Origin of the sequence: Thiothrix sp., from assembly GCF_028714775.1 — a bacterium.
In the GTDB taxonomy this organism is placed as follows: domain Bacteria; phylum Pseudomonadota; class Gammaproteobacteria; order Thiotrichales; family Thiotrichaceae; genus Thiothrix.
The window spans coordinates 115344-172577 of record NZ_JAQTLS010000007.1; the positions used below are offsets into that span (position 1 = coordinate 115344).

Sequence of the window (57234 nt, forward strand, 5' to 3'; positions counted from 1 at the left end):
GCAAATTGTAGCCGTCATCAGCAACAAAGCCGATGCTTACGGGCTGCAACGTGCATCCAATGCCGTTATTCCTGCCATCACCGTCGACCACAAAGGCTTCGCCAGCCGCGCAGAATTCGATCAGGCACTCCAGCAACAGATCGACAGTTACCAGCCAGACCTCGTGGTACTGGCGGGTTTCATGCGCATCCTCACGCCGGATTTCGTGCGCCATTACACCGGGCGGATGCTCAATATCCACCCCTCCCTGTTACCCTTGTACAAAGGCATCCATACCCACCAACGGGTGTTGGACGACAAAGCCAAGGAACACGGTGTCAGCATCCATTTTGTTACCCCGGAACTCGACGGTGGCCCAGTCATTATGCAGGCCAAAGTCCCGGTATTGCCCAGCGATACAGCGAAAAGCCTTGCCCAGCGCGTGCAAGCGCAGGAACACGTCATTTATCCGCGTGTGGTGAAATGGTTTGTGGAAGGCAGGCTTAAACTGGAAGGCAATCAGGTGATGCTGGACGGGAACGTCTTAAAACGCCCCGCCCTGCACCTGTAAATCATCAGCCGAAGTGGCAAACGTAATGCAGGTTTTCCAAGGTTTCGATGTCGAAGGATGAATTACCGACGACATTGAAAGATTCACCGCCTGCGTACTCTTGCCACGCATCACTGCCCGCCATACGTACCCGGCAACGGCCTTGCAGCAATTCCATGATTTCTGGCGCACCCGTGTTGAATGTCAGCGTTGAAGGCAAAATTACCCCCACACTCTTGCGCGTACCATCCGCCAATACCACGGTATGGCTGACGCATTTGCCATCAAAGTAAACGTTCGCGGTTTTAACCACGCTGACATTATCAAACTGACTCATAAAACTCCTTTCATTGACCTGCGATGGTCATCTTATCAATCAAAATGGAACCTGTGCGGATACTGCCCCGCTCGTCCACATCATCCCCGATGCCGACGATGCCCTTGAACATATCCTTCAAGTTGCTGGCAATGGTCACTTCTTCCACCGGATGCACGATCATGCCGTTCTCGATCCAGTAGCCGACAGCGCCGCGCGAGTAATCGCCGGTAATGCTATTTACGCCGTTACCGATCAACTCCGTCACCATCAGGCCAGTGCCCATTTTTTGCAGCAAGTCGACGAAACTCAAGCCGGTATCCATCAGCAGCAGGTTGCTTGCCCCGCTAGCGCTGCCAGTGGTTTGCATCCCCAACTTACGGGCACTGTAACTGCCAAGGAAATACTCTTCGATGACACCATCGCGCACAATATCGCGCACACGGCTTGCCACACCTTCACTGTCGTAAGCACGGCTGCCCAAAGCTTGACGGATGAAAGGGTCTTCACGTAATTGGACGAAATCCGGGAATACTTGCTGCCCGAGGGAATTCAGCAAGAAACTGGCTTTGCGGTATTGCGAACTGCCACTGATTGCTCCAATCAAATGCCCAATCAAGCCACGCGCCACTTGCGGCACGAACAGCACGGGTGCTTCGCGGGTGGAAAGCGAATGCGCATTCAAACGGCGCACGGTACGTTGGGCAGCTTCCGCCCCCACAGTATCGGCAGAATCCAGCAAGCTAGGAACCCGCGATACGCTGTACCAGTAATCGCGCTGCATGGAATCGCCATCTTGCGCCACCACCGAACAACTCAAGGAGTGGCGGGTACTGTGGCGGATGCCCATGAAGCCGTGGGTATTCGCATACAAAGCCATGCCTGCGTAGCTGTCAACGCCCGCACCTTCGCTATTCACGATGCGCTTGTCATGCTCACGGGCGACCGCTTCGGCTTGAAGCGCCATGTCAATCGCCTGATCAGCCCCCAATTCCCACGGGTGGTACAAATCCAATTTGGGGAATTCGCTCGCCATCTGATCGGCATCCGCCAACCCGTTGAATTCATCTTCGGAGGTGTAACGCGCAATCCGGCACGCCGCATCCAAGGTATCAGCCAAGGCTTGCGGGGAAAAATCGCCCGTCGAGGCAAAGCCCTTGCGATGCCCGAAATACACCGTCAGGTTAATGCCTTGGTCACGGTGGTATTGCAGTTTATCCACCTGCCCCATACGCACTTCAACCGACAGGCCAGTACCCTTATCAATATCCAGTTCAGCAGCCGTTGCACCTTGGGCAAGCGCGGCATCCAACAGGTGGTCTGCCATCGCTTGGAATTCGGTGGCGAGGTCAATACGGTTTTCCAGTTCAATCATGATCTTATCCTTATGCTGCCGCAGTTCCGCCGACGGTCAAACCATCAACCCGCAAGGTAGGTTGGCCTACGCCAACGGGGACGCTTTGCCCATCCTTGCCGCATACGCCAATGCCAGTATCGAGTTGCAGGTCATTGCCGACCATGCTCACACGGGTCAGCACGTCCGGGCCATTGCCGATCAGGGTGGCATTTTTAATCGGTTTGCCGAGTTTGCCGTTTTCGATCACGTAGGCTTCCGAAGCGGAGAACACGAATTTACCGGAGGTAATATCGACTTGCCCGCCGGAGAAATTGACCGCGTAAATGCCTTTATCGACCGAAGCGATGATGTCTTCCGGCGCGTGGTTGCCCGCCCGCATGTAAGTATTGGTCATGCGCGGCATCGGCAGGTGCGCGTAGGATTGGCGGCGACCGTTACCCGTGGATTGCGTGCCCATCAGCGCGGCGTTTTGGCGGTCAAACAGGTAGCCCTTCAGAATGCCATCTTCAATCAGAGTGGTGCATTGGGTTTGCGTGCCTTCGTCATCCACGCTCAAAGAACCACGGCGCTGGTCTAGCGTGCCGTCATCCACCACGGTGATGCCTTTGGCAGCAACTTGCTCACCGATGCGTCCGGCGAAAGCGGATGTGCCTTTGCGGTTGAAGTCACCTTCCAAACCGTGCCCGATGGCTTCGTGCAGCAAGACACCGGGCCAGCCGTTGCCCAGCACCACGGTCATATTACCCGCAGGCGCTGCTTCGGCATCGAGGTTGATCAGGGCTTTACGCACCGCTTCTTCGGCGTATTCCTGTGCTTTGTTGCCATTGAGGAAGAAATCGAGGTTGAAACGCCCGCCGCCGCCTGCGGTAGCACTTTCAGTTTGCCCATTGCGTTCGACAATGACGGAAACGTTGGTACGCACCAAGGGACGTACATCGGCAGTCATGCGCCCGCTTTCATCCACGATCAGGATGATTTCATGCACCGCGACCATGTTCGCCATCACTTGTTGTACGTGGGGGCTGGTAGCGCGGGCAAAACGGTCGATCTCGTGCAGGAAAGCGATCTTGTCGGTTTCAGACAGCGAGGCTAACGGGTCATCCGTGCCATACAAAGCACGGGATGGCGTAGCGACTGTCCAGGTTTGGACAGCACCGGATCGGCCTGCGCGGGTAATGGCGCGGACAGCTTTGGCGGATTCCAGCAGGGCAGTCAGGCTGATTTCACCGCTGTAAGCAAAGCCAGTTTGCTCACCGCATACGGAGCGCACGCCGACGCCCTGTTCAATGCTGTAACTGCCGCTTTTGATGATGCCTTCTTCCAAGCCCCACGCTTCGTAACGGGCGGATTGGAAATACAGGTCGGCAAGGGTTGTGTCTTTGGTCAGTAATTGGCTAAACACCTGTTCAAGGTGGTGTTCGCCAAGACCCGCCGGGGCTAAAAAAGTCTCGCGGGCGAAGTCGATGGCTTGTTTCATGTTCTTCCTGATTCTCTATTTTCTCTAGTAGTCTTGTTATATCGGGCGACGGTGCGACAAGACCGGGAATGTTTTACGGGTTTGTTCCTGCGCATCAAGGTCAATGTCTGCCATCACCACGCCAGTGCCTTTTTCCAGCACTTCACGCACCCTGCCCCAATGGTCAACGATCATGCTGTGACCGTAGGTGGTACGTCCGCTGACATGGTAGCCGCCTTGCGCTGCCGCAACCACGTAGCACAGGTTTTCAATGGCACGCGCACGCAATAAAGGTTCCCAGTGCGCCCGCCCGGTGACTTCGGTAAAGGCGGATGGTACGAGCAGAATTTGCGCCCCCTGCTCCGACAGGCGACGGTACAACTCGGGGAAACGCAGGTCATAGCATACCGACATCCCCAGCTTGCCAAACGGCGTGTCGATAACCACGGGCGTATGCCCCGCAATGGTGGTATCGCTTTCGGTGTAAACCTCTTGGTTTTCACTCAGCATGACATCGAACAGGTGCATCTTGTCGTAGCGGGCAGCAATATTGCCCTTGGCATCATACAGGATGGAGGTGGCATACGCGCGGGAAGGGTCAGCGGAACGGATAGGAATGGTTCCCGCCACGATCCAAACGCCATACTTTTTAGCTTGTTGGCTGATAAACGTTTGGATAGGGCCTTCGCCGAAAGTTTCTGCGATTTTCACCCGGTCTATTTCATGTGCACCCATCATGGCGAAGGTTTCCGGCAACACCACGAGGCTTGCGCCACGTTCTGCCGCTTCTTTGATTAACCGTCCGGCTTCCATCAAGTTCGCCTGAACCTGTGGACCTGATGCCATTTGTAATGCTGCGATCAACGCCATGCTTTGTTCTCCCCGTGTTTTGTGCAGGGTGTCATTGTCTGTTCAATGCGGCAAAACATCAACATTCGCCTTGCCGTTTACTGCTTTTAATTCGGTCACTTGCGGTTTATCCCACGAACCTGTCACCCGATAACGGAAGCCACCGGCGCTTTTCAGTTTTTCAGCCGCATCCTTTTCAGTCAGTGAGTTAAACAACAACATTGCTGCCCCGCCGCCTAAACCACCGACGGCTGCACCCACGACTGGCAGGGTAGAACGCAAGTTCGGCATAACCGTCACGTGCTGGTCATGGGTTTTACGTATCAGGTCGGAACTGCCCCGGATACCCGCGACCATCGCGGCGGCTTTGACGACCGTATCCTGCGTGGTCAATACCCCATTATTAAGCTGGAAATGCCCTGTGATTTCATCAAAAGTAATCCCTTTGCCAGTCATATCGCTGAAATCCAACGCCAAACGCTTCGATAGGTGTTGCATATCCAGTAACCCCAACAAACGCCCGATACCGGGATCGACCTCACTCAAACTGCCTTTCGCGAGAGTCACTTGGGCATCCCCGCTCAACTTGGCGAGAGAAACCGCAAATGGCGCACTATCCCAATTCAAGTGGGCAAGCGCATTCAATTCCCCACCTTTGAATCCTGTTTCATCACTTTGCGTTGTCAATAATTTACCCGGCTCAGCAATATGCACCTTAGCCTCCAGTTCGGTGCGCCCACTTCCATCTTCAGCTTCATACCAGCGCCCTTGCGTGGTAGTTAGTGTCAATTGTGGGTTGCGGATTTCCAGCGTTTTAATCTGCAAATCGCGCCGTGTTTTATTCATGTCCAAGGTTAATTGCTGGATGGGAAAATCCCCTTTTCTGCAATCCCGGCAGCTTAGGCGCATGGAGGGAAAATCCGCCGGAGATAAGCCTTTGCCACCCATTTCTGCTGCTTGCCCCGAAGCACTGTCCAGTTGGTCGAGGTCAATGTCATGCAAATCGACATTCACCCGACCTGATGCCGTATTCTTGAGTGGCAGGAACAGATTCGCCTGCACTTTATCGGCTTGCAAATGCGCCTGCACAACATCGGTGCTAGTCGCGGTCAGTTTAGCATCACCAAAGGATTGCCCCCCCAAACGTAAATCCGGCATCGTCGCATCAACAGTCACCGCCCCCTTGCGTGGCAACCGCGCCTGCACTGTCAACAGCTTTTCCATTTGCACCCGTGCCTGCCATGCCTGTGCGGAATCAAAAGGAATTTCCAGATCGACCTGCACATCGCGGCTTTGGCCTGAGGGTTTGCCCAGCGGGGCGGGCAGTTTGATTTCCACCCCTTGCAACTGGCTTTGGGCGTGGACTTTCAGGCTGGCACTGGATTTTCCTGCTGCAAAATTAAAGGCAGGCAATTCCAAGCGGGTCGCAATTGCCGCTTTACCGCGCAAATTGCCAGCCAGCGCGTGCAAACTATCGGGCAGGAAGGTGGCTGGTTCATTGTGCTGCTGTAAATTCACCGTAATGCGGTTACTGGCTTTGTCGGTAGCCGCAGTAATCTGTAAGGGTTGTTGGCGGTATTCGCCGGAAGCAGCCTCGGCACTGACCCCAAATTGATCAAAATGGACATTGCCATTGAGCTTACTGAAGGTTTGGTCGTATTCGGGAATAGCAAAGGTATTACTGTGCAAACCGACCAAGCCATCCACAGTAACGCCCTTTTTCGCAAAAACCGGGGCATCCAGCGGCACATCCAATTTCAAACGCAAATTCGAGCTACCGGAGAATTTTGCCACTTGCATGAAATCCCGCAAATTCCGGCCAATCGGAGCGCTTTGCAGGTAATTCATGTGCGCTTGCAAATCACCTTGGGTTTGCAAATCCAGCAGCAGGTGGGTTTCCCCCAGCATATCGGGAATATCGACCGTCCCGCCCGTTACTACCAAATCCATGATCCGTGCAGTTTTCACTTTGGCTGCCATACCCGCGTTGTGGAAACGTAATTCGCCCTGCACCTCACGCGCTTCAGGCCATTCGGGCAGATAAGCCAACACGCCTTTTTCAATATCAAAACGGATGTCGAATACGCCCGGCTTGCCCTTAAACGGGAAATCTGCCGGATTGCCGCGCAGGATAAACTCGCCCTTAGGTACATAGCCGGAAACAATCGCGGTTTTCAACCATTCTTCAGTGCTATCTAGGACAATGGCGGGGATGTAATCGCGCACATTATCGACCGTGCGGCGGGTATTAAAGGTCATGTTAAGGTCAATATCGGGCGCTTTGTCGGTCAGCATTTCCAGTTTGCCGCCACCTTGCAGCCATGCATCCGGGTTTTGTGCTTGCAAGCCGGTCATTTGCCAATGCCAACCATCGTCTTTTACCTGCCATTGCAGGGCTGCATCCATTTTGTCCAAACGTAAGGGGCGCTCAAACCATTGCGGGTAGGTGAATACGCTGTCCTTGACTGCCACATTGACCTTGCCACCCGCATTGTCAGCTTTGAAAGTGGCGTTGATGTTATCCAGTGCTGGGACTTTCCCCGCACCGCGCAAACCAAGGTTTGTCACTTCACCTTCGCCGCTGATATGTAAAGGTTTGCCCGCTTGAGATTGGATATTGGCATCCAGCACCAGCCCCCCGGCACTGACGCCATACTTTTGCAATAAGGGGGAAGGCAAGGCGGCAAGGTTGAAAATCCGCGTGCGGGCGTGCAGCTTGCCATCCCATTCGGGGTTTCCATCCGTTCCCTTAACCTGTTTCAGCACCGCATCCAAGCCAAGCGTTTCACCAATGGCAGACGGGAACTTCGCTTCAGCTTGCAAGGTGATTTCATCAGATAAAAATTCGCCGGTAAATTTCAGGCCATCCAGCGCCAAGGTACGGTGGTTGGTAGCATCCATCCAATGGACAGAACCGCCATCAATGCTGATCCAAATCGGGGATTTGCGTTCAATGTTCAAGGCCGTATTACTTTGCCCCGGCAATGGGAAAGTCAAACCTTGGACTTCGGGCAAGTTATCGCCCTCTTGCCGCAGGATAAATTCCACGTCTTCCAAACGGATGTCGCCGGGCTGCAAGCGCAAGGTACGCAGGCTTTCGCGCCAATCCAAACTCAAAGCAAGCTGGCGGATGTGGATGGGTGCATAGCCGGATTTTTCCGTCAGTTGCAGGTTTTCCATGATCCAGCGCGGGTTTTCACTTTCACGGTCAACGCGAATTTTGCCAATGGTGATCTGGTTGCCGACGAAACTGGAGAGTTCCTTTTCCAATACATCTTTGTAGTCGCCGACCATGGGCAACCAGAAATTCGCTAACCCCACCAATGCCACCAAGAAAATGGCAATATGGAAAAAAAGCGTTAGCAGCAGGTAGGTCAGGCGTAAAACAAAACCACCCTGCCCGCTATAGCAGAACAACGTCGAAGTGCTCCTGCGTATAAAGTGACTCCACTTGTAGCCGGATTGGGATGCCGACAAATTGTTGTAATTCCGCGAGGCTGTCCGACTCTTCGTCGAGCAATAAATCAACCGTTTCTTGCGATGCCAGCACCAGCAGTTCTTTGGCATCAAACTGGCGCACTGCCCGCAATATTTCGCGGAAAATTTCGTAACACACGGTTTCAGCAGTTTTCACAAAACCATTGCCGCCACATGCTGGGCAGGGTTGGCACAAGATATGTTCAAGGCTTTCGCGGGTGCGTTTACGGGTCATTTCCACCAGCCCCAGTGGCGACACATCGCAGACGTAGGTTTTGGCGTAATCGCGCTCCAAGGACTTTTCCAGCAACTTCAGCACCTGTTGGCGGTGGTCGTGTTGCAGCATGTCGATGAAGTCGATGATGATAATGCCGCCGAGATTGCGCAAGCGTAACTGGCGGGCGATGGTTTGCGCCGCTTCCAGATTGGTGCGGAAAATGGTTTCTTCCAGATTGCGGCTACCGACAAAACCGCCGGTATTCACGTCAATGGTGGTCATCGCTTCGGTCTGGTCGATGATGACGTAACCGCCGGATTTAAGCGGAACCTTGCGTTGCAGGGCTTTCTGGATTTCTTCCTCAACCCCATGCAGGTCGAAAATCGGGCGTTCACCGGGGTAATGGGAAATCACGTCGGCAAGGTCGGGGATATATTTCTGGCTGAATTCAATCACCCGGCTGGCTGTTTCTCGGGAATCAATCTGTACCCGCCCGATTTTTTCCCCCACCATGTCACGCAATACCCGCAATACCAAGGGCAGGTCGGAATAAACCAGCGTCGGCGCAGGCGATTCCGCCGAAATTTTAGCGATGCCTTGCCATAATTTACGCAGGAACGACATATCCCGGCGCAACTCTTCTTCGCTGATGCCATCAGCCGCAGTGCGCACAATATAGCCGTAATCATCGTTGAACTCGGTACGTAGCTGCTCGATCAGCACCCGCAGGCGTTCACGTTCTGCACCCTCTTCAATCTTGCCGGAAACACCAATGTTGTTATTGTCGGGCATCAACACCAGAAAGCGCGAAGGGATAGTAACGTGCGTGGTCAGGCGTGCGCCTTTCGTCCCTAGCGGGTCTTTAATGACCTGCACCAGCAATTTTTTGCCTTCGTACAGCAATTCGCTGATTTGCACAGTGGGATGGGGGATGGTGTTACCGTTGAATTCTTCCAACGAGGGGTGGGTCAGGTCAGAGGCGTGTAAAAAAGCAGATTTTTCCAAACCGATGTCGATGAACGCAGCCTCCATCCCCGGCAACACGCGGCAGACTTTACCTTTGTAAATATTGCCGACAATGCCTTTACGGGAAGTGCGCTCAATAAGCACCTCCTGCAAAGAGCCATTCTCAAGCAATGCTACCCGTGACTCTTGCGGGGTAACATTGATTAATAATTCTGCGCTCATGATCTGCCTTGGTGGTTTTTTTACAATGTTTTTATACTTGCCGTTGCCAGCAGTTGTGCTGTTTCAAATAAGGGTAAGCCCATGACCCCAGAATAGGAACCTTCCAACCGTTCGATGAAGACTGCGCCGCGCCCTTGGATGGCATACGCGCCCGCTTTGTCTTGTGGCTCCCCAGTTTCCCAGTATGCCAAAATTTCCATATCGGTGACTGAACGGAATTTGACCTTGCTGCGGTTTACCCGCACTTGCGTACCGTTTGCCGTGGTTAAAGCAATAGCGGTGAAAATCTCGTGCCAGTTACCGGACATGCGGCGCAACATGCGCTGGGCATCGGCAAAACTGCTGGGTTTCACCAGCAATTCACCCTCAAATAGCCCCAAGGTATCCGCGCCGAGCACGGGTAAAATGGGTGTATGCAATACGCCCCTACGGGCATTCCATACGGCTTCCGCCTTGGATTTGGCTAGGCGTTCGACCAAGGCTTCGGCGGCTTCACCCGGCAACGGGGTTTCATCCACGTCAGCGGTTTGCACCTCAAAACGGATGCCAATTTGTTCCAGCAATTCGCGGCGGCGCGGGGAGGCGGACGCCAAAATAATCTGCGGCTGCCCCATTTACGTTAGTCTCCGCGATGGTAGGGGTGGTTCGTGAGAATGCTCCAAGCGCGGAATAATTGTTCTGCCACCACAATACGCACTAACGGATGTGGGAACGTCAGCGGCGACAGCGACCAGCTTTGCTCAGCACGTTGCAAACAAGCGGGGGAAAGCCCTTCCGGGCCACCCACCAATAAACTCACATCGCGCCCTGACATCAACCACTGGTCAAGTTGCTGGGAAAGTTGCTCCGTTGACCACGGTTTGCCTTTCACATCCAAAGTAATGACAAGGCTGCCATCGGGAACCGCTGCCAGCAGCTTTTCACCTTCGGTCTGGCGGATGCGCTGCAAATCACTGTTTTTGGTGCGCTTCTCGGCAGCAATTTCGCGGATCAACAACTGACATTGCGGCGGCATCCTTCCGGCGTATTCATCCGTGCCGGTATTCACCCACGCAGGCATTTTCGTGCCAATTGCCAGCAGGTGGATGCGCATTTAGGCAGTGCCTTCCCGGCTTTGCGGAATGCCCTGCCCCATTTCCCACAGCTTTTCGAGGTTGTAGAAATCGCGGGTGCTGGCGAGCATTACGTGCAAGATAATGTCGTTAAGGTCAACCAGCACCCATTCGGCATCCTGTTCGCCTTCGATACCCAACGGCGGCATCCCGGCTTCTTTGGCTGCGAGTGCAACGCTATCAGCAAGGGATTTTACGTGGCGGCTGGAGTTACCCGTGGCAATAATCATCATTTCAGTGATGGGAGAACGACCACGCACATCGACAGCTACGATGTCCTGTGCTTTCATATCTTCCAGTTTTTCAATAACTAAGGCTTTAAATTGTTCAAGTTCCATTAAATTTCACAATACAGTTGGTGGGATTGAATATAGTCGAGAACGCTGTCCGGCAACAAGTAACGGGGATTTTTCCCTTGCTGCAATGTTGCGCGTAATCGGGTGGAGGAAATATCCAGTGCCGTGACAGCTAGGGAATAAATCCGGCCTGCCGGGGTACTGCACAGGTCGTCGGGATTCGTGCCCAAACGGTTTGTGTACCAGCCAGCGGGGGGCAGACTATACCCCGGACGGTGGACGACGACCAGATGTGTTAGTTGCAAAATCGCTTCCCAACGATGCCAGGTTTGGAATGCCAAGAAAGCGTCAACGCCAAGGGTGAAGAGAATTGGGCATTCATCACCCACTTCAGCACGGAAAGATGCCAAGGTATCCACGCTATAGGAATACCCTTCCCGGTGTAATTCCCGTTCATCCGCGTGCAAACTTGCTTCATTGGCAACCGCCAGTTGCAGCATCGCCAGCCGTTGTTCCGCGTTGGCAACAGGTTGCGGACGGTGCGGCGGCACTTTGCCGGGAATCAGGCGCATGTCGGCAATGCCGAAATGTTCCGCCACTTCCAATGCAGTGCGCAGATGTCCGTGGTGGATGGGATCGAATGTGCCGCCGAGGATGCCGATCACTGGCGGATATGACCATCGCCCAGCACGATATATTTCTGCGAAGTCAGCCCTTCCAAACCCACCGGCCCCCGCGCATGAATTTTATCGGTACTGATGCCAATTTCCGCACCCAAGCCGTATTCAAAACCGTCAGCAAAACGTGTGGAAGCATTCACCATCACCGAACTGGAATCCACTTCACGCAGGAAAGCCCGCGCCCGTGTGTAGTTTTCGGTAATAATCGCGTCGGTATGGTGCGAACCGTAGTGGTTAATGTGCACAATCGCCGCCGCCATGTCCGGCACGATACGGATGGAAAGGATCGGGGCGAGATATTCAGCGCTCCAATCTTCCTCGCTTGCAGGCGTACACGCAGGCAAGATTGCGCAGGTTTTTGCGCAGCCGCGCAGTTCCACGCCCTTAGCAGTATATTGTTCTGCCAATGCGGGCAGCACTTGTCCGGCAATGCTTTCCGCCACCAGCAAGGTTTCCATCGCATTGCACACGCCGTAACGGTGGGTTTTGGCGTTGATTGCCACTTTGATGGCTTTATCGAGGTCGCCTTGGTCGTCGATATAGACGTGGCAAATGCCGTCCAGATGTTTGATGACGGGAATGCGTGACTCGGCGCTGACACGCTCAATCAAGCCTTTGCCACCACGCGGCACGATCACATCCACGTATTGCGACATGCGTAACAGCTCGCCAACAGCGGCACGGTCGGTGGTTTCCACCACTTGCACACCCGCCGCAGGCAAGCCTGCCGCTTCCAGCCCGTCACGTACACACGCGGCAATCGCTTGGTTGGAATGGATGGCTTCAGAACCGCCGCGCAAAATGGTGGCATTGCCGGATTTCAGGCACAGCGCCGCCGCATCCACGGTGACGTTCGGGCGCGATTCGTAAATGATGCCGACCACGCCGAGTGGCACGCGCATTTTCCCCACCTGAATCCCGGAAGGCCGGTAATTAAGGTCAGTAATTGTACCAATCGGGTCAGCCAGCGTGGCGACTTGGCGCACACCTTCTGCCATCCCCGCGATGGTTTTATCGTTCAGGGTCAGGCGGTCAAGCATCGCTGCATCCAGCCCTTTCTCACGCCCCGCTGCCAAATCTTTGGCATTTTCGCTTTTGAGCCAATCCGCACGTTCCAGCAGTGCATCCGCAATGCGCAGTAAGGCGTCGTTCTTGGCTTTCGTATCGGCATTGGCTAGGATTTGCGCGGCTTGTTTTGCCCGCTGACCAACGCCTTGCATGTATTCAATAATGTCCAAACCGGGTTCCTCGTGGTTCGCAGTTACTTTGTGGCGCATAATAGCACGGGAAGTGACTTGTACCGTGTTTTCTGCTACAACTACGCCATTTTTTACTGGAGCCATGCACATTGAGCGACCGTATCTACCGCATTTCCTTCGTCAATCAAGACAGGATTTATGAAATTTTTGCCAAACAGGTTTACGAATCAGACCTGTACGGCTTCGTGGTGGTAGAGGAAATCGTATTCGGTACGCAAAGCAGCGTGGTGATTGATCCGGGTGAAGAGCGCTTGAAAACGGAATTCGACGCGGTTAAACGCAGTTTCATCCCGATCCATTCCGTGATCCGCATTGACGAGGTGGAAAAGCCGGGTGTCAGCAAAATCCACGCGATGGATGGCAGCACCAATACTAACGTCAGTCCCTTTGCCCGCCCCGCCAGCAACAAAAAGAAAGATTAAGCGTGCATCCGTATCTTGCTGTTTCAGGTCAAGAATCGGATCAGTGGTAGCAATATTAAGATAAGGTAGTTCAGCGAAAAACTGTTATTATGCCGCAATGAAAACCCTAGTGTCTGGATGGAGTGGATGGGACGAAAATTAGCGCGTTTCGTACAGACCACATTGGTGTTGGCTGCTATCCTGTTCGGCTATACCACAGTCTCCGATAGTGAATTTGATCTGTGGAAAGGCCAGTTTAAGACCTTGGCTGTTGCCCAAGGCATTCGCGCAGAAACGGTGGATTTGGCATTTCGTGGGTTGCTGCCCGATAGCAAAGTCTTGCGATTGGACAGCAAACAGCCCGAATTTACCAAAACTGTCTGGGAATATCTGGAATCAGCCGCCTCCAAAGAACGCATTGCCGTAGGGCAGGATCGTTTGCGCGAATACGCCCCGCTGCTAGACCGACTTTATGTCCAATACGGCGTCCAGCCTGAATACTTACTAGCGATCTGGGGTTTGGAAAGTGATTTCGGGCGCTTCACAGGCCGCCACAGCACCATCCGTTCCCTCGCCACACTGGCCTACGCAGGCAATGAGGAACGGCGGGATTTCTGGGGCAAACAACTGCTTTCTGCCCTGCGGATTCTGCAACACGGCGATATGTCCTTGGTAACGATGCGCGGTTCATGGGCAGGCGCTATCGGGCACACCCAATTTATCCCCACCACGTTTGAAGAATATGCCGTTGACTTTGATGGTGATGGCAAACGCGATTTGGTCAACAGCATTCCTGATGCACTGGCCTCTACTGCCAATTACTTAGCCCAATCGGGGTGGGAACGGGGCAAACCGTGGGGCGAAGAAGTCCGCTTACCCCCCCAGTTTGACTGGAGCAAATCCGACCCTAACTATTGGTTGCCGACCGAAACGTGGGCATCCGAAAACCGCGTGGCGCTGGCGGATGGTACTTTATTGTCGGGCACTGGCACTGACTGGGCGTTCTTGTTCTTGCCCGCCGGTTATCGTGGCCCGGCGTTTCTGGCATTCCACAATTTCAATATCATCCTCAAATACAATAATGCGCAGAACTACGCGCTGGCGGTGGGTTATCTGGGCGACCGTATCCGGGGAAAACCTGCCTTGCTGGGTACGTGGCCTCACGATGAAGAACCGTTAAACCATACGCAAAAGGCTGAGTTACAAGCATTACTCACGGCGGCGGGCTACAGCACCGACGGGATCGACGGAAGGATAGGCCCGAACACCCGTGCGGCCTTACGCCGCTGGCAGATGGATTCGGGCTTTCCTGCCGATGGCTATGCCACGCAGGAACACCTGAGCTTCCTGCGCAAGGAGGCTACTGAACCTCCCGCGCAATAAGTTAGCTTACTTTGCGTTGAACACTGCTTTGGCAGCAGGGACAGCAACACTGGAATTGATCGGTGCATTCATGCCAGACAACACGGCATCCAGCGCCCCCAGACAATTCAGTACGTTCTTTTCATTGCTGGCAAAACCCATCAGGCCAAGACGCCAGATTTTCCCCGCCAATGCGCCCAAACCAGCACCGATTTCGAGGCTGTAACTGTTGAGCAATTCACTGCGGACAGCGGCTTCGTCCACACCTTCAGGGATGGTGACAGAGTTCAGTTGCGGCAAGCGGTAGGCTTCTTCCACCACGAAACGCAACCCCATCGCCTCGATCCCGGCTTTCAGTGCCTCATGATTGTGGGCGTGGCGTGCCCAAGCATTTTCCAGCCCTTCTTCTTGCAATATCACCAGTGATTCGTGCAAAGCGTACAAGGTGTTGACGGGCGCGGTGTGGTGGTAAGCGCGTTTCGTGCCACCGCCCCAGTAACCCATGACCAAGTTCATATCCATGAACCAGCTTTGTACTTTGGTTTGGCGGTTTTTGATGCGTTCAACCGCACGTGCACCGAAACTGACCGGGGAAATGCCGGGAACGCAAGACAGGCACTTTTGCGTGCCGGAATAGATTGCGTCGATGTCCCATTCGTCCATTTTCAGCGGTGTGCCGCCCAATGAAGTAACGGCATCAACGATGGTCAGGCAGTCATGATCATGCGCGAGCTTGACCAGCGCTTGGGCGTCAGATTGTGCGCCAGTGGAGGTTTCTGCGTGGACGAAGGCGACCAATTTGGCATCTGGATGGGTTTTCAGCGCATCTTCCAGCTTGTTTGGGTCGACTGGCTTGCCCCAGTCATCCAGCACCATGATCGGGGTAGCGCCGCAACGTTCCACATTTTCTTTCATGCGCCCGCCGAAAACACCGTTTTGGCACACGATTACCTTGTCACCCGGCTCGACCAGATTGACGAAACAGGTTTCCATGCCCGCTGAACCGGGGGCGGAAACAGGCATGGTCAACTCGTTTTTAGTCTGGAAGGCGTACTGCAACATGCCTTTCACTTCGTCCATCATGCTGACGAATACGGGGTCAAGATGCCCAAGGGTTGGGCGTGACATCGCCTCAAGGACACGCGGGCTGACATCGGAAGGGCCAGGCCCCATCAAGGTACGGACTGGCGGGTGGAAAGATTTAGCGGTCATGCGTTCAGTTCCATTTTGTGCAAAAGCACAATCATACTATGGACAGCCGCCCGCTTAAAGACTCAGCGTTTCTATCGGAAATTAAACAGCGTCCTGAATCTTACGCAATTCCTGTTCGCAAAGCAGCTTCAGCATCGACAACGCATCGTTCAGTAATTCACCGCGTACCCTTTGAAGCTGCTCCTGCAAGTAACCACGCCCCTCGCTAAGCATCTCATCCCAATACGCTTGATGACGGCTATCCCACCACGCCGCAACATTTTCAGGCCGGTAAGCGAGCTTATTGAGCTTAAGCAAGTCATAAATGTTTACCCATTCACCCTCCACCCGCAACATCAGGCTGGGGTTGAACACATAATGCCCTTGCCGCAGCCGGTAGAACAGTTTGCGGTTGTAACGGTCATCGCGGAACATCTCGTTTTTCGATAAAATACTGGAAATATAAGCACGTTGCTTGCGCCGCAACGGCAAGATACTCGGCGGGAAATGCTCCACGGCATCAATGATTTCTTGCGTACCAAACGCCCCCCGATGAACCAGCTTGGCAGGCAACACGCGGTAAAATAGCGCCATCATCAGGTTCAGCAGGAAAAATTCCATGCTGTGTTTGTCCAGTTTCACCAGCTTGCCATCGACTTGGATGCTGATACTGTCGGGTTCAAGCTGGCGGTAAATATTGCCTAAATGTTGGCGGGCGTATTTGTCATCCTTACTGGCCTGCTGCAAAGCGATCTGGAAAGCGGAAAAACCATTATTATCAATATGCTCTGTATCTGCGCCAGCGCCTGCCAACTCCTGCACCAAGAGCGGATTACCCAGCCATGCTGCCACCATCAACGGCGTTTGGTTGAATGGGTTACGGAAATCCACGCCAAATTTGTTTAACTGGTTGCGTAATGCCACCGGGTTTTTAGCCTGATACGGCAGGTAATATTTCTGCTGGAGCTGCTTGATGCCGTTTTCAGGATGGCGGGCAGGTTTGAAATCAACCACCAATAAATCCCGCAGGAATTGGAGGTCTTCGTATACCAGCGCATATTCAAACAACGCGAGGCGGGCTTTTTTGTCACCTTGCTGGATGGCTTGGTTATGCAGTTTGTCGAGGCTATCCCCCGTGTAAACCTCCCAATCCGGCACTTGTTGTTTGAGGATTTCGCGGCGGATACGGTCAGCTTGTTCCTGTTTGCCCTGCAATTCGAGCTTGTGGGCTTCGTGCTGCCATTCTTCAAGGCTGGAATTCTGGTTCGCCATATCCAGCGTTTCCAGCGCATTGTGCAAACCGAGCAAATCCAACAGGCGTTGCTTAGGATCGGCTTCAATCCAATATAAATTGCGCACCGCACGAGTCAGGGCAACGTACAAGGCATTAATGTAAAACTTATAAACTTCCAGCGACTTATCGGTTTTGTCTTTGGCTCGGGCGTATTTCAAGTCCTGCTGCAAATCGGCGGGTGTCACGCCGTTGCTAATTTCTCGGAAACGCTTATCTTCTGATGAGAGAAAATTGTAGAGGATGATATTTTCGTATTCCAAGCCCTTGGCTTCTTGGATCGAAAACACCAGCGGCGTATTGAAGTGCTGCTGCGCTTCGGCCTTTTGCTCCGCGTGCATCACCACCACCGCGAAACGGGTGGAGGTGCGGGTTTTGGCATCGAGTTCACGGCGGATATTATCGCGGTCTTGCAGGAACACCACTTGCCCTTGCACATGCCCGTTACTTTGCACCAAATAATTGCTTTCTTTATCAATCGAGCCGAAACGGGCATTTTTCAGCAATAAAATGCGGTTCGCTAACTCAGTGACTTGCGGCGAATTACGGTAATTCGTGCTTAAAATGCGGATCAGGTCGGCATCGGCTTGCAACTCGCCGTGGGTGTAAAACAGGCTTTTGAGCTTGCTCCACGAGAAAAAGTTGGGGTGGACAATCTGGTTGGAATCACCGCACAACAAAAACCCAAGCGGATCACGCAGCGATTTGAGGATCAGGAAAAGCTGGATATTGGTCAAATCCTGCACTTCGTCCACCACCACGAAATCGTAGCGCGGCACAATCTGGCTCAGGTAACTATGGCTGAGGATATTGCTGTCGTAGTAACGGTTTTCCTGCAAAAACGCCAGATAGCGGGTGAAAATATCGTAAACGGCGGCGCGTTCTTCCTGCAAAAAGATCGACTGCTTGACGCCGAGATTGAGGTATTCCTCACGTCCCAAATACGCTGCGTCCACCGATGGGCCAGTCAGTACGCCTTTGAATTCCTCGAACAGCTTATGTGCGTCTTTAATTGCGCAACGCGGTTGGCGATTAAACCAGTAGGAAAAATCGCGAAAAGTGACGGGCTTGCCCGCAGGGACACGGATACTTTCGAGAAATTCCTGAAACGAAAGGAAATCAACATTCTGCTGCTCGTTTTCATAGCCGTGCGCGTAATACAAGTCGCGGGAATTTTTCACCAAGTAAGGCGAATGCGTGACATACAGCACATCACCGGGAGCGGCTTTCATCTTTTCCAGCGTGAGTGCGGTTTTGCCGCTGCCTGCCGAACCGATGATTACCAACGGCGGTTGCAGGGCGTACACATCTTGTTGCGCATCGTCGAAGGAAATGATTTTGTCCAGCAGGTTGAAACGCCCGTGCAGCGGGTTGACGTAAGCCAACGACGGTGCGTCTTCCGGTACTTTTTCCAGCACCGGGATTTTGTCTTCATCCAAAGCCACGACACCGCGCAAGAAACGCGAACTGTCGTAATCGTGGCTTTTCAAGTATTCCAACACCAAGGCATAACGTGCGCCCTGATACTGATGGAAAGACAACAACAGGCGGTCACTGCGGTTAAGGCGGGCGCGGTAAAGGTTGTCGCCGATTTTTTTTACGTCGGCAGATTTGAGGTCGTCGGCTTCCATCAGCTTTTGCCATTTGGTGAAGCCAGTGATGGATTTGGGGTTTAATTCGTTATAGAGCAGGACGTGCATCGTTTTCCTTTAACCGCAAAGATGCTGCACCAGCCGTATCCAATAACTCGCCCCCAACGGCAAAATGGTATCGTTGAAATCGTAGTGCGGATTGTGCAGCGGGCGGCTTTCCCCCGCATCCCCATTCCCGATCCAGATATAAGCCCCCGGACGTTGTTGGAGCATGTAGGCGAAATCCTCAGCCCCCATACTGGGCGGCGGGTTCCATGCTACACAGGCTTCGCCGACCAATGCCATCGCCACCTGATAACAGGCTTGTGCATTCGCCGGACGGTTGATCGTGGCAGGATAGCCGGGGATAAACGTGACGCTAGCTTGTGCATCAAACGCCAGCGCGGTGTGTTCCACCAATTGGCGCAGGCGTTGCTTGATCAGGCTGCGTTGCGCCTCCGCTAAGGTGCGGATCGTGCCGTGCAGGGAAACGGTTTCGGGGATCACATTGTAAGCGCCACTTCCGCCTACCATGTGGGTAATGCTGATCACGCCGCTGTCCACCGGACGCAGGTTACGCGCCACAATGCTTTGCACGGCGGTAATGATATGCCCCGCCACTAACACCGGGTCAGTCAAGGTATCGGGCATCGCCGCATGACCGCCCTTACCCGTAATCGCAATATCAAAGGAATCGGTGGAAGCCATCACCGCGCCCGGATGCACAGCAAATTGTCCCGCCGGAATCCCCGGCCAATTGTGCATCCCGTACACTTCCGCGATGGGAAAACGCTCGAACAGCCCATCTTCGATCATGCGCCGCGCCCCTGCCCCGTTTTCTTCGGCAGGCTGAAAAATGAAATAGACTGTCCCAGCAAAATCGGGATTTTCCGCCAACGCCGTCGCCGCGCCCAGCAGCATGGTGGTGTGCCCGTCATGCCCGCAACCGTGCATTTTTCCGTGGTGGCAGGACTTGTGGTCAAAAGTATTCAATTCGGTCAGCGGTAAGGCATCCATGTCCGCCCGCAGGCCAATGTGCTTATCACCGGGACGTTTGCCGTGCAACACACCCACCAAACCCGTTCCACCCAAACCCGTGTGGACTTCCATCCCCAGCGTGCGCAAATGCGCAGCGACGAACTCGCTGGTACGGAATTCTTCATACGCGGTTTCAGGATGCTTGTGGATGTCGCGCCGCCATTGCTGCATATCCGTGTGCAATTGGATCGCGGCGGCGGTAGGGTCAAGTTTGACGGTCATGCGGCTGCTCCGGCGCTTAAGGTTTGCAACTCGGTCAAAGGCCAACGCGGGCGGGCATTGATCACCGCCGCTTCGCTTGCCCCCGCCTGCAAACGCAATGCCCCCGCATAAGCAATCATCGCGCCATTATCGGTGCAAAAAGCCAAACGCGGGAAATACACGTTAGCGTTTAACTCCGCCAACCTTGTCCGCAAACGCTTGTTTGCCCCTACCCCGCCTGCAACCACCAGCCGTTTGCGCCCAGATTGTTCCAACGCCCGACGGCATTTGATGAATAAGGTATCAACCACTGCCTCCTCGAAAGCCAGCGCAATGTCAGCCTTATCTTGTTGCGTTTGGGTGGAGTTTTGCCAAGTGGTAAGCGAAAAGGTTTTCAAACCACTGAAACTGAAATCACAACCAGGGCGGTCAACCATCGGACGTGGAAATTTATAGCGCCCCGCTGTGCCCTGTTCCGCCAGCTTTGCCAGCAAGGGGCCACCGGGATAATCCAGCCCCATCAGTTTGGCAGTCTTGTCAAAGGCTTCCCCGGCAGCATCGTCAACGCTTTCACCAAGAATGTGGTATTCGCCGATTTGCGGCACATCGACCAATAGGGTGTGACCACCGGATACCAGCAACGCGACGAAAGGGAGTTCGGGTGGGTTTTCTTCCAACATGGGAGCTAACAAATGGCCTTCCATGTGGTGTACGCTCACTGCGGGGATGTTCAAACCCCACGCCATCGACCGCGCAATCGACGCACCCGTCAGCAATGCACCGATCAGGCCGGGGCCTGCGGTGTAGGCAATGCCATCAATATCCGTCAGTTGCAAGCCTGCATCCACCAATACTTCGCGCAATAGCGGTAATACCCGGCGGATATGGTCGCGAGACGCCAATTCCGGCACAACCCCACCGTATTCCGCGTGCATGGCAATTTGGCTGAACAGGCGGTGTGCCAGCAAGCCTTTATCCGTATCGTAAATGGCGACACCCGTCTCGTCGCAGGAGCTTTCTATACCCAGAACGCGCATCCGTAGCCTTCATCCATCATGGCAGCAAAGCCGCCAGTATAGCAAAAAGCTCAAGCCACCGCTGACATGCTCCCCGGCATTTCACTGTAACCCAAACTGGCAACTTGGGTTGGTTCCAAATCCTGATTGCCGGTCGCGGTGTACGAACCTGTCAATTTGAAATCCATCGCCTTGTTGTTACTGACGGTGTTTTTCCAACTTTGGCGCGTGGTTTTGGTGGTGGCAATCATGATCCACGGTTGGCGTACACTGCTTGGATCGCTGCCGATGACAGTATTGCCGCTAATCGTGCAATATTCCGCAACACCCAAAGTAATGCCGTGGTAATGGTCAGTCTGCACCAGATTATCGCGGATCAAGGCGCGGCGGATTACCCCATCGAAACAACCAATACCCTGCATGTCGCGCATCCCACCCGGATCGCGGGAACGGTTGTAAATGCGGTTACGCTGGATAATCACCCCGTTCAAAATACCATCCGCCGGATTCGCCGCCGCCGCACTCCACAACTGAATCGCATCGTTATGGTTGCTGGGGTTCCCGGTAAACGAATGCATGATGATATTGTCCGAAGCGGTAGTGTAATCCGCCAACATGCGGATGCCATCCACGCAGAAACCATCAATCGAGTTGGACATCGCATCACTGCCCCAACCGCGTAAAGTAATGCCGGTTCGCACGTTTAGCAGAGTATTGTTGCTGACTTTGCAATCATCGCCAGTCACCAACACGCCATCCCGCGCTTTCAACCATTGTGCTGGTTGCCACCCAGCGCGGCTAGCGGCGGACTGGATGTAACACCACTGCAAAACGTTGCCCTGCCCACCCAGAATAGATGCCAGCGGAACATCTGCCGAGACAGCACCCTTAGTGCGGATGGTCGTTTTACCTTTACCGTTGAAAACCAAATTCGTGCAGGTGTTGATGACCAATCGGTTGAGGCTGATTTGCGCCCCCGCTTCTGGCATGACATTCACCAGTGCTGTGTGGTCGCCGACATTGTTGATGATTAAATCACCGTGATCGCCAGATTTGAGGAACACCATGTCCCCCGCTTTGACCCGGTTCCAAGCAAATGCTGTACCCGGTGTAATAGAATGTGTAGTAGCCATGACAAGTCCCCTAAGAGCCATGTGCTGCATACCAATAGAACAGGAATTTACGGCGGATTGTCGATTGACTGCCTTGTCTTGCCCAAAACTTCCGTGTGTGCGCCTTAAGCCCCTGTACCCCTGTTCGGGACGCAACACGATAAAACCATGAAATTTGATTATACCCCTGTCAAGAAGTTCCCGGAAGGTAATGATAAAATAGGGCTTGAATATGCTAGAGTTGAGCGGTTGACATCATGGTAAGGAAACACATGCGTACTTTCTGGAACTTAGGGCTGTTGCTGGTTCTGTGCTTACAAATACCGGCTAGCTGGGCACAAGACCGGCTGATTATTATGGCAGGGCAATCCAACATGATGGGGCGCGGCACGACTTATAGCTTACCCGATGCTTACAAACAGACGCCCAAAAATATCAGTTTCTTTTATCAAGGACGACCCCACAAATTAGCGGAGTTTGCTTTTTTCGGCCCAGAAGTGGCGTTTGCCCATGACGTTGCCCGTGCGTTTCCCCACGACCATATCATCTTGGTCAAACAGGCCGTTACGGGCAGTTTCATCAAACAATGGCTACCGGATGGCCCCTTGTACAATGGCTTGCTACGCCAAGTCGGCTTCGCTACGGATGAACATCCCGCCAAAGTCGATGCCTTCCTGTGGATGCAGGGGGAAAGCGATGCCCGCAGCAACCCGCAAGAAGCCCAGCAGTACGGCTCGCGGTTAGAAGCATTGGTGCAACGCTTACGTGCCGATACCCACGCCCCGCAAAGCCTGTTCATCTTGGGGCAAATCAACCCAGAACATCCCGCTTTCCTGATGACCGAAAGCGTCAGGCAACAACAGCAGCAAATCCAGCAAGAACTGCCGAATGCGATGGTCATTTCAACCGATGGCTTGGGTAAATTGCCTGACAGGATCCACTACGATGCGGATGGGCAAATCCAGCTAGGAAAACGCTTTGCCGAGGCGTATATCAAGCGGGCGAGGTCGTAAAGACAAGGCTAGAAAAAAGGCGTGACCGGAAATCACGCCTAAATAAAGTACATTGTGACCATGACGAGTCACCGTACAATCTTCGCCCGTCTCCCTCGAAAGAAGTAGGGGCGAATAAATTATAGACAATGACCGTCGATAAATCCATTTAATCCACAAGCTTTTAGGCTGATTTCATGTTACTCGACTTTGGTATTTTCCAAACAGTGCTGGCTATCCTGTTATTTATTTGGGCAGGGTTTGTCCGCACAGGCTTAGGTTTCGGTGGGGCTGCGTTAGGTCTGCCGCTGATGCTGTTCCTGAATAATGATCCCTTGTTGTGGTTGCCCATGATAAGCGTCCATTTATTGCTTTTTTCTGGGATGACTTTACGCACCCGCCTGCATAACGTTGACTGGAAATATTTACGTTATTCAGCCTTTTATATTATTCCACCAGCGATCATTGGCGTGTTTGGCTTGGTTAACCTACCAACCTTATGGCTGAATATCTTTATTTATTCCATCACCCTCTTCTACGGGTTTATCTGGCTGCTCAACCGTACCATTGAAAGCAACCATCCGTGGGTAGATAAGGTCTTGCTGATGCTCGGCGGTTATGTCGCAGGTACATCACTGACCGGCGCACCGCTGATGGTGGCGGTCTACATGCGCAATGTCAGTAAGGAAAAATTACGCGATACCCTGTTTGTGCTGTGGTTCGTGTTGGTCAGCATCAAAATGACCACGTTTGTCGCGCTATCCGTCGAGTTGCATTTCGTAACGGCACTTTTGCTGCTGCCCGGCGCGGCGGTTGGGCATGTGTTGGGGCTGAAAACCCACGACCTCATCATGCGTAATGATTTGCTCTTTAAACGCTGGGTCGGCGGTGGCCTCGTCCTTGTCAGCTCCTTGGGGTTGTGGGCGCTGCTCTAATTGTCCAGTAATCCATGACGCGCAAATACTGTCAGCAGGTGATGCACATTATCGCCGACTTCCTTTTCCAGCCCCTTGTCGCTGGTTTGCGCTTGTTTGCCTCCCGGCACTGCCAACTTACCTGCCTTTATTTCGGTAAATAACTGCTGGGTAATTTCTGCGGCGGTAAGCTGCCCGTCCAAGTACTTCAACAAATGGCTGGCAAAAGCATCAATGCTTAAGCCCAAATGGTGCACTGTCGCAATACTGCTCCAATCTTGCGCGGCCTGTAAGCGGGCAAGAGCCGTGGCTTGCGGACGTTCCGGCAAATTTGGTTGCAACAAACAAGGCTGCAAATGCCCCAATACGGCACGGTAACTGTATAAACTGAACAATTCGCTCACCAGCTCACTGCGTTGCCCCGCGAATTTACCGCCACCTGCATCGCTTACCCGCTGGACAGCCTCTGCCAATAAAGTAGCAAAATCAGGGGTATGCGGATGCACATCCCGCAGGTACAACAACGCCGCTTTGGTCAACGGATGGGCAACATTCAGTTCCGTATTGTCCGGGTAGAGGAACGTTGCTGGCTTCATATTTTCCAGCAGTGCTTTGCCCTTGAGCCGCAGGTTGGCGCTAAAGAAAAAGGTGGTGAACACATCCACATCAATTTCACGTTCCAACGGCAAATCGGCACGGAATAACAGGCTCTGGCGGAAAGTACGCATCCGTACAAAATCCATCCACTGCTCGTGTTGCAAAGGGTCTTCGATAGCCGCCAGTGCATTCTGCGCAGGCGGCGGCAAAGTGGTATCAAACAGGGTATGCAGGTCAGTTTCACATAAGTATTGCAAGCCGTGACACTGAATGTCGGCGAGAAATTCAGTGAACAAGAATGCATTATTTTCACCCGCCAGATATTCGTGCAGCACATAGCTGGGGTGGGCTTTGAGCAAATAGCTGATTTCTTTCTGGACGTAACGGTTGCTGTCGGCTTCCGCCCCCTGCAAAGCTTGTTGCAGACGTTCCAGCGCTGTAATGGCTGCTTGGTATTTGGCATTTGCGCCCAGCACATCGTGGGTGGCGTATAACAGCAAGTCCCGCAAGCTGCCGCGCATTCGCCAACCGGGCAACACGTTGTAGCTAATGTAAGCAATACCATTAGGCGTGAGGCATTCCCGCGCCAGTTGCAGGATTTTTTCCCGCACCACTGTTGGAACCCAAGAATACACGCCGTGGGCAATGATGTAATCGAACTGCCCGATTTCCGTTGGGTCAAGCTCAAGGATGTCGCCAACGTCCAAGCGGATATTGGGCAAGCCGAGTGCCGTGATGATGCTTTGCCCGATTGCAACCTGCGGCGCGGAAAGCTCAATGCCGAGAAACTCGCTGTGCGGCAGGTTCCATGCCATCGGAATGATGTTACCACCCGTGGCGGAACCCAACTCCAGAACCCTGCATTGCTGCGCCAACGGCGTTTGGATACCAAACAAACGGCCTAACGCAGCAAGGTTGCCCGGATGCGTTTCGGGAAAAGGGTTAGTTTCGTAAGTGAACTCATCATAGAAATCGACCATAGCGACAGGATTCCCTCGTTTGTATCCCGCTATTCTGGCTGATTTTAGCTTGGTGGTATAGGGCTGGCTCAGTTAGCGGGCAAGGCGAGCACCATCTGGAACTCTTCGTGCTGACCATCCGCCTGCTTTACCCAGAAGTTTTGCACTGCCACCCGCACATTACCTACCTGCGAGAGCTTCATGGCGTAATCGCCTTGCACTGCTTGGGTTTCAAACTGGCGCGGGGCAGACGCAGCACCCCATGCCAAGGTGTGGCGGCTGAGGCTGAGGATATAGGCGGAAGCCTCCTGCCCGTCGAGTTTGTTGCTGGCAACCATTCCGGCAAGCTCCTGTGACATGCGCGGATCATCGACCGGGACGAACTTGCCATCAGCGGTATATTCCAGCCTGCCGAGCATATCGTCCAGTAGTTGGGCTTGCGTTCCCTCCTGACCCGCACTGGCTTTGGGCGAGAAAAACGTCAAAAAAATTGCCAACAAAATGTAAATAAGTATCGCAAGCCACACAACATGGCGGATAGACGGCGATGACGGAGGAGATGAGTGTGGGGCGGAACTCATACGGACATCCTTGATTTTTAACTAACACCCCACGAGTATAGGTCATCATTAGAAAACTGAATAGCTGCTGAACGAGATAGTTTCTGTTTCTAGCCCAGCCTAGGGATAAACGGTTTCTAAATAACGATAAACTGCGAATAAACCCATCGCCTCACCGCCTATCGGACGACCTGCTCGGGCGCGGGTATTCCACGCCATCACATCAAAATGTGCCCAACGGATGCCTTCGGGAACAAATTCGTTCAGGAACAGCGCGGCAGTGATTGCCCCACCGTAACTACCACCGCTGTTCAGGAAGTCGGCGAAATGGCTTTTCATTTGCGCGAAATAAGGCTTATGCAATGGCAAATTCCAGATCAATTCGCCAGTGGTTTCTGCGGCTGCTTGAAGTTGCGTGGTCAGTTCTTTGTTATTGCTGAAGAAAACTGGGATTTCCGTACCCAACGCTACCCTCGCCGCACCCGTTAGCGTGGCAAAATCAAGGATCAAACCGGGTGTTTTTTCTGCTGCGGCAGCCAATGCATCGCACAGGATCAAGCGGCCTTCGGCATCGGTATTATCCACTTCCACATGCTTGCCTGCGCGGGTCGCAAGGATGTCACCGGGGCGGAAAGCATCCCCGCCAATGGCATTATCCACCGCCGGAACCAAGACCCGCAGGCGTACCGGCAACTGCATTTGCATGACCAGTTTCGCCAGCCCTAATACATGCGCAGCACCGCCCATGTCTTTTTGCATAAGGCGCATGTATTGCGAAGGCTTAATGTCCAGCCCGCCGGTATCGAAGCAGACGCCTTTGCCCACCAACGTCAGCGCAGGATCAGATTCGTTGCCCCACTGGAGTTCGAGCATACGTGGCGCATGGGCGCTGGCACGTCCGACCGCGTGAACTGCCGGGTAATTTTGTGCCAATAAGTCTTCGCCGACGATTTCACTGAAAATAGCGGAATATTCACCTGCCAATTGGCGCATCACGCCGGACAAATGCTCTGGCATCATGTGGTTAGCGGGTAAATTGATCAGGTCACGCACCAAAGTCACGGCCTGGATGAAAGCATCCGCACGTTGGATGTCAGCATAGGCAAACAACAGCGGACGCGGTTTGTCATCTGGCTGGCGAAACTGGTTGAATTGGTAGTAACCCAAACCCCAGCCAATCGCGGCTTGGGTGCATTCCGCCTTATCCCAAGCGCAATCCAGATGGTATGCACCCGCTGGTAATTTATCCGGTAGTGCAGCAAGCGCCCATAATTTACCCTCGGCTGCATCATAGGCCGCCAATACTTTGCCAATACCCCCCTGACTGTCTGGCAATAAACACAGTTGCCCCGCTTTGCCGGTAAAACCATTCAGGTTTGCCCAATGCCGCTGGGTTTCAGTGAGGGTAGTTTGTAGCGCTTCCCAATCGTTGGCAGTCACAGGAACAATGCTGATGGAATCGGTCGACCGTATATTTATGAACATTTTCACCCTATCGCTTTCCGGTTGACATCCGGCGTATTGGATTGCATTCTCTGGCTGAAAATTATTAAGGATAACCCATCCCGGATGCGTCTGGATACCACCTACACCGTCAACACGCCTGAAGGCATTGCCTTACAGCTTTCCCCCGCAGGGCCAATTCCGCGCCTGCTGGCGTGGTTGCTGGATTTGCTATTGCGCAGCGCAATCAGCCTGTTATTGGTCATTATGTTGGCCTTCCTTGGTAAGCTCGGCATGGGCATTTCCATGATCCTGATTTTCCTGCTGGAATGGTTTTACCCGGTGTATTTTGAACTGCGCCACCAAGGACAATCGCCGGGTAAGAAAATGCTGCAACTGTACGTTGCCCAAACTGACGCCAGCCCTGTAACACCGTCGGCTTCCATCGTGCGTAACCTGTTGCGGGTCGTGGATTTTTTGCCTGTGTTATACGGTTTTGGCTTTGCTAGCATGGTATTAAACCGACGTTTCCAGCGTTTGGGCGATTTGGCGGCAAATACCGTGGTCTTACACAAAACCAACCATAACGGGCATTACACCCACATCGAAGCGGAACCCCTACGCCCGGAAGTAACCCTGACCTTGCCAGAACAACAAGCCATCATGCTATTCGCCCAGCGCGGCAATACCCTGACCGATTCACGTTTGGAAGAACTCGCCCGCATGACCGGCCCGTTGGTGGATAAACAAGAAAATGCCACCAGCTACCTGCAAGGCATTGCCCACTGGCTGACCGGAGGGCGCAAGGCATGAAACAGGAACAGTTCATCCAGCAATACCAGCCGCAGTGGGATGCCTTTGAAGCATGGTTGGATTACCAGCAAGTGCCGAAAAAGGAACGTGAACGCCAAGATTTGCAAGAACCAGCGCTGGATTTCCCGCGTACTTACCGCCAGCTTTGCCACCATTTGGCCTTGGCGCAATCACGCATGTACAGCCCGCTGCTGATCCAGCAACTCAACCAATTAGTGGTGCGCGGGCATAACTGCTTATATACCTCGCGGCTGCATTTCCTGCACCACATTGCGGAATTTTACCTGCGTGGTTTGCCACAACTGGTCAGGCAATCATCGAAAGCCCTATTGTTATCTGCGGCACTGTTTTTCGGCAGTTTCTTTGTCATGCTGGTGGCAGTGCAAGTGGAGCCGGAACTGGTGTATTCGGTCATCAGCGGCGAGCAAGTGGCGGGTATGGAAGAGATGTACGACCCGCAACGCACTACCCGTTTCGGGCGCGAACGCGAAGCTGACAGCGATGTCTTCATGTTCGGGTTTTATATCCGTAACAATACCGGGATTGGTTTCCAGGTATTCGCGGGAGGCTTGTTGTACGGCTTGGGCAGTTTGTTTTTCCTGTTATTCAATGGCTTGAGCATTGGGGCGGTCGCGGGGCATTTGACCCACGTGGGTTACATTGACAGCTTCTGGGGATTTGTTGCTGGGCACAGTGCCTTTGAGCTGACTGCTATCGTGCTATCGGGTACAGCAGGCTTCAAACTGGCGGAAGCGTTGATCATGCCGGGGCGTAAATCGCGCTTGCTAGCCTTGCGCGATAACAGTCAGGATGCCATCCAGATTGTGTACGGTTCCGCCACGCTGTTTATTATGGCAGCATTTGTGGAAGCCTTTTGGTCATCGCAAATCTGGATTCCCATCGTCATTAAATACACCGTTGGCATTTCCCTGTGGCTGCTGGTCATCAGCTATTTCACCTTTGCAGGACGGGGACAGCGCGATGAAGCTTGACGACATCACCACCCTCATCCGCCTACGTACCCCATGGGAAGCTGCCGATCTCGGTTTTGCGATGGTGCAAAACAACTGGCGCGGGATATTTCCGGCGTGGACGTTGTTACTGTTCAGCCTCAGCCTGATTATCTGGCTACTGATGCCTTCCGACTACACGGGGTATATTCCCATCCTGTTGTGGTGGTTAAAGCCGGTATACGACCGGATATTGCTGCACATTTATAGCCGCCAGATGTTCAGCCAGCCGTTATCAACGGCGGATATTTTTTCTGCCCTGCCGGGGTTAATCTGGAATACGGGCTTGTTGGGGGCGCTAACTTGGCGGCGATTTTCGGCATCACGGGGTTTCAACCTACCTATCTGGCAACTGGAACAACTAAGGGGAACGCCGCGCAAAGAACGGCAGAATTTGCTGCACCTGCAAGCCCATTCCTATGCGGTGTGGCTGACGGTTGCCTGCTTGCATCTGGAATACACCGTCATTTTCAGCTTGTATGCCCTGATCCTGTTCTTTGACCCCACGGAGCGCGTTTGGGACTACTTAGTGAGTGCCTTTGTGGAAAATCTGGATGTCGAAGTCCAATACTGGGGCAGCCTCATTTACGTGGTGCTTTATACGCTGACCGTATGGCTAATTGAACCGTTTTACATGGCTGCCAGCTTCAGCTTGTACTTAAACCGCCGCACCCAACTGGAAGCATGGGACATTGAACTCACTTTCCGCAGCTTGGGCGACCGCCTGCGTGGCTTAACCCAACACGCTTTCGGCATTGCGCTGGCAGTGATGCTGGCTTTATCCGCCCTGCCCCCTGCCCCGGTGTTTGCAAGTGAACAGGCTGAACAGGAATATCTGGCAGGCGAAGCATTACCTGCGGAAGATTCTGCCGAACAGATCAAGGCCATCATGCAACTGGATGAGTTTTCCCAAGTCCGCACGGTAAAACGCTGGATGCCAAAAGAAAAGGATGAGGACAAAACCGATAAAAATCTGTTCGAGCTAAGTGAATCGGTACAAGTGCTGTTTGCCAGCGCCATGAAAGGCATGTTGTGGATTGCCGTAGTGGTGCTGCTGGTGTTGGCATTTGTTTATCGGCGGCAAATACTGGCGATGTTGAAACCGTTACAACGCAAAGCCGCGAAACAGCCCCCGCCGGACATCCTGTTTGGCATGGACATCCGCCCCGAATCGCTGCCAGACGATATTGCTACTGCTTGCCGCCGCTTGTGGGATACAGGCCAGCAACGCGATGCATTGAGCCTGTTGTACCGCGCCGCACTGATGCGCTTGACCCGCCATGACCATATACAGGTACAAGATAGCCACACGGAAGGTGACATCCTGCAACTGGCTCGCCCACACCTTGCTGGACAGCGTATTGCGTGGCTGACTGCTGTTACCCGTGCATGGCAGGAAATCGCTTACGCCCACCGTATCCCGCCGAATGAGCGGATATACCCGCTGTTTGATGACTGGCTTAATTTCGGTGCAACCCAAGCAACGGTGGAGGCACAAGCATGAATACCCAACGTGTCCTTCTCACCGTTTTCACGATCTTGGTCATGATCGCGGGTACATTGTGGTTCCTCAACACCTTTGAGCTAAAGGAAAGCGAAGAGCAAATCGGGTTCCGAGGTGAAGCTAAAACCAACAGCCTGTACGCCGCCCGCCTGTTCCTCAAGCGTATGGGCGTACCGGCGGAACGTAAAGACAGCCTCAGCACCCTGCCGGATACCGATACCGTGCTGGTCATCGACACCCAGCGTTACACCCTTTCGCGCCAGAAAATTGACGAAATCCTCGCGTGGGTCAAGCAGGGTGGGCATCTGATCACCCGTGCGCGAGTCCCCGAAGACAACATCGGCTTGTACGGGAAAAACCATGATGAAAATGACGACGATAAACCGCCAGCCAAAGTTGACCTGTTGCAAACCGCCTTAGGTATCCGCACCGGGGAACACATTATCCCAGAAGATGATGACCTGCCCATCACGGCAAAATTGTCCGGCATGGACGACACGCTGGAGGTTGACCCGCAATTTTTCTACGCCCTAGAAACCGATAATGATGAAGACGGCGAGGCTTCCCAACAATACAAAAAATCCACATGGCTGCTGGAAAAAGACTGGGGTGAAGGGCTGGTCACACTCGCTGCCAACCTTGATTTCATTGAAAACCAAGCCATTGACGATTACGACCATGCCGAATTTCTCTGGCAAATGGTACATGCCCGCCACGATAAACCCACGTCCGTCTGGCTCGTCCACCAAGACGATATGCCGCCGCTATGGAAACTCATATGGAAACACGCATGGGCGCTGGTGCTGACATTGGCAATGCTGATTCCGCTGACCTTACTGGCACTCAGCCCGCGCTTTGGCCCCATGATTCCCAAACCACAACCCGGACGCCGCCGTATTCTGGAACACATCCACGCCAGCGGCCTCTTCATGTGGAAACGCCATAAACAAGGTGATACCCAGTATCAAGGTTTTGCCGATTCCGTCGAACAACTTTCCCCAAGCACAAGGAAAACCCATGACAAACAACAGCCTGACGCTTGAACAGGCCAGCGCACTGGCTGAACGTATCCGCCTTGAAATCAGCAAAGGGCTGATCGGGCAACAGCAAGTGGTGCGCGAAACCCTCGTGGCACTGCTGGCAGGTGGGCACGTCCTGATCGAAGGCGTCCCCGGCCTTGGCAAAACCTTGCTGGTACGTGCCTTGGCGCAAACCATTTCCGGGCAATTTGCACGCATCCAGTTCACCCCCGACCTGATGCCCGCCGACATCAGTGGGCATGTGCTGTTCGACATGCAAAACCAAACGTTCAACGTGCGCAAAGGCCCGGTATTCACCAACCTGTTACTGGCGGACGAAATCAACCGCGCCCCCGCCAAAACCCAGTCCGCACTGCTGGAAGTCATGCAAGAACAGCAAGTGACCATCGAAGGCAAGCCTTACCCCGTACCGCTGCCTTTCATGACGCTGGCAACCCAGAACCCGCTGGAACAGGAAGGCACATACCCCTTGCCGGAAGCCCAGCTTGACCGTTTCCTGCTGAAAGTATTCATCGGCTACCCGACGTTGGAAGAAGAAGCGGAAATGGTCGCAGTCGTCACCGACCAGCAAATCGGCGACCGTTTCAACCTTGCCAGCTTGCAAGCCATTGCATCTCCCGAACAAGTGCTGGAAATGCAAAAAGTCGCCGCCAATATCGCGGTGGATGTGGCAGTACTGGATTACGCCGTGCGCATTACCCGTGCTACCCGCCAGTGGCAAGGTTTGCGCTTCGGTGCAGGGCCGCGTGGTAGCTTGGCGCTGATCCGTGCTGCCCGTGCCCATGCCCTGTTGGAAGGCCGCGATTTCGTGCACCCGGATGACATCAAGCAGGTTTGCCTGCCGGTATTGCGCCATCGGGTTTCACTTGCGCCGGAAATGGAGTTGGAAGGCTACACTGCCGACCATTTGCTGGCAGCCGTGCTGGAAAAAACCGAAGCGCCGCGCAAATGATCCTGCCCGCCCGCCGCACGTTTTATTTGCTGGGGGTAAACGCCGCTGTTGCCTTGTGCGCCAGCATCGTTCCCGACCTCCTGCCGCTGTGGTACGCCAGCGTTGGCTTGAGCCTGTTTGTGGGCTTGGTCGACCTGTTGCGGGTAGTCACGGAACCCGCCCCCCAAGCGGAACGTTTCGTACCGCAATCACTGCCGTTGGGGGTGAAACGCACCATCCGCTTGCGCATCAAAAATACCAGCCAGCGTCCGCTGAGCCTTGCGTTGTATGACCATTTTCCGTTGGAAACGCGAGTTTCCGGTTTTCCGCTCAAGCTGGCGTTGAAACCGGCTGAGTTTGCCGAACCGCTGTATGAATTGACTGCCGACGAACGTGGCAAACTGGTGTTCCCTTGCCTGCAAGTGCGCATCCTTTCGCCCCTGCAACTGTGGTGGCATGACCTGAAGTTGCCGGTAGTTTCCGAAGTTAAGGTTTACCCCAACTTTGCGGCGGTGGCGCAATATGCACTGATGGCGACCGACCATCACTTGAGCCACATGGGGATCATGAAAAAACGCCGCCGGGGTGAAGGGCAAGATTTTCACCAACTGCGCGAATACCGTGCCGGTGACAGCCTGCGCCAGATCGACTGGAAAGCCAGTGCGCGGATGCACAAAGCCATTTCCCGCGAGTATCAGGACGAACGCGACCAAGAAATCATCTTCATGTTGGATTGCGGGCATCGGATGATGGCGAAAGACGGCACACTCTCGCATTTCGATCATACTTTGAATGCGATTTTGCTGCTGACTTACGTGGCGTTGCGCCAAGGCGATGCGGTGGGTTTGGGGAGTTTTGCTGGGGCAAACCGCTGGCTACCCGCACACAAGGGGCAACACAACGTCCAACACATGCTGAACGCCCTGTACGATTTACAGCCGACCACCTACGCCCCGGATTACGCTCAAGCCGCCACCGAACTGCTGGTGCGGCAAAAGAAACGCGCCCTCGTAATCCTGCTGACCAACCTGCGCGATGAGGATTTGGACGACCTGTTGCCTGCGCTGCACATCCTGCGCAAACGCCATCTGGTATTGCTTGCCAGTATGCGCGAACAAGCTATCGACAAGGCACTGGAAGCGCCCACCGATAATTTGGAAGAATCGTTAAACAAAGCAGCCGTGCAACATTACCTACACACGCGGGAAGCGACGCTAGAACGCATCCGCGCTGCCGGAATCCGTTGTTTGGATGTGCCCCCGCCAGAAATGTCGGTAGGGTTGATCAACCACTACCTCGACATCAAGCGCAGTGCTGTGTTGTAGGCTTACTTGGTTGCTTTCTCAGCAGCTTCCCGCAATGCGGCCTGCACTGCCCGCACGGTAGGGTAAAGATGTTCCACTTCGTCTTCAATCCGGTTCAGCACCAGTTGGAACATTTCGCGGGTATCTTTGGCAAATTGGTCGTGGTTATTGATGCGCAGGCCACGGCTACGACTCCAGCGTTTCAGGTATTGCCCGAATACGCGCTTGATTTCACCGGAACCTGAGAGGAATTTGTTCGCAGTTTGGCGGATCGTTTGGTCACTGTGCAACAGCATGGACTGGTACAGTTCGCGTTCTTCCAAGTCCAGATGCTCTTTCACCTTATCGACATAAGCGAAAAACAGGTTGCCGATTACCCGTGTATCCCAAATGGAACGCTCGTCAATCAAGAGGCCGAGTACATTGGACAGTTCAGTAATTGTGTCGTTTTGCTGATTCAGTTCAGTAAATGAAACCATGGTATCGCCTTTAATATCCTTTCATGTAAATTATGTCGTCCCCATACGGGCGGTAGGGAAATCTACCCCAAATGTGCAAATTTTGCAGCATTATTCCGATAGGAGCAGCCCCATTTGCATAATCAGGCAGCAAATTGGCTGCCTTCGACTTCGCGTACAGTGGGGTAAAGTTGTTCCACTTCGTCCTGAATCCGCTTCATGACCAACTGGAACATTTCGCGGGTTTCGGTAACGAACTGGGTATGATGTTTGGCACGCACGGCCTTATCTTTGCACCAACGCTTCAGGTATTGGCTGAAAACGCGCTTGATTTCCGCCGAGCCTGACAGAAATTTCTGCGCCATGCCCTGCACTTGTTGTCCGCCGTGCGTCAGCAAGGTTTGGTATAGCTCGCGCTCTTCCAACTCCAGATGCTCCTGCACTTTATCCACGTACATGGAAAATAGCTCGCAGGTTACTTCTGTATCGCAGATGGATCGGTTGCCCACTAGATAACCAAGCACATTGGAAAGCTCGGTAATCTTGTCATTTTGTTGTTGTAAAACCGTAAAAGGAACCACTTGCCAACTCCTGTGACGCATAAGAATGGTTGCCTGCGCAGGGTAGCTTTTCCCCCTAATTACCGACTTGACAAATGTCAAGCCAAGATCGTCAACTGGAGGCTAATCCTTAGAAGCATGACGTTTATCGGAAAAATCCTCCCCCACAGACGTTTTCCCACAGAACCCCTTATAACCAGCTAAAATAGGTGCGTGCTTTATGGGCATAGTTTTTATGGATGAAAACGGAGATATGTATGAGCTTTATCAGTGAATTTAAAGAATTTGCCATGAAAGGCAATGTAGTGGACTTAGCCGTTGGTGTCATCATCGGCGGCGCATTCGGCAAGATTGTTACCTCCTTCGTGGGGGATGTGGTCATGCCCGTCATCGGTACGCTGGTGGGTGGGGTTAATTTCAGCGATTTGGCGATTGTATTACAGCAAGCACAAGGGGAAGCCCCGGCAGTGCTACTCAAATACGGCGCGTTCCTCCAAACTGTTTTTGACTTTTTAATCATTGCTTTGGCTATTTTCCTTGCGATCAAAGCGATGAATAAATTCAAACGCAAAGAGGAAGCTGCCGCCCCGGCTGCCCCTTCCGCCGAAGCAGTCCTGCTGAGCGAAATCCGCGATTTGTTACAACACAAATAATTCACACGGGTGTTCCCCTAAAGAAAGAAGGAGTCAGGACACCTGATTCCTTCTACACTTAGAAAAAATCAGGGAGCACCGCTATGAGCACAACTTTACTTCACCCCGCCCGCCGCAAATTCCTGCTGGATTCCCTAGCAATCGCCGCGAGCATACCTGCCTTTTACCACCCCATCAGCGCAAGCGCTGACAATGCCGCCGTTTCCAACAGCAATGTGCGTTTCTTGTTGCGCAATGACGCCGACTACCTCAAACACCGCCAGATTTTCAATAAGCGCATTACTGCCATGCCCAAAATCATCGCGGTTTGCGCCAATGAAAAAGGGGTGCAAGAAGCGATCCTGTACGCACGTCAGGCGAACTTGCCAGTCGCGGTCAAAAGTGGTGGGCACAGCTTTGAAGGCTTTTCCACCAATGACGGCGGGTTAATGATTGACCTGTCGGGCATGAACATGCCGCGCTACGACCAAGCCAGCAAAGTGCTGACCGTGCAACCGGGGGCGAAACTGGAAAACGTGTACGGTTTCCTAAATATGCACGGGCGTTTACTGCCAGCGGGTTCTTGTGCAAGCGTCGGGGCAGGAGGCTTAACCTTGGGCGGCGGCTATGGCTTTTTCGCCCGCCAATACGGCCTGACTTGCGACCACTTGCAACGGGTACGCCTAGTCGATGGCAAAGGTAACTTGCTCGACTCCAAGGATGACCCGGAACTGCTATGGGCGTGCAAAGGCGGCGGCAATGGTAATTTCGGCATCATTACCGAGATGGAATTCAAAACCCAACCCGCACCCGCGACCTTTAGCGGCTACCGTTACAAATACCGCAACTTGACGCCCGAAGCTGCTACCCAATTGGCGGAACGCTGGTTTGGGCTGATGAAAACCTTGCCCAATACCTGCTATTCGGCATGGGTGCTGAACGGCAAACAACTGACTGTGTTGCTGACCGACACCAACCCTACCCCAACGGCGGAACTCAAAATTATCCTTGCCAAGCTGAAAACCGGCGCAAGTGACATTATGACGCCGCGCCAAGATCAGTTCCTCACTGGCATCCAGCGTTACCGGGGCGGTACGGAACCGATGTATTTCAAAAACGTCTCCGCTGGTTATTACAACGGTTTCAATGACCTGAAAGCCTTGCTGCCCGCCATTTGCAAGAAAATCGCCGCCCCCAAAATGACCACGCTGTTGCAGATCAACACCTTGGGCGGGGCAATTAACAACCCGGCGCTGGAAAGCACGGCAGCTTACCCACACCGTAAATTTGGCTTCTTGGGCGAATTGCAGACCTATTACGACAAGCCCACCCAAACCAAGGACGCGGAACAGGTGGTGCGTGAAATACAGGGGATGTTCGCGGCAGGTGGTATCAAGGCGCATTACCGCAATTACCCCGACGTGGAAATCAAGGCGTGGGAAACGGCGTATTACGGGGCGAATTATCCGCGCTTACAGGCGCTGAAACGCAAGCTTGACCCGGATAATGTGATCCGGCATCCGCAGAGTGTGCGTGTGTAAAAAGCAGAAAGCCGCAAACCATAGGCTACGGCTTGATCCAACAACACCGTAGCCATCCCTTTATCCAAAACGTTACTGCGGGCAGTTTCCCAGTAAAACCCGTAACCCGCACACCGTTACGAACAAAACCGCCTAATAAATTCCCCCCTTAACATTACGCCTTGGTAAACTTACCCCATCTTTTCTGCGAGACCGCGTATGCCAGCTCCCAGCCATCGCCGTAGTTCATTCACTGCCAAGCGCATATTCACCGACCGTGATGAAGCCCGTGCTTTATTTGCCACGCAATACAGCACACGGCAAGCAGCAGATGAATACCGGGTGCTGAACTTTTCCGGGATCGGTGGGCAAGGTAAATCAGCACTGTGCGGGCAGTTTGAACAATACCTCCAAACTGTCCCCACCTCAGACACGCAACAGCACGCATGGGCAAAACTCGATTTTGAGGATGGCAACAAACGCCACCCCATTGCAGCATTACTGGCATTGCGCCTGCAATTGGCAGAAACCAGTAAGTTGTGGTTTCCTGCTTTTGACACAGCATTTGCGCGTTACTTCGCCATCACGCAGGCAGGACGTAATCTGGAAACCAGCCACCCCGAACTGTTCCGGCAACCACACGATTTGTTGCAAAGTTTAGCATCCATTGCTGAAACCGTGACAGGTTTACCATTGATCAGCAAAGCCATTGAGCGTCTGAAAAACGCATCCTGCAACAATGGCTGGAACGGCGCGGCAATGACTTGTTGCAAGGGCTGGAAGCACTGCCCCAATACCAACTGGAAGAAAAATTGGTGGTGTACTTCGGTGCAGATGTAGACGGCTGGTTACATAACACTGTCAATGCCCCGCAACGGCGCATCGTGTTGCTGTATGACACCTACGAAGCCTTGTGGCGTGACAGCCCCAACAAAACCGACCCGTTAGTGGATAAGTGGGTGCGGAAACTGGTTGGAGAAACACCCGGTGTGTTGCACGTCATGTTAGGACGCGAAACACTCACTTGGGCAAACCATGACCCGGCTGAGTGGCAGGACATCATTACGCCCTACCCACTCGATAACCTGACAGATACGGATGCCGACAGCTTCTTGCAAGCCGTACCGATTGTGGAAGATGACATCCGCACCCGGATTGTGGAAAGTGCCAAAGGTGTTCCATTTTACCTCAGTTTGCAGGTTGACCAATACGAAGGCAGCAAACGGCGCGGCATCATTCCGCAAGTGCAAGATTACGGAGGCAAAGAACCCGAAATACTCGCCCGCTTCATCAGCCACTTGCCGGACGCCATGCGCAGTGCCTTGCGGGTTGCCGCTTATCCGCGATGGCTAGATGCAACCTTGTTCCTCAATTTATCGGGAAAATTTCTGGGTGGCGCAGCCGTCATCAGCTTGCATGAACTGACCACTTATTCCTTTTGGACGAAACAAGCAGATCGGTATTTCCTGCACGCGGTCATGCGTGATTACCTGCAAATGGAATACCTTGAACGCGAAGCAACTCTTTACCGCAATATCCACCAATACTTGTTCGAGCACTATGACCGCAAGCTACAGGCCCTCACATCAGCCCGCGAATTGACGGAAGAACACACGGAAGCCATCAACGAAGGTGCGTACCATCTGGAAGCCATTGCCCGTCCCAAAACCCCCTATTGGGTAGGCAAATACCGTGAAATGTTCCACCTAGCTGGGCAATGGATAACGTTAGAACCACTACTAACACGTTCACTCCAGATTTTGGAAGAAATCGGCGACCAATTCGGCGAGGGCACGACGATCAACAATATCTCGCAAATCTACTGTACTCGTTGCGACTATAACACCGCGCTTGACCTCTTCAATAAATCAATCATCATTCAACAGAAAATCGACGACAAATCCGGCGAAAGCATAACACTCAACAATATCTCGCAAATCCATCATAACCGTGGCGACTACGACACGGCACTTGAGTTCCTCAAAAAGTCACTTGCCATTCAACAGAAAATCGGCGATAAATTCGGCGAAGGCATAACACTCAACAATATCTCGCAAATCCACCATGATCGTAACGACTACGACACCGCACTCAAGTTCATAAAAAGGTCGCTCGCTATTCAGCAGAGAATAGGTGACAAATTTGGTGAAAGCACCACGCTCAACAATATTTCACGAATCTATTATGCTCGCGGCGACTTCGATGTTGCCCTCGAATACTTTAAAAGATCACTCAGCATTACGCAGGAAATTGGAGATAAAAAAGGCATGGGCATAACGCTCAATAATATCTCACAAATCTATGACATACGCGGCAACTACAACACTGCTCTCGAATACCTGCAACAGTCACTCGTCATTCAGCAGGAAATTGGAGATAAGGCAGGTTTATGTGCAACCTTGTTTAACATCGCAGCTATACACTGGAAAAATTGTGAACAAGACGAAGCAAAACGGAAATGGCTCAAAGTCTACAGCATCGCTAAACAGATTAATTTAGCGCAAGCACTTCAAGCACTGGAAAGTATAGCTGGACAACTCAGCCTATCCGATGGGCTGCAAGGCTGGGAGATGCTGGCACAACAGATGGAGCAAACGGAAGAGCCAGAAACATCGGGCTGAAAATCGACTTACAGGCTTATTCACTTCCTTACATTCTGCTACACTAAAATTCAGTAAGAAATGATAAGGCAGGTAAGATTATGCTAGCAACATTGACCAGCAAAGGACAAGTCACCATCCCCAAAACGGCACGGGATGCCCTGCATTTAAATCCCGGCGACCGTATCGAATTTGTGTTTGCCGACAACGGACGCCTGTTCCTACTGCCTGTCACACGCCCGGTACGCACCTTGAAAGGAATGCTGCCCAAGCCTGCCAAACCAGTAACACTGGAGGCCATGGATAACGCCATCACGCAGGCCATCACCCCATGATCGGCTTGGATACCAACGTATTGGTGCGCTATCTCACGCAAGATGACCCCGCACAGGCAGAAGTAGCAAGTGCTTTCATTGAACAGCAGCTTTCCTCCAACAGCCCCGGCATTATCAGTCATATCGTGCTGTGCGAAGTGGGCTGGGTGCTTTCACGCGCCTATCACTATTCGCGGGAACAAGTGGCAGAAACGCTGAATGCCATTCTCACCTGCCAAGAGTTTCAGGTGGAATCGGCAGATTTGGCTATTCTGGCATGGCAAGATTATGTGCAGGGCAACGCCGACTTTTCCGATTACCTCATCGGACGCACTCATCAACGCCTAGGTGCAAGCCATACCGTCACATTTGACCGCAAAGCGGCTGGCGCAGCCACCTTCAAACTGTTGGGTTAAGCTAGAACCTCCTACAACATCCCCCTCTCCGCAAACGACACCACCTGATCCCCCACCACAAAGTGATCCAGCACCCGCACATCAATCAGGTGCAGCGCATCTTTCAGCTTTTTGGTGATGCGTTCATCCGCTTGGCTGGGTTCCGCCACGCCGGACGGGTGGTTATGCGCGAAAATTACCGCAGCAGCATTGTGGTGCAGCGCCCGCCGCACCACTTCACGCGGATGCACCGATGCGCCATCAATCGTGCCCCGGAACATTTCCTCGTACTGGATCACCCGATGGCGGTTATCCAAAAACAGGCAAGAAAACACCTCGAAATGGTAATCACGCAGCTTGGAAGTCAGGTAGAAACGCACCGCCTCCGGGTCAACCATCGGGTCGCCACGCCGCAGCTTTTCCCCCAGATAGCGGCGTGACATTTCCAGCACCGCTTGCAGTTGCACATACTTGGCTTCGCCCATACCTTGCACTGCACAAAATTTTTGTGCGTCTGCATCAAACAATTGTCGTAAACTACCGAATCCTTGCAATAGCTCGCGAGCCAGATCAACGGCGGTTTTGCCCCTGATCCCGACACGCAGGAAAATTGCCAGCAATTCCGCATCGGACAAGGCGTGTGCACCGCGTGACAGCAGTTTTTCACGCGGACGTTCATCCAAAGGCCAGTCAGTAATTGCCATAGTGTTTCGCTTTTTATTTATTGGGTTCGGACGCAAATCTTATGTCATTCCTCCCCGGCAAAAACATCCTTTTAGGGATAAGTGGCGGTATCGCCGCCTATAAATCCGCCGAACTGGTACGCCTGTTACGCAAGCAAGGCGCAAACGTGCGGGTGTGCATGACTGCCGCCGCGCAAGAATTCATTACCCCGCTGACCCTGCAAGCCCTGTCCGGCAACCCGGTACACACCGAATTGCTCGATCCGCAAGCCGAATTGGGCATGGGGCATATTGAGCTGGCGCGTTGGGCGGATGCCATCCTGATTGCCCCGGCGACAGCGAATACCTTGGCACGCCTGACTTACGGGCTGGCGGATGATTTGTTGAATACGGTTTGCCTTGCCAGCAAAGCACCGCTGGCGGTTGCGCCCGCCATGAACCAGCAGATGTGGAGAAACCCCGCAACCCAGCACAATATCCGCATCTTGCAGGAACGCGGCATCCGTGTCTTTGGCCCCGGTGAAGGCGAACAAGCCTGCGGTGATACAGGTTTGGGGCGGATGTTGGAAGCTGCCGAATTGGTGCAAACACTGGAAACCTGTTGCGCCACCAGCCAAGCGTTGCACGGCACGCGGGTGCTGATTACCGCAGGTCCGACCCGCGAACCGATTGACCCGGTACGTTTCCTCACCAACCGCAGTTCCGGTAAGATGGGTTACGCCGTGGCATTAGCCGCCGCTAAAATGGGTGCGGAAGTGGTGCTGGTTTCCGGCCCGGTTGCGCTCGAATGCCCGCCGGGGGTGAAGCGCATCCTCACCGAATCCGCCGCCGACATGCTCAAAGCCACCTGCGAACAGGCACAACAGGCGAACCTGTTCATCGCCACCGCCGCCGTTGCCGATTACACCCCGATGGAAGTCGCGGGACGCAAAATCAAAAAGAATGCCGAAACCTTAAGCATCGAGATGAAGCGCACCACCGACATACTGGCGACCATCAAGCGCGAACACCCGCACCTGTTTACCGTAGGCTTTGCGGCTGAAACCCACGACCTGATGGAATACGCCCGCAGCAAACTGGAACGCAAAGGCATCGACATGATCGCCGCCAATTCTGTCGCAGATGGCAAAGCCTTCGACCAGCCTACCAATGCACTGGAAGTTGTGTGGAAAGACGGGCATCATTCGTTCCCAGAAATGAGCAAGCAACGCCTTGCCGAAGAATTGATGGCACTCGTCGCCGCACACTACAAGCAACGGAAAACCTCAGATGACCCGGATTGAATACAAAATCCTCGACCCCCGCATCGGCACTGCATTCCCCCTCCCCGACTACGCCACCGCTGGCTCCGCAGGTATGGACTTACGCGCCTGCCTCGACGACGCCATTGTGCTGAATCCAGGGGACACCACGCTAATCCCCACCGGGCTTGCCATCCACATCGGCGACCCCGGCCTTGCGGCGGTGATTTTGCCGCGTTCTGGGCTTGGGCATAAACACGGCATTGTGCTGGGCAATTTGGTGGGTTTGATCGACTCCGACTATCAGGGGCAGTTGCTGATTTCCTGCTGGAACCGTGGCAAGGACAGTTTCACCATCCAACCCGGCGAACGTGTTGCGCAACTGGTATTCGTGCCAGTGGTGCAAGTCGCGTTGCAACAAGTGGAAGATTTCGACCAATCACACCGGGGCGAAGGCGGCTTCGGGCATTCAGGGACACATTGAATATGAGCAAGAAAGAAGCGAGCACGCAAGACAACGACCAGCAATTCTGGGACTTGGCGGAGCAATTCATCACTTTAGCGAACGGCTCGCTGGAAACGGCAGATGCGGGTAAAATCGGCGCAGCCATGCTCTTTGCCGCCACCCGCTTCAATGCTTTCGTGGTCGCGTCCTCTTCCCTTGACCGGGCAGAATTCATCGAAGACATGGATGAAAGCATGGATTACCTCAGCAAGCAGTTCCGCCATATGCTGGGCGACAACCTGCGTGACTTCCGCGACAACTACAAGGTTTACATCAAGCATGAACAGCAACCCGAATAATACTGCCGCCATCCTGATGGAGGCGCTGCCCTACATCCAGAAATATTCCGGCAAAACCATTGTGGTCAAATACGGCGGCAATGCCATGACTGACCCGGCGCTGCAACAAAGTTTCGCCCGCGACATCGTGCTGCTGAAACAAGTCGGCATCAACCCGGTAGTCGTCCACGGCGGTGGCCCGCAAATCGGCAACCTGTTGAAACAAATCGGCAAAGAAAGTCATTTCATTGACGGGATGCGCGTTACCGATGCCGAAACGATGGATGTAGTGCTGATGGTGCTGGGCGGGCTGGTCAATAAACAGATCGTTAACATGATCAACCAAGCAGGCGGACGCGCCATCGGTTTGACCGGCAAAGATGGCAACATGATCCTTGCCCGCAAAATGGTGTTGGAACGCAAAGCGGTTGAAAACCAGCCTTCCGAAATCATCGACCTCGGACACGTCGGCGAAGTCATCGAAATTGACGCCAGCGTGGTGCGGATGTTGGAAGAAGACCGTTTCATCCCCGTGATTGCACCAATTGGCGTGGGCAAAGATGGCACAAGCTACAACATCAATGCTGACATCGTGGCAGGGAAAATGGCGGAGGTACTGAATGCCGAACGTTTGCTGCTGCTGACCAATACGCCGGGCGTGCTGGACAAAAATGGCACGTTACTGGAAGTGCTCAGCCAACAAGACATTCAGGATTTGATTGCGGACGGTACGATCCACGGCGGCATGTTACCCAAACTGAGTTGTGCAACCGACGCGCTCGCTGCCGGGGCGAAAAGCGCCAGCATTATTGATGGGCGGGTTCCGCACGCGGTGTTGCTGGAGTTGCTGACGGATCAGGGTGTGGGGACGATGATGACGCGCTGAGCAGTTCAGCCAAACGTGCCTTGTCCTTTTCGTAATGCTGGCTAAGGCTTTCATGCTCGGTCTGGTTTTCTTCCAACGCATGATCGTAACTTACCAACGTTGCTTCCGCCTCACTCAGATAGCTTTCCAGCGTTTTGCGTTGGGAAGCTTTCTTTAGTCCTTCAAGCTGCTTTTTGGCGGTATCTATACGGGTTTTTAGCGAATCACGCCGTTCTTGCATGGTTTTGGTGTTCTTATCCAGCAACTCTAATTTGCTTTTGAATACCGCCTCCAGTTCTGCAACAGAAGCATAATTCGACAGCAAGTAGGTATCGCGCTGTTGCTGTTCGTTTTCCTTTTCAGCCTTTAGCTTTTCCAGCGTTTCCTTACGCTTTTTTTCGGCGATTTCTTCCGGGGTCGGCGGTGCAGGAACCGTCTTGATGGTCATGCCCTGCCCGTCCAATTCACGATGACCTTGCGGCGCGACCGACGGGGGAATGACATCCGAATATTGGACTTCGCCATTCGCATCCACCCAACGGTATAAACCGGCGTCGGCGCAAATGGAAAAACACGACAGGCAGATGAAAGATAGGATATAGGTGGGTTTCACATCGCGAACCATGGTTTAGAATTTTTATTATAAACCCCGCATCCCACCCGGCTTTCCCTCGAAACCGGATGGAAGCGGGATACACTCACACAAACGATTAGCGGGTGGTGTAGAAGGCGTCCGGCACTGTAGAACGGACGCGCCCTAAGCTGGCTTTAGCTTCACTCGCGCTGCTGTAAGGGATACGCACTTTATAGTAACCGCCAACCTGATCAATCACAGCAGTAAAACCGGCTGATTGCATCTGGCTGCGCATTGCTTCGGCGGTATTGCGGTTCGGGCTGGCAATTACTTGCACAGCGTATGAACCTGTTGCACTGCCATTGCTACCGCCGCCGGAACCGTAAGAAGACGAACCGGAACCGCTGTAGTCATAGTAACTGCCGGAAGTACCAGACGTGCCAGTAGTGCTGCTGCCACCGTAATAGCTGTCGTAGCCAGAACCAGACGTGCTTCCGCCTGTCGTCGAGCCGTTGCCATAATCGTAGTAAGATGAACCCGTACTTGCAGCAGGAGCCGTTGTGCCCGTGCCGTAATCATACCCAGTCGATCCACCCGCATTATAGGCCGTGCTGGTATTACCGTAGTCACCCGTTGCAGATGCCTGCGGAGTAGCTCCCGGCATCGGTGCGCAACCAGACATAAATACCGCCAGAGTAAGGCTGGCTGCCCCCAATTTTGCTTTGCTTTGCATAAGTTTTTTCGCCCTAAGTAGTTGTAGTTTTGATAGACAATCTTATATTTCCAAAGTTTCCTAAACAAGGATTCAATTCGAGGAAAAGTGATCGTATCCACGCCTTTTATCAGAAAAAGCGTAATTCACCAACAATCCCTGTTGATTCTTATCCATTTTTCCAATAGCGGTAATTTTAACACCCAGCTCACCTGCTGCTTGCTGAACTTGCCCGAATGCTTCCGCTGGCAAGGTAAACAGCAATTCATAATCATCACCGCCCGTCAGGGCAAACCCCAAACGTTGTTCTTCCGGCAGTTGCAACAAAGCGGGTGAAAATGGCAAACAAGCGTGATCCAGCCGCGCCCCCAACCCTGAAGCCTTGAGGATATGCCCCAAATCCCCCAGCAGACCGTCAGAAATATCCATACAAGCATGGGCATATTCGCCCAAAACACCTGCCAACACATTGCGCGGCGTCGGGTAATTGAGCCGCCTGACGCAGTATTCCGCAGCCTCCACAGGCATTTGCAACCGCTGTTGCACCACTGCTAAACCTGCTGCCGCATCCCCCAATGTGCCCGAAACGCAAATCAGGTCGCCATCCTGTGCGGCACTGCGTAACAACCCGCCCCCTGTCGGCACAAACCCCATCACCTGCACGGTAATGCTCAATGCGCCACGGGTGGTGTCTCCCCCAATGAGAAAAATGCCGTGCTGTTGCGCCAATTCCCGCATCCCACGGGCAAATTCGCTGATCCACTCGCGGTTCGCCTCGGGCATGGAAATCGCAAGCGTAAACCACGCAGGCTCTGCCCCCATCGCCGCCAAATCACTTAAGTTTACCGCCAAGGCTTTGTAACCAATCGCGTGGGGCGGCGTTTCGGGTGGGAAATGGATACCCGCATTAAAGGTATCGACAGAAATGACCAGCTCACGCTTGGGCGGAAGGCGCAGGATAGCAGCATCGTCACCAACACCGATGCGCACGGAATCTGGCGCACCTTGCCAGTGGAAATAATCGCGGATGAGGTCGAATTCAGACATGGGAATTCTAACGTTCCCGCGCCAACACCCCATCCGTAATCCGGTAAATGGTATCCATCCGGCTCGCCAATTGCAGGTCATGGGTGACGACCACAAACGCGGTTTTCAGCACATCGTTCAGACCTTGCATCAAGTTGAAGACATTTTCAGCAGTGTTTTGGTCGAGATTGCCGGTTGGTTCATCGGCTAACACCGCTTGCGGACGTGTGACCAACGCCCGCGCAATCGCCGCACGTTGGCGCTCACCGCCGGAAAGTTGCGCCGGTTTATGCTCCAAACGCTCCCCCAAACCCACTTTGTCTAGGATGCTGGCGGCTTGCTGGCTGGCATCCGCGACTTTTACACCCCGGATCAACAAGGGCATGGCAACATTTTCCAGCGCGGTGAATTCTGGCAGCAGATGATGGAACTGGTAAATGAAGCCCATCGACTCGTTACGTAATATCCCACGTTCGGTGTCAGAAAGCTGATCCATGCGCTTGCCCAACACCTCCACATGCCCGCTGGAGGGTAAATCCAGCCCGCCCATGATGTGCAGTAAGGTACTTTTACCGCTGCCGGAACTGCCCAAAATGGCAACCTTTTCACCGGCATGTACCTGCAAATCAACGCCGCGCAATACATGCACATCCAAACGGCCTTCCTGAAAACGTTTCCCGACTTTTTCGCAGGAAATGATCACATTACTCATAGCGCAGAGCCTCCGCAGGTTGGACTTTGGACGCACGCCATGCCGGATAAAGCGTCGCCAGAATGGACATAAGCAGCGAACTGAAGGCAATCAACACCACATCGCTGACGTTAACGCGCGACTCCAGTTCACTAATGAAATAAACATCGGAATTAATGAAATGGGTATCAAACAAACGTTCCAGCAACGGCACAATCACATCCAGATTAGCCGCCAACAATACCCCCAACACTACTCCAACGGCTGTACCAACCACGCCAATCAGCGTGCCTTGCACCATGAAAATTTTCATCACCCGCCCGGAAGACAAGCCCAGCGTGCGCAAGATGGCAATATCACCTTCTTTATCTGTGACCACCATCACCAGCGTAGATACCAGATTGAATGCAGCTACCGCGACGATCAGCAGCAGGATAATGAACATCACCGACTTCTGTGACTGGATGGCTTTGAATTGGTTTTCGTTCAAATGCGTCCAATCGCTGACCCACATATCTGTCCACGTCTGCCCCATGCGGTCTAAAATGGCTTTGGCGGTTTTCGGTGCGAGGTATAGATCATCCAATTTCAAACGCAAGCCCGTAACTTCACCGCCCAGATCGAACGCGGTCATAGCATCATCCAGATGGATATAGGCAAACGAAGAATCGTATTGCTGCATGTCCACGCGGAAAATCGCGGCGATGCTGAAACGTTGCAACACCGGCAACTCACCCGTTTCCAACGCCCCTTCGGTCGGGCTGATCAAGGTCAGGGAATCGCCCACGTCAACTTTGAGTTCCCGCGCCAAGGTTGAACCAATGGCAATCTTGAAACTGCCCGATGTCAACGCCTGCATATCGCCTTTGATGACGTGCTTGAAAACCGCACTGACTTGGCTTTCCAGTTCCGGTCGCACACCTTGCAACAGCGCACCACGAGCTTCATCACCCTGATTCAGCATTGCGGGCTTTTCCACAAACGGGGAAACAGCTTTTACGTGCGGAAACTCCAACAACTTGCCGCGCACAGCCTGCCAATCCGCGACCGAAGCATCCGCTTCCGAGACTGTTACGTGGGCAAACATACCCAGCACACGCTCACGCATGGTCTGTTCAAAGCCATTCATCACCGACAGCACCGTGATCAGCACCAATACGCCAATCGCAATCCCAGTCATGGAGGCCAAAGAAATGAAAGAAATGAAATGCTTTTGCCGCCGCGCACGGGTATAGCGCCAGCCAACCGACAACTCCAGCGGGTGGAACAAACTATTCATAACGCAATGACTCCGCTGGCTGGATTTGGGCGGCACGCCGCGCCGGATAAACCGTTGCCAGCACCGATGCAACCAACGATGCGATGGTAATCCACGCCACGTTTTCCCAACGCAAATCGGACGGGATTTCACTGATGTAGAACAAATCAGCGGAGAACACCTTGAAGCCAAAGGTTGCCTCCAGCCATGCCATGACCACACTGATATTGAGTGACAGCAATACGCCCAAGGTCACACCCACGACAGTGCCTACCACGCCGATAATGCTGCCTTGTATCATGAAAATCCGCATCACACGCTGCCCTGACATGCCGAAGGTGCGCAGGATAGCAATGTCCGATTCCTTGTCATTCACCGCCATCATCAGCGATGCCACCAGATTGAACAACGCCACGCACACTACCAAGAACAGGATCATGGTCATGGCAATGCGTTCTGTTTTGACCGCACGGAACAGGCTGCCGTGTTCCTCACTCCAATCTGTGACCTTGTAGGCGTCGCCCAATTCGGCTTGCAAATCTGCTTTCAAACTTTGCGCCGCAAACAAGTTATCCAGCTTCAGGCGGATACCACCGACATCTTCACCCAAACGGAACAGGCGCGATGCATCCCCCAACTCAACAAATCCGGTCATGCCATCGTATTCAGGATGCCCAATCTGATAAATCCCCACCACGGTAAATCGGCGGATGCGCGGCAAAATCCCAGCAGGCGTCACCTGCACTTGCGGCACGATTACCGTTACCTTGTCACCAGGCATAACGCCCAAGCCTGAGGCGACTTCAACGCCCAAGACGATGCCGTATTCGTGCGGTTTGAGATTGAAGAAACTGCCATCCAACATACTGAAATCAACGTCACTGACCTGTCCCTGCTGCGCGGGGTCAACCCCGTTCAACATCACGGCACGCATCTTAGTGCCATTGGTCAGCATGACTTGTTTTTGTACGTAGGGAGCCGCACCAATAACATGCTTGGTGTTCCTTAGCCGCTCCATTTGCGCCGTCCAGTCGGAGAGTTGCCCATTTGTCCCCGAAACCGTGACATGCGCAACCACACCCAGTATCTTGTCCCTGAGTTCCTTTTCAAAACCGTTCATGATCGACAAAACAGTGATCAGCACCATAACGCCCAGCATGATGCCGAGCATCGAGGCGAACGAGATGAACGAGATGAAACGGTTGCGCCGCCGTGAGTGCGTGTAACGCTGACCGATAAATAATTCGAGTGGTGTAAACATGGCTGGCGATTGTACCGTGACAACAATAAAAACACAGCATTAACTGATGAGTGTCATCTAATAAAATAAATACGGGAGATAAGACATGCGTCTATCCAAATGGTTTGCCGCTTTTTTACTTTGCGTGCCATTTTTTGTAACTTCTGCCTTTGCCGACTACCCCGACCGTGGCATGAAAATGAGTGCCGTCAAGGCGCAGTACGGAGCACCCTACTCCGTGCGCGTCTCCAAAGGCAAGGTCAAAAAGCAATGGCCACGCATTACGGTGTGGCATTATGGCAAATTTTCAGTGTACTTTGAACGCAATACCGTGCTGCATACGGTCGTGCGGTGAGAATTTCAGGCCAGTAACCAATCCAGCATAGCTTCACACAATGCCCCATCGGCAGCTTGGTCGAAACCGGCAAACATGGGGTTGGTGTTGATTTCCAGAAATTGCAGCTTACCCCTGGCGGGGTCGGTTTTGAAGTCCGCTGCGGCAAAATCCAACCCCAAACAGTCGGACAGTTTGCCCATTTTGTCCTGAAGCTCGGCAGGCACGGTGGTTTGTTCCAGCCGTGTGGTTGCTGAAGTGCGGTAATCCAGCGCATCTGAAACGACCCAAAACCCAAACCACGCATCCCCTACCCGGAACACGCGCATTTCCGGCTGCTGCAACTTACGCTGCACAATCTGCGGATGCGACAACGGAAATGCCCAGCCGGAAACTGCCAACTCCTCGCAATGCGCACCACCTGTCACGGGCTTACCGATCCAGTCGTGTGTCGCAGCCAGCCGATCCATCAACGTACCATCATTAGTAACGCCAGTATCCGCGATGTCCAACCCTACTGACAAAGCAAGGTGCAGCACATGCGGCTTGTTGACCCCGCCCCGCCCGAGGTAGAGGCGGTTGAATACCTTTACGTCTGGGGAAGCTAGCAACCAGCCTGCAACAGTAGCGTACCATTCGCGGGCAGCAATCTGATCCTGCGGATTATTGCTTTTCAAGTAGCCGAACACATCCTGACGGATGAACGCGGCCTTCGGTTTGATTTCCCGCTTACCGTCCACCAGCCGATGCGCCTTGATGTCCCAACGCAAACAGGGCAGCCCTGATTGCCCCGTCAACAAGGTGTCAACAGCTATCCCCATCCTTGCGGCATACCGGAGTAAGCGGAGAATCTGCAAATCGGCGTCACCGCCAGCGAGTAATAGCATCAGGGCTTACCTTGCTAAAACAAAGGGTTGTTATTATTCCTCACCCAACGCCATGGTAGTAAATGTACCGGGTGGTAAGGGTTTGGGCAGCGGTGGATCACAGACGACAGGTGGTTTTGGCACGGGTGGATCGCAAACCACTGGCGGCTTGGGTGGTTTTGGCTGGCATCCTGTCCCGCCATCTTCCTCACCCACCATCATAGTCGTAACATCCGTTGGCGGGCGCGGCTTAGGTTTTTCCGGTTTACAGCCCGTGCCGCCGTCTTCTTCACCCACCATCATGGTCGTAACATCGGTTGGCGGTTGCGGTTTAGGGCTGCAACCCTTGGAATGCTTAGTGTTGGCAATCAATTGCTGCATCAAATTTTGCACAGCTTCCATCTGTCCATGCAGCAGGTCAACCCCAGTACCACAGCCTCGGATTGAGTGCTTAGCGGTTTCCGTCTGGATGGGGCTGCAAGTGGGTCTGTTTTGCGAAATTCTATCCATGAGGCATCACTCCTTAATCGCTTTTTGTCGATAACAAGCTGACGGCGATCCTTCGCACATCAGCACTCCCAGAATACTCCGAAACGATCAATAAAAGGCCAACATCCTGACGCGGGCAATGCTTTGTCCGACTGACGGCAAACCCTGCAATCCGCTATACTCGCCAATTTCTTTAGGGTAGCCACGAAAATACTATGGATACACGCAGCTTCCTTCCCGAATGGCATCCGCAATGGGGTGTCCTGCTCGCATGGCCCCATCCAGACACCGATTGGGCAGACAACCTCAATGAAGCAGAAACCTGTTACACCCAGATTGTGCAAGCCATCAGCCAGCGCGAAAACGTGCTGTTGCTCTGCCATGACGCGCAACATCAGGCGCATATCGAGGCGGTATTGGGCAAAACGGCGCAAGTGCATTTCGTGCAAATGCCTTACAACGACACATGGGCGCGGGATTTTGGCTTCATCACAGTCATGCGCGACGGCAAGCCGCTGCTGCTGGATTTCACCTTCAATGCATGGGGTGGGAAATTTGATGCGGAACTGGATAATGCGGTGAATGCGCAACTGGCAACGCACCCACTGCTGACTGGCAACGCTCTGGAAACACACCCACTGGTCATGGAAGGCGGCAGCCTCGAAACCGATGGGCAAGGCACATTACTGACCACTGAAATCTGCCTGCTCAACCCCAACCGCAACCCGACACTAGACCGCACCGCCATTGAAGCACTGTTACACGAATCGCTGGGGGTAGAACGCATCCTGTGGTTGGCGCACGGACATCTGGAAGGCGACGACACCGACGCGCACATTGACACTCTTGCCCGTTTTGCCGACCCGCAAACTATCGTGTACATGAGTTGCGACGACCCGACAGATTCGCATTACGCTTCCCTGCAAGCGATGGAAGCCGAACTCAAGGCATTGCGCCAAGCTAATGGCGAACCTTACCGCTTATTCCCGATTCCGCTGCCTGCGGGCATTTACGACGAAGGCCGTCGCCTGCCCGCCAGTTACGTCAATTTCCTGATCATCAATGGTGCGGTGCTGCTGCCCGTTTATGCGGATGAAAGCACTGACCCGCTTGCCATTGCCCAAATGCAAAGCGCTTTCCCCCAGCACCAAATCATCCCAATTGATTGCCGCGCCCTGATTGCACAGAACGGCAGCCTCCACTGTGTCACCATGCAAATCCCGCAAGAGGTCGTAAGCCAATGAGCCGCAAACTGAAAGTCGCCGTTGTCCAGCACAGCAACAGCGCCGATTACCACGCCAATCTGGAAAAAAGCATCGCAGGCATACGCCGCGCCGCCGCCCAAGGTGCGCAACTGGTGATGTTGCAGGAATTACATACCGGCCTGTATTTCTGCCAAGTGGAAAACACTGACTACTTTGACCTTGCCGAAACCATTCCCGGCCCCAGCACCGATACGTTGGGGAAACTAGCAGCAGAATTAGGCATCGTGATCGTCTGTTCGCTGTTTGAAAAACGCGCTACTGGCCTGTACCACAATACCGCCGTGGTGTTGGATACCGATGGCAGCATCGCGGGGAAATACCGCAAGATGCACATCCCCGATGACCCCGGTTACTACGAGAAATTCTATTTCACCCCCGGTGACTTGGGCTTTACGCCGATCAAAACCAGCCTAGCCACCTTGGGCGTATTGGTTTGCTGGGATCAGTGGTATCCCGAGGCAGCGCGTTTAATGGCACTGGCTGGTGCGGAGCTGCTGCTCTACCCCACAGCCATTGGCTGGAACCCACAAGATACGGCGGAAGAGCAAGCCCGTCAGCGCGATGCATGGATTACCGTGCAGCGTTCACACGCCATTGCCAACAACATCCCAGTACTAAGCGCCAACCGCGTTGGCTTTGAAGGCGACCCCAGCGCACAGACCGCAGGCAGCCAATTCTGGGGGTCTAGCATGGTGGTCGGCTGGCAAGGTGAGTTGCTGGCGCAAGCTGACACTGCCAGCGAAACCGAGTTAGTGGTTGAACTGGACATGAGCCGTACTGAGCAAGTGCGCCGTTGGTGGCCCTACTTGCGTGACCGGCGCATTGACGCTTATCAGGACATTACCCGCCGTTATCGGGATTAATAGACCGCGCATCGGGCACTGCCATTATCTTTCCATCAAATGCATTTATGTGAACTAAGCTCTACCTATAGGTACGCTCAGTGAAAGTAAAGGGAAAGATAATGGCCAATAAATACAAACTGACAATCATCACCGTGCTTGTCGTAGCGTGTATTTCCTCAAACACGTTTGCAATGTCCCGCACGCTTCACCTTGAGCGGCTCAGCCTACCTTCTGACAAACAGGCCGAACTCAGGCTCCCATCAGAGCAGAATTCTTACATCGTCGCGTATAAACAGCTTGCCAAACTGTTCGGCTACAGCTTGTACCAACGGATGCTGGAAAACGACAATTTCCTTAAAATACAGGAAATCGCATTAGGTCTTCTGGCGAATAAAGCTACAAAACGCTCTTCTCAAACTCGGCTTTCAGGATGCTGTAATGCCGCTCAAACATGAGTTCCAGTTCGTCGATGATATGCGCTGCCGCTTTGCCGTGGATAACGTGCGCGGTCATTAAGCTGGAGGTTTCATTCAACAGGCGATCCCTGTCGACCATCGGGTAAGTGGCAGTCAAGCGCTTGATAGCTTTGACCACACTTTCTTGTTCGGGGCGGGGAATGGCTTCCGGTTGCGGAAATTCGGTCATGGTTTCGGTCACTTCCGACGGCGAAGTCGCAAGAAATTCCGCAAAACGCAGCAAGCTTGCCTGATCTTGCGGGTTCATGGTGCGGAATAACTTGCGTAGACGCTTTTCGTCGGCTGTGCCAGATTGTTGGGGTATACCGGGTAACATGCTCGCTCCCTGATTTGTTGAGGCTAGGCTAAAAAATCAGGGCGCATCTTACCACAGCACGGCATCAGTCCTTGGCATGTTTTTCACAGTAGCAACGGGCAAACTCCAGCAACTCTTCCATCGCCCGGACTTTGAACTTCTGGCGCTGGCGCACAAACGAGAAGTCGCGGGACAGTGGCGGATCAAGTGGAATGGATACCAGCGATCCCAGTTTCAGCTCTTTGGTAATGCTGGCGCTGGAAACAATGGTGACACCCATGCCAGCTTCCACCGCGCCCTTGACCGCTTCTGGGCTACCCAGCTCCAGACAGGTATTCATCGCGTGCTTGTCCATCCCCAAGCTGTAGAGGTAATCAAGGATGACCTCACGTGTGCCTGAGCCTTCTTCGCGGCAAATGAAGGGGTAATCCATGATGTCTTTGAGCTTGATGCTATCGCGCTTAGCCAACTCGTGTTTAGGCGGGACAATCAATACCAGTTCATCTTGACGGCAGACTTCCACCAGCAAGTTTTTGTTGTTGACCAGACCTTCCACCACACCCAAATCAATGATGTTATTTTCCACCATCGACACGATCCCTTCGGTATTGGAAACGCGCAAGCGCAAGCGCACATCGGGATTTTTCGAGTTAAACTCACCCAGCAAGGCTGGCAGCATGTACTCAGAAATGGTGGTGCTTGCCCCAATTGTCAGCGAGCCACTAATATCATCTGTCATTTCCCGGATGGCATTTTCCATTTCTGCGTATTGCTCAAAAATTTTCTCAGCATACTCAAAAACGATCCGGCCTGCTTCCGTTAGGGAAACACGGTTGTGGGTACGGTCAAACAAACGGGTATCAAACTGCTCCTCCAGTTGACGGATTTGGAACGTAACTGCGGGCTGCGTCATGTGCAGCACTTCCGCCGCTTTAGTAAAACTTAACAACCTAGCGACTGCGTGAAAGACTTGTAATCTTCTGTCCGACATACGGCTACCTATTCTCCTTAATCAACGTCATCCAGCCCAAGGAACCCCGACAGCAAAGTATCTGATGATTTTATACGCCTGAATTTCCCTGCCGGTCATCCATTACCGGATATTCATCCCTAATCTACCGATTAAAAACACTTGCTGATCCAAATATTGTGATATTTGCGTGTTTGTTCCACATAGAATAGAACAATTCCTGAAGTATGCCTGCGTATGCCTAGAATATACTCAAAAAATTCGACAGAGTGTCGAAATAAGGGCATTAACTGTAGTGTTATAGTGATTGATGCGGTAATTCAATCGGTTTTTTTATCATTCTTTTGCTTCTGACCGGGGATGAGTGGGTCATCATCATCCATCAAAATACGGTGCGCAGGGCCTTCCAGATCATCGTATTGACCACTTTTTACCGTGTAAATAAAGGCAATCACCACCACCACCATGACCCCGAGCGCAATCGGGATCAACAAGTACAAGGCTTCCATAATCCATTCCCCAATGAAAAAAACAGTTTTGATTATACTGGTAAAGGATCAGTTTTTCAGGCGCAATGCGTTAAGCACCACAATCAGGGAGCTGGCGGACATGCCAATCGCTGCCATCCACGGTGAAATGATGCCGCAAGCTGCTAACGGAATAGCCAGCAGGTTGTAAAGGATAGTCCACGCAAAGTTCTGCTTAATGATGGTTTGCATCCGCCTTGAGGTCTGGACAGCAAACGGCAGTTGGTGCAGGTTCTCCGACAACAGCACCATGTCAGCGCTGGCCTGCGCCAATTGTGAGCCACTGCCCATCGCAATCGACACCTGCGCCCCAGCAAGCACTGGCGCGTCATTTACGCCATCGCCGACCATCGCCACCACCGCGCCCTGTTCCTGTAGTTTTTTCAGGTAAGCCAGTTTGCCTTCAGGTAATTGCCCGCCAAAGGCATGGGGAATCCCCAATTGCTGCGCCACCCCTTCGACCACTGTCGGGGCATCACCGCTCAGCAAGGTCACATCAACCCCCAAGGCACGCAGTTCCTGCACCACGCTGGCAGCTTCCTCGCGCAAGCGGTCAGCCAATGAAATCAGCGCCAACCAACCGTCTTCTGAGCCAAGGAAAATTTCGGAACGTTCGGTATTGCGCGTGGTTTCCGGCAGGTTTACGCCGGTCAGCTCGCGCACAAAACTTTCCGTACCGATGCGGTAACGTTTCTGCTGGTAAATGCCTTTCACCCCGCGCCCCGACTCGGAAGTCAGGTTAGTAAACACGGCGGGGCTGTCGCTCAGGCGTATGATCGCATGGGCGACCGGATGTTCTGAGGCGGTTTCCAAGCCTGCGGCTACATGCTTGCAGAAGCTCGTGGTGGCATTACCCAAGACTTGGAAGCCAACGACTTCGAGTTGTCCGTGGGACAGCGTGCCAGTTTTGTCGAAAATGATGTGGTTAATACGAGCCAGTGTTTCCAGCGCGTGTCCGCGTGTGGTCAGCACGCCCTTAGAAGTCAGCAGCCCTGTAGCAGCAGTCAAGGCTGCCGGAGTTGCCAGCGAGAAAGCACAGGGGCAAGTCACTACCAAGACCGACAAAGCGATCCAGAATGCCTGTGAAGGCTCGTGCTGATACCACCAGAAGAATACACCCGCCGCAATCACTAAGATGATCGGCACAAAGCGCGAAGCCACTTTTTCTGCCATCCGTGCCAGTTCTGGCTTTTCCGACTGGGCGCGTTCCAGCAAGCGGATGATGGAAGCCAGCACGGTGTTATCGCCGACTTTTTCCACGCGCATGGTTAGCGGGCTTTCGATATTGACCGTACCACCGACCAGCGCATCGCCCACGTGTTTCTGGCAGGGCAAACTTTCGCCTGTTAACAGTGATTCATTGGTACTGCTCGCGCCGTCAATGACCATACCATCGGCGGGCACGACTTCACCCGGCCTAATCAGCACATGATCTCCGGCTTCAAGCTGGCTGACCGGAATCACTTCCTGTTCGCCATCACGCACACGGGTGGCGGTGGCAGGCATTAGCCGGACGAGTTCTTCTGCCACCTGCCCTGCTTTGTGCCGCGCTGCCATTTCCAAATAGCG

At 53.3% G+C, this 57234-nt stretch carries 58 protein-coding genes (2 of these 58 running past the window's edge); 24 read left to right on the forward strand and 34 right to left on the reverse strand.

Annotated elements, in window-relative coordinates:
- Positions 1–550, forward strand: the 3' portion of a protein-coding gene (gene purN, locus PHE17_RS08070; protein ID WP_301015313.1) for a phosphoribosylglycinamide formyltransferase. The gene continues 110 nt to the left of window position 1, outside the view; 550 of the gene's 660 nt are visible here — the last part of the coding sequence; the start codon falls outside the window, past its left edge; the stop codon is at positions 548–550.
- Between the two features lie 4 nt (positions 551–554).
- Here purN and PHE17_RS08075 read toward each other — a convergent pair whose 3' ends face one another.
- From PHE17_RS08075 to PHE17_RS08125, 11 genes are read right to left on the reverse strand one after another with little or no spacing between them, the layout of a single operon-like run.
- Complete coding sequence (locus tag PHE17_RS08075) at positions 555–866, reverse strand: pyrimidine/purine nucleoside phosphorylase (RefSeq protein WP_301015314.1); 312 nt, start codon at positions 864–866, stop codon at positions 555–557.
- 10 nt (positions 867–876) lie between these two features.
- Complete coding sequence (pmbA, locus tag PHE17_RS08080) at positions 877–2220, reverse strand: metalloprotease PmbA (protein WP_301015315.1); 1344 nt, start codon at positions 2218–2220, stop codon at positions 877–879.
- Between the two features lie 10 nt (positions 2221–2230).
- Complete coding sequence (tldD, locus tag PHE17_RS08085) at positions 2231–3679, reverse strand: metalloprotease TldD (RefSeq protein WP_301015316.1); 1449 nt, start codon at positions 3677–3679, stop codon at positions 2231–2233.
- Positions 3680–3715: 36 nt separating this feature from the next.
- A complete protein-coding gene (locus PHE17_RS08090) occupies positions 3716–4528 on the reverse strand; it encodes a carbon-nitrogen hydrolase family protein (RefSeq protein ID WP_301015317.1) in 813 nt (270 codons plus the stop codon).
- 42 nt (positions 4529–4570) lie between these two features.
- Positions 4571–7924 carry a DUF3971 domain-containing protein gene (locus tag PHE17_RS08095; protein WP_301015318.1) on the reverse strand — a complete coding sequence of 1118 codons (3354 nt, stop codon included), beginning with the start codon at positions 7922–7924 and terminating at the stop codon, positions 4571–4573.
- A complete protein-coding gene (gene rng / locus PHE17_RS08100; RefSeq protein WP_301015319.1) occupies positions 7911–9389 on the reverse strand; it encodes a ribonuclease G in 1479 nt (492 codons plus the stop codon). Before rng ends, PHE17_RS08095 begins: the two co-directional genes overlap by 14 nt.
- 20 nt (positions 9390–9409) lie before the next feature.
- A complete protein-coding gene (locus PHE17_RS08105; RefSeq protein WP_301015320.1) occupies positions 9410–10003 on the reverse strand; it encodes a Maf family protein in 594 nt (197 codons plus the stop codon).
- Between the two features lie 5 nt (positions 10004–10008).
- Entirely contained in the window at positions 10009–10482 is a 474-nt protein-coding gene (gene rlmH / locus PHE17_RS08110) for a 23S rRNA (pseudouridine(1915)-N(3))-methyltransferase RlmH (RefSeq protein ID WP_301015321.1), read from the reverse strand.
- Positions 10483–10839, reverse strand: coding sequence for a ribosome silencing factor (gene rsfS, locus PHE17_RS08115; RefSeq protein WP_301015322.1), 357 nt, complete (start codon positions 10837–10839; stop codon positions 10483–10485).
- Entirely contained in the window at positions 10839–11462 is a 624-nt protein-coding gene (gene nadD / locus PHE17_RS08120; RefSeq protein WP_301015323.1) for a nicotinate-nucleotide adenylyltransferase, read from the reverse strand. The genes rsfS and nadD overlap by 1 nt, the downstream gene beginning before the upstream one ends.
- Entirely contained in the window at positions 11459–12715 is a 1257-nt protein-coding gene (locus PHE17_RS08125; RefSeq protein ID WP_301015421.1) for a glutamate-5-semialdehyde dehydrogenase, read from the reverse strand. The genes nadD and PHE17_RS08125 overlap by 4 nt, the downstream gene beginning before the upstream one ends.
- A 110-nt stretch (positions 12716–12825) precedes the next feature.
- Here PHE17_RS08125 and PHE17_RS08130 point away from each other — a divergent pair, with 110 nt between their 5' ends.
- Together PHE17_RS08130 and PHE17_RS08135 are read left to right on the forward strand one after the other, a co-directional pair.
- The gene (locus tag PHE17_RS08130) at positions 12826–13158 is read left to right on the forward strand and encodes a DUF1820 family protein (RefSeq protein ID WP_301015324.1); all 333 of its coding nucleotides are present in this window, start codon (positions 12826–12828) and stop codon (positions 13156–13158) included.
- Positions 13159–13284: 126 nt separating this feature from the next.
- On the forward strand, positions 13285–14520 hold the full coding sequence (locus tag PHE17_RS08135) for a lytic murein transglycosylase (RefSeq protein ID WP_301015325.1): 1236 nt from the start codon (positions 13285–13287) through the stop codon (positions 14518–14520).
- Positions 14521–14526: 6 nt separating this feature from the next.
- Here the strand turns inward: PHE17_RS08135 and PHE17_RS08140 are convergent, their stop codons facing one another.
- The 5 genes from PHE17_RS08140 to PHE17_RS08160 form a co-directional block, all read right to left on the reverse strand.
- Complete coding sequence (locus tag PHE17_RS08140) at positions 14527–15711, reverse strand: alanine--glyoxylate aminotransferase family protein (protein WP_301015326.1); 1185 nt, start codon at positions 15709–15711, stop codon at positions 14527–14529.
- Positions 15712–15792: 81 nt separating this feature from the next.
- A complete protein-coding gene (locus tag PHE17_RS08145) occupies positions 15793–18681 on the reverse strand; it encodes a hypothetical protein (RefSeq protein WP_301015327.1) in 2889 nt (962 codons plus the stop codon).
- Between the two features lie 9 nt (positions 18682–18690).
- Positions 18691–19872 (reverse strand): M20 aminoacylase family protein, encoded by a 1182-nt coding sequence (locus PHE17_RS08150; protein ID WP_301015328.1) that lies wholly within the window; start codon positions 19870–19872, stop codon positions 18691–18693.
- On the reverse strand, positions 19869–20888 hold the full coding sequence (tsaD, locus tag PHE17_RS08155; RefSeq protein ID WP_301015329.1) for a tRNA (adenosine(37)-N6)-threonylcarbamoyltransferase complex transferase subunit TsaD: 1020 nt from the start codon (positions 20886–20888) through the stop codon (positions 19869–19871). The genes PHE17_RS08150 and tsaD overlap by 4 nt, the downstream gene beginning before the upstream one ends.
- 50 nt (positions 20889–20938) lie before the next feature.
- A complete protein-coding gene (locus tag PHE17_RS08160) occupies positions 20939–22000 on the reverse strand; it encodes a right-handed parallel beta-helix repeat-containing protein (RefSeq protein WP_301015330.1) in 1062 nt (353 codons plus the stop codon).
- A gap of 251 nt (positions 22001–22251) precedes the next feature.
- On the opposite strand from PHE17_RS08160, the gene PHE17_RS08165 reads away from it, so the two are divergent.
- Together PHE17_RS08165 and PHE17_RS08170 are read left to right on the forward strand one after the other, a co-directional pair.
- Positions 22252–22992, forward strand: coding sequence for a sialate O-acetylesterase (locus tag PHE17_RS08165; protein ID WP_301015331.1), 741 nt, complete (start codon positions 22252–22254; stop codon positions 22990–22992).
- 176 nt (positions 22993–23168) lie between these two features.
- On the forward strand, positions 23169–23906 hold the full coding sequence (locus tag PHE17_RS08170) for a TSUP family transporter (protein ID WP_301015332.1): 738 nt from the start codon (positions 23169–23171) through the stop codon (positions 23904–23906).
- On the opposite strand, the gene PHE17_RS08175 is transcribed toward PHE17_RS08170, so the two are convergent.
- From PHE17_RS08175 to PHE17_RS08185, 3 genes are all read right to left on the reverse strand, one after another.
- Positions 23903–25462 carry a class I SAM-dependent methyltransferase gene (locus PHE17_RS08175; protein ID WP_301015333.1) on the reverse strand — a complete coding sequence of 520 codons (1560 nt, stop codon included), beginning with the start codon at positions 25460–25462 and terminating at the stop codon, positions 23903–23905. The two genes, PHE17_RS08170 and PHE17_RS08175, sit on opposite strands and share 4 nt — an antisense overlap.
- 68 nt (positions 25463–25530) lie before the next feature.
- Positions 25531–26022 (reverse strand): hypothetical protein, encoded by a 492-nt coding sequence (locus PHE17_RS08180; RefSeq protein ID WP_301015334.1) that lies wholly within the window; start codon positions 26020–26022, stop codon positions 25531–25533.
- A gap of 99 nt (positions 26023–26121) precedes the next feature.
- Positions 26122–27486 (reverse strand): leucyl aminopeptidase family protein, encoded by a 1365-nt coding sequence (locus PHE17_RS08185; RefSeq protein WP_301015422.1) that lies wholly within the window; start codon positions 27484–27486, stop codon positions 26122–26124.
- An 84-nt stretch (positions 27487–27570) separates the two neighbouring features.
- Here PHE17_RS08185 and PHE17_RS08190 point away from each other — a divergent pair, with 84 nt between their 5' ends.
- From PHE17_RS08190 to PHE17_RS08215, 6 genes are read left to right on the forward strand one after another with little or no spacing between them, the layout of a single operon-like run.
- The gene (locus PHE17_RS08190; RefSeq protein ID WP_301015335.1) at positions 27571–28257 is read left to right on the forward strand and encodes an RDD family protein; all 687 of its coding nucleotides are present in this window, start codon (positions 27571–27573) and stop codon (positions 28255–28257) included.
- Positions 28254–29249 carry a stage II sporulation protein M gene (locus PHE17_RS08195; protein WP_301015336.1) on the forward strand — a complete coding sequence of 332 codons (996 nt, stop codon included), beginning with the start codon at positions 28254–28256 and terminating at the stop codon, positions 29247–29249. The genes PHE17_RS08190 and PHE17_RS08195 overlap by 4 nt, the downstream gene beginning before the upstream one ends.
- Complete coding sequence (locus PHE17_RS08200) at positions 29239–30771, forward strand: DUF4129 domain-containing protein (RefSeq protein ID WP_301015337.1); 1533 nt, start codon at positions 29239–29241, stop codon at positions 30769–30771. The genes PHE17_RS08195 and PHE17_RS08200 overlap by 11 nt, the downstream gene beginning before the upstream one ends.
- Entirely contained in the window at positions 30768–31814 is a 1047-nt protein-coding gene (locus tag PHE17_RS08205) for a DUF4350 domain-containing protein (protein ID WP_301015338.1), read from the forward strand. Before PHE17_RS08200 ends, PHE17_RS08205 begins: the two co-directional genes overlap by 4 nt.
- Positions 31789–32763, forward strand: coding sequence for a MoxR family ATPase (locus tag PHE17_RS08210; protein ID WP_301015339.1), 975 nt, complete (start codon positions 31789–31791; stop codon positions 32761–32763). The genes PHE17_RS08205 and PHE17_RS08210 overlap by 26 nt, the downstream gene beginning before the upstream one ends.
- Positions 32760–34067: a DUF58 domain-containing protein gene (locus PHE17_RS08215; RefSeq protein ID WP_301015340.1), complete on the forward strand. Its 1308-nt coding sequence runs from the start codon at positions 32760–32762 to the stop codon at positions 34065–34067. The genes PHE17_RS08210 and PHE17_RS08215 overlap by 4 nt, the downstream gene beginning before the upstream one ends.
- 2 nt (positions 34068–34069) lie before the next feature.
- Here PHE17_RS08215 and PHE17_RS08220 read toward each other — a convergent pair whose 3' ends face one another.
- Positions 34070–34525 carry a hemerythrin domain-containing protein gene (locus tag PHE17_RS08220; RefSeq protein WP_301015341.1) on the reverse strand — a complete coding sequence of 152 codons (456 nt, stop codon included), beginning with the start codon at positions 34523–34525 and terminating at the stop codon, positions 34070–34072.
- 122 nt (positions 34526–34647) lie between these two features.
- The gene (locus PHE17_RS08225) at positions 34648–35106 is read right to left on the reverse strand and encodes a hypothetical protein (RefSeq protein WP_301015342.1); all 459 of its coding nucleotides are present in this window, start codon (positions 35104–35106) and stop codon (positions 34648–34650) included.
- 215 nt (positions 35107–35321) lie between these two features.
- Between PHE17_RS08225 and mscL the strand changes: the two genes are divergently transcribed.
- The 6 genes from mscL (at position 35322) to PHE17_RS08255 (ending at position 40546) form a co-directional block, all read left to right on the forward strand.
- Positions 35322–35717 (forward strand): large-conductance mechanosensitive channel protein MscL, encoded by a 396-nt coding sequence (gene mscL, locus PHE17_RS08230; protein ID WP_301015343.1) that lies wholly within the window; start codon positions 35322–35324, stop codon positions 35715–35717.
- A gap of 83 nt (positions 35718–35800) precedes the next feature.
- Positions 35801–37237, forward strand: coding sequence for an FAD-binding oxidoreductase (locus PHE17_RS08235; RefSeq protein WP_301015344.1), 1437 nt, complete (start codon positions 35801–35803; stop codon positions 37235–37237).
- A gap of 198 nt (positions 37238–37435) precedes the next feature.
- Positions 37436–38056, forward strand: coding sequence for a hypothetical protein (locus PHE17_RS08240; protein WP_301015345.1), 621 nt, complete (start codon positions 37436–37438; stop codon positions 38054–38056).
- The gene (locus PHE17_RS08245; RefSeq protein ID WP_301015346.1) at positions 37981–39837 is read left to right on the forward strand and encodes a tetratricopeptide repeat protein; all 1857 of its coding nucleotides are present in this window, start codon (positions 37981–37983) and stop codon (positions 39835–39837) included. The genes PHE17_RS08240 and PHE17_RS08245 overlap by 76 nt, the downstream gene beginning before the upstream one ends.
- An 80-nt stretch (positions 39838–39917) precedes the next feature.
- Positions 39918–40151, forward strand: coding sequence for an AbrB/MazE/SpoVT family DNA-binding domain-containing protein (locus tag PHE17_RS08250; RefSeq protein ID WP_301015347.1), 234 nt, complete (start codon positions 39918–39920; stop codon positions 40149–40151).
- Complete coding sequence (locus PHE17_RS08255; RefSeq protein ID WP_301015348.1) at positions 40148–40546, forward strand: type II toxin-antitoxin system VapC family toxin; 399 nt, start codon at positions 40148–40150, stop codon at positions 40544–40546. The genes PHE17_RS08250 and PHE17_RS08255 overlap by 4 nt, the downstream gene beginning before the upstream one ends.
- 11 nt (positions 40547–40557) lie before the next feature.
- Here the strand turns inward: PHE17_RS08255 and radC are convergent, their stop codons facing one another.
- Entirely contained in the window at positions 40558–41229 is a 672-nt protein-coding gene (radC, locus tag PHE17_RS08260) for a DNA repair protein RadC (protein WP_301015349.1), read from the reverse strand.
- Between the two features lie 41 nt (positions 41230–41270).
- On the opposite strand from radC, the gene coaBC reads away from it, so the two are divergent.
- Genes coaBC through argB form a run of 4 tightly spaced genes read left to right on the forward strand, consistent with a single transcriptional unit; the run spans position 41271 to position 44118 of the window.
- Positions 41271–42491 (forward strand): bifunctional phosphopantothenoylcysteine decarboxylase/phosphopantothenate--cysteine ligase CoaBC, encoded by a 1221-nt coding sequence (coaBC, locus tag PHE17_RS08265; RefSeq protein WP_301015350.1) that lies wholly within the window; start codon positions 41271–41273, stop codon positions 42489–42491.
- Positions 42478–42933 (forward strand): dUTP diphosphatase, encoded by a 456-nt coding sequence (dut, locus tag PHE17_RS08270; protein ID WP_301015351.1) that lies wholly within the window; start codon positions 42478–42480, stop codon positions 42931–42933. Before coaBC ends, dut begins: the two co-directional genes overlap by 14 nt.
- A 2-nt stretch (positions 42934–42935) precedes the next feature.
- On the forward strand, positions 42936–43253 hold the full coding sequence (locus PHE17_RS08275; RefSeq protein ID WP_301015352.1) for a DUF3144 domain-containing protein: 318 nt from the start codon (positions 42936–42938) through the stop codon (positions 43251–43253).
- Positions 43234–44118, forward strand: a complete 885-nt coding sequence (gene argB, locus PHE17_RS08280; RefSeq protein ID WP_301015354.1) for an acetylglutamate kinase — start codon at positions 43234–43236, stop codon at positions 44116–44118. The genes PHE17_RS08275 and argB overlap by 20 nt, the downstream gene beginning before the upstream one ends.
- Here argB and PHE17_RS08285 read toward each other — a convergent pair.
- From PHE17_RS08285 to PHE17_RS08310, 6 genes are all read right to left on the reverse strand, one after another.
- Complete coding sequence (locus PHE17_RS08285) at positions 44039–44710, reverse strand: DUF4124 domain-containing protein (RefSeq protein ID WP_301015355.1); 672 nt, start codon at positions 44708–44710, stop codon at positions 44039–44041. The genes argB and PHE17_RS08285 overlap by 80 nt on opposite strands.
- A gap of 97 nt (positions 44711–44807) precedes the next feature.
- Complete coding sequence (locus PHE17_RS08290; protein ID WP_301015356.1) at positions 44808–45404, reverse strand: SPOR domain-containing protein; 597 nt, start codon at positions 45402–45404, stop codon at positions 44808–44810.
- Between the two features lie 72 nt (positions 45405–45476).
- Positions 45477–46430, reverse strand: a complete 954-nt coding sequence (gene thiL / locus PHE17_RS08295; RefSeq protein ID WP_301015357.1) for a thiamine-phosphate kinase — start codon at positions 46428–46430, stop codon at positions 45477–45479.
- Positions 46431–46437: 7 nt separating this feature from the next.
- Positions 46438–47121, reverse strand: a complete 684-nt coding sequence (gene lolD / locus PHE17_RS08300; protein WP_301015358.1) for a lipoprotein-releasing ABC transporter ATP-binding protein LolD — start codon at positions 47119–47121, stop codon at positions 46438–46440.
- Complete coding sequence (locus PHE17_RS08305) at positions 47114–48379, reverse strand: lipoprotein-releasing ABC transporter permease subunit (protein ID WP_301015359.1); 1266 nt, start codon at positions 48377–48379, stop codon at positions 47114–47116. The genes lolD and PHE17_RS08305 overlap by 8 nt, the downstream gene beginning before the upstream one ends.
- Positions 48372–49619, reverse strand: coding sequence for a lipoprotein-releasing ABC transporter permease subunit (locus PHE17_RS08310; protein ID WP_301015360.1), 1248 nt, complete (start codon positions 49617–49619; stop codon positions 48372–48374). Before PHE17_RS08310 ends, PHE17_RS08305 begins: the two co-directional genes overlap by 8 nt.
- Before the next feature lie 85 nt (positions 49620–49704).
- Here PHE17_RS08310 and PHE17_RS08315 point away from each other — a divergent pair, with 85 nt between their 5' ends.
- The gene (locus PHE17_RS08315; protein ID WP_301015361.1) at positions 49705–49953 is read left to right on the forward strand and encodes a hypothetical protein; all 249 of its coding nucleotides are present in this window, start codon (positions 49705–49707) and stop codon (positions 49951–49953) included.
- A gap of 5 nt (positions 49954–49958) precedes the next feature.
- Here the strand turns inward: PHE17_RS08315 and PHE17_RS08320 are convergent, their stop codons facing one another.
- The gene (locus PHE17_RS08320; protein WP_301015362.1) at positions 49959–50819 is read right to left on the reverse strand and encodes a hypothetical protein; all 861 of its coding nucleotides are present in this window, start codon (positions 50817–50819) and stop codon (positions 49959–49961) included.
- A 33-nt stretch (positions 50820–50852) separates the two neighbouring features.
- Positions 50853–51308 carry a hypothetical protein gene (locus PHE17_RS08325; protein WP_301015363.1) on the reverse strand — a complete coding sequence of 152 codons (456 nt, stop codon included), beginning with the start codon at positions 51306–51308 and terminating at the stop codon, positions 50853–50855.
- Between the two features lie 194 nt (positions 51309–51502).
- On the opposite strand from PHE17_RS08325, the gene PHE17_RS08330 reads away from it, so the two are divergent.
- Both PHE17_RS08330 and PHE17_RS08335 read left to right on the forward strand, forming a co-directional pair.
- Positions 51503–52531, forward strand: coding sequence for an agmatine deiminase family protein (locus tag PHE17_RS08330; protein WP_301015364.1), 1029 nt, complete (start codon positions 51503–51505; stop codon positions 52529–52531).
- Positions 52528–53415, forward strand: a complete 888-nt coding sequence (locus PHE17_RS08335) for a carbon-nitrogen hydrolase (protein ID WP_301015365.1) — start codon at positions 52528–52530, stop codon at positions 53413–53415. Before PHE17_RS08330 ends, PHE17_RS08335 begins: the two co-directional genes overlap by 4 nt.
- A 378-nt stretch (positions 53416–53793) precedes the next feature.
- Here PHE17_RS08335 and PHE17_RS08340 read toward each other — a convergent pair whose 3' ends face one another.
- From PHE17_RS08340 to PHE17_RS08355, 4 genes are all read right to left on the reverse strand, one after another.
- Positions 53794–54189, reverse strand: a complete 396-nt coding sequence (locus tag PHE17_RS08340; RefSeq protein WP_301015366.1) for a hypothetical protein — start codon at positions 54187–54189, stop codon at positions 53794–53796.
- Between the two features lie 64 nt (positions 54190–54253).
- Positions 54254–55159, reverse strand: coding sequence for a selenium metabolism-associated LysR family transcriptional regulator (locus PHE17_RS08345; RefSeq protein ID WP_301015367.1), 906 nt, complete (start codon positions 55157–55159; stop codon positions 54254–54256).
- A 299-nt stretch (positions 55160–55458) separates the two neighbouring features.
- Positions 55459–55647 carry a cbb3-type cytochrome oxidase assembly protein CcoS gene (gene ccoS / locus PHE17_RS08350; RefSeq protein ID WP_301015368.1) on the reverse strand — a complete coding sequence of 63 codons (189 nt, stop codon included), beginning with the start codon at positions 55645–55647 and terminating at the stop codon, positions 55459–55461.
- 48 nt (positions 55648–55695) lie between these two features.
- Positions 55696–57234, reverse strand: the 3' portion of a protein-coding gene (locus PHE17_RS08355; protein WP_301015369.1) for a heavy metal translocating P-type ATPase. The gene runs 876 nt beyond the window's last position; 1539 of the gene's 2415 nt are visible here — the last part of the coding sequence; the start codon falls outside the window, past its right edge — the gene reads right to left on this strand; its stop codon occupies positions 55696–55698.

What these genes read in the sequence shown, in the direction of transcription:
- PHE17_RS08205 (WP_301015338.1), top strand. Translation starts at nt 30,768, where the DNA reads ATGAATACCCAACGTGTCCTTCTCACCGTTTTCACGATCTTGGTCATG.
- PHE17_RS08255 (WP_301015348.1), top strand. Translation starts at nt 40,148, where the DNA reads ATGATCGGCTTGGATACCAACGTATTGGTGCGCTATCTCACGCAAGAT.
- rlmH (WP_301015321.1), bottom strand. Translation starts at nt 10,482, where the DNA reads ATGCGCATCCACCTGCTGGCAATTGGCACGAAAATGCCTGCGTGGGTG.
- PHE17_RS08165 (WP_301015331.1), top strand. Translation starts at nt 22,252, where the DNA reads ATGCGTACTTTCTGGAACTTAGGGCTGTTGCTGGTTCTGTGCTTACAA.
- radC (WP_301015349.1), bottom strand. Translation starts at nt 41,229, where the DNA reads ATGGCAATTACTGACTGGCCTTTGGATGAACGTCCGCGTGAAAAACTG.
- PHE17_RS08105 (WP_301015320.1), bottom strand. Translation starts at nt 10,003, where the DNA reads ATGGGGCAGCCGCAGATTATTTTGGCGTCCGCCTCCCCGCGCCGCCGC.
- PHE17_RS08330 (WP_301015364.1), top strand. Translation starts at nt 51,503, where the DNA reads ATGGATACACGCAGCTTCCTTCCCGAATGGCATCCGCAATGGGGTGTC.
- coaBC (WP_301015350.1), top strand. Translation starts at nt 41,271, where the DNA reads ATGTCATTCCTCCCCGGCAAAAACATCCTTTTAGGGATAAGTGGCGGT.
- PHE17_RS08220 (WP_301015341.1), bottom strand. Translation starts at nt 34,525, where the DNA reads ATGGTTTCATTTACTGAACTGAATCAGCAAAACGACACAATTACTGAA.
- tsaD (WP_301015329.1), bottom strand. Translation starts at nt 20,888, where the DNA reads ATGCGCGTTCTGGGTATAGAAAGCTCCTGCGACGAGACGGGTGTCGCC.
- PHE17_RS08290 (WP_301015356.1), bottom strand. Translation starts at nt 45,404, where the DNA reads ATGCAAAGCAAAGCAAAATTGGGGGCAGCCAGCCTTACTCTGGCGGTA.
- PHE17_RS08215 (WP_301015340.1), top strand. Translation starts at nt 32,760, where the DNA reads ATGATCCTGCCCGCCCGCCGCACGTTTTATTTGCTGGGGGTAAACGCC.
- PHE17_RS08190 (WP_301015335.1), top strand. Translation starts at nt 27,571, where the DNA reads ATGCGTCTGGATACCACCTACACCGTCAACACGCCTGAAGGCATTGCC.
- PHE17_RS08090 (WP_301015317.1), bottom strand. Translation starts at nt 4,528, where the DNA reads ATGGCGTTGATCGCAGCATTACAAATGGCATCAGGTCCACAGGTTCAG.
- PHE17_RS08170 (WP_301015332.1), top strand. Translation starts at nt 23,169, where the DNA reads ATGTTACTCGACTTTGGTATTTTCCAAACAGTGCTGGCTATCCTGTTA.
- thiL (WP_301015357.1), bottom strand. Translation starts at nt 46,430, where the DNA reads ATGTCTGAATTCGACCTCATCCGCGATTATTTCCACTGGCAAGGTGCG.
- PHE17_RS08310 (WP_301015360.1), bottom strand. Translation starts at nt 49,619, where the DNA reads ATGTTTACACCACTCGAATTATTTATCGGTCAGCGTTACACGCACTCA.
- PHE17_RS08335 (WP_301015365.1), top strand. Translation starts at nt 52,528, where the DNA reads ATGAGCCGCAAACTGAAAGTCGCCGTTGTCCAGCACAGCAACAGCGCC.
- PHE17_RS08135 (WP_301015325.1), top strand. Translation starts at nt 13,285, where the DNA reads ATGGGACGAAAATTAGCGCGTTTCGTACAGACCACATTGGTGTTGGCT.
- PHE17_RS08340 (WP_301015366.1), bottom strand. Translation starts at nt 54,189, where the DNA reads ATGTTACCCGGTATACCCCAACAATCTGGCACAGCCGACGAAAAGCGT.
- PHE17_RS08225 (WP_301015342.1), bottom strand. Translation starts at nt 35,106, where the DNA reads ATGCGTCACAGGAGTTGGCAAGTGGTTCCTTTTACGGTTTTACAACAA.
- PHE17_RS08200 (WP_301015337.1), top strand. Translation starts at nt 29,239, where the DNA reads ATGAAGCTTGACGACATCACCACCCTCATCCGCCTACGTACCCCATGG.
- PHE17_RS08175 (WP_301015333.1), bottom strand. Translation starts at nt 25,462, where the DNA reads ATGGTCGATTTCTATGATGAGTTCACTTACGAAACTAACCCTTTTCCC.
- PHE17_RS08275 (WP_301015352.1), top strand. Translation starts at nt 42,936, where the DNA reads ATGAGCAAGAAAGAAGCGAGCACGCAAGACAACGACCAGCAATTCTGG.
- PHE17_RS08235 (WP_301015344.1), top strand. Translation starts at nt 35,801, where the DNA reads ATGAGCACAACTTTACTTCACCCCGCCCGCCGCAAATTCCTGCTGGAT.
- PHE17_RS08250 (WP_301015347.1), top strand. Translation starts at nt 39,918, where the DNA reads ATGCTAGCAACATTGACCAGCAAAGGACAAGTCACCATCCCCAAAACG.
- PHE17_RS08240 (WP_301015345.1), top strand. Translation starts at nt 37,436, where the DNA reads ATGCCAGCTCCCAGCCATCGCCGTAGTTCATTCACTGCCAAGCGCATA.
- PHE17_RS08195 (WP_301015336.1), top strand. Translation starts at nt 28,254, where the DNA reads ATGAAACAGGAACAGTTCATCCAGCAATACCAGCCGCAGTGGGATGCC.
- argB (WP_301015354.1), top strand. Translation starts at nt 43,234, where the DNA reads ATGAACAGCAACCCGAATAATACTGCCGCCATCCTGATGGAGGCGCTG.
- PHE17_RS08315 (WP_301015361.1), top strand. Translation starts at nt 49,705, where the DNA reads ATGCGTCTATCCAAATGGTTTGCCGCTTTTTTACTTTGCGTGCCATTT.
- PHE17_RS08325 (WP_301015363.1), bottom strand. Translation starts at nt 51,308, where the DNA reads ATGGATAGAATTTCGCAAAACAGACCCACTTGCAGCCCCATCCAGACG.
- lolD (WP_301015358.1), bottom strand. Translation starts at nt 47,121, where the DNA reads ATGAGTAATGTGATCATTTCCTGCGAAAAAGTCGGGAAACGTTTTCAG.
- PHE17_RS08075 (WP_301015314.1), bottom strand. Translation starts at nt 866, where the DNA reads ATGAGTCAGTTTGATAATGTCAGCGTGGTTAAAACCGCGAACGTTTAC.
- PHE17_RS08140 (WP_301015326.1), bottom strand. Translation starts at nt 15,711, where the DNA reads ATGACCGCTAAATCTTTCCACCCGCCAGTCCGTACCTTGATGGGGCCT.
- mscL (WP_301015343.1), top strand. Translation starts at nt 35,322, where the DNA reads ATGAGCTTTATCAGTGAATTTAAAGAATTTGCCATGAAAGGCAATGTA.
- PHE17_RS08210 (WP_301015339.1), top strand. Translation starts at nt 31,789, where the DNA reads ATGACAAACAACAGCCTGACGCTTGAACAGGCCAGCGCACTGGCTGAA.
- tldD (WP_301015316.1), bottom strand. Translation starts at nt 3,679, where the DNA reads ATGAAACAAGCCATCGACTTCGCCCGCGAGACTTTTTTAGCCCCGGCG.
- dut (WP_301015351.1), top strand. Translation starts at nt 42,478, where the DNA reads ATGACCCGGATTGAATACAAAATCCTCGACCCCCGCATCGGCACTGCA.
- rng (WP_301015319.1), bottom strand. Translation starts at nt 9,389, where the DNA reads ATGAGCGCAGAATTATTAATCAATGTTACCCCGCAAGAGTCACGGGTA.
- PHE17_RS08305 (WP_301015359.1), bottom strand. Translation starts at nt 48,379, where the DNA reads ATGAATAGTTTGTTCCACCCGCTGGAGTTGTCGGTTGGCTGGCGCTAT.
- rsfS (WP_301015322.1), bottom strand. Translation starts at nt 10,839, where the DNA reads ATGGAACTTGAACAATTTAAAGCCTTAGTTATTGAAAAACTGGAAGAT.
- PHE17_RS08150 (WP_301015328.1), bottom strand. Translation starts at nt 19,872, where the DNA reads ATGACCGTCAAACTTGACCCTACCGCCGCCGCGATCCAATTGCACACG.
- PHE17_RS08320 (WP_301015362.1), bottom strand. Translation starts at nt 50,819, where the DNA reads ATGCTATTACTCGCTGGCGGTGACGCCGATTTGCAGATTCTCCGCTTA.
- PHE17_RS08180 (WP_301015334.1), bottom strand. Translation starts at nt 26,022, where the DNA reads ATGAGTTCCGCCCCACACTCATCTCCTCCGTCATCGCCGTCTATCCGC.
- pmbA (WP_301015315.1), bottom strand. Translation starts at nt 2,220, where the DNA reads ATGATTGAACTGGAAAACCGTATTGACCTCGCCACCGAATTCCAAGCG.
- PHE17_RS08345 (WP_301015367.1), bottom strand. Translation starts at nt 55,159, where the DNA reads ATGTCGGACAGAAGATTACAAGTCTTTCACGCAGTCGCTAGGTTGTTA.
- PHE17_RS08185 (WP_301015422.1), bottom strand. Translation starts at nt 27,486, where the DNA reads ATGTTCATAAATATACGGTCGACCGATTCCATCAGCATTGTTCCTGTG.
- PHE17_RS08145 (WP_301015327.1), bottom strand. Translation starts at nt 18,681, where the DNA reads ATGCACGTCCTGCTCTATAACGAATTAAACCCCAAATCCATCACTGGC.
- ccoS (WP_301015368.1), bottom strand. Translation starts at nt 55,647, where the DNA reads ATGGAAGCCTTGTACTTGTTGATCCCGATTGCGCTCGGGGTCATGGTG.
- PHE17_RS08160 (WP_301015330.1), bottom strand. Translation starts at nt 22,000, where the DNA reads ATGGCTACTACACATTCTATTACACCGGGTACAGCATTTGCTTGGAAC.